General features: G+C 34.7%; 63 protein-coding genes and 1 other RNA gene (2 of these 64 cut by a window edge). 30 read left to right on the top strand and 34 right to left on the bottom strand.

Going from position 1 to position 57671, the window contains the following annotated elements; genetic code table 11:
• The 7 genes in view from LBU54_RS10060 to LBU54_RS10030 are tightly spaced (at most 32 nt apart) and all read left to right on the top strand, a layout consistent with a single transcriptional unit that may run on beyond the window.
• On the top strand, nt 1-901 hold the 3' end of the coding sequence (locus tag LBU54_RS10060; RefSeq protein WP_224528928.1) for an efflux RND transporter permease subunit. 2801 nt of this gene lie to the left of the window's left edge; only the last 901 of its 3702 coding nucleotides appear in the window; its start codon lies off the left edge, out of view; its stop codon occupies nt 899-901.
• Entirely contained in the window at nt 898-2133 is a 1236-nt protein-coding gene (locus LBU54_RS10055) for a TolC family protein (protein ID WP_224528925.1), read from the top strand. The genes LBU54_RS10060 and LBU54_RS10055 overlap by 4 nt, the downstream gene beginning before the upstream one ends.
• Before the next feature lie 4 nt (nt 2134-2137).
• Nucleotides 2138-4639, top strand: a complete 2502-nt coding sequence (locus LBU54_RS10050) for a heavy metal translocating P-type ATPase (protein WP_224528923.1) — start codon at nt 2138-2140, stop codon at nt 4637-4639.
• Nucleotides 4640-4643: 4 nt separating this feature from the next.
• Nucleotides 4644-5435 (top strand): cation transporter, encoded by a 792-nt coding sequence (locus LBU54_RS10045; RefSeq protein ID WP_178990419.1) that lies wholly within the window; start codon nt 4644-4646, stop codon nt 5433-5435.
• Between the two features lie 26 nt (nt 5436-5461).
• Nucleotides 5462-5944, top strand: a complete 483-nt coding sequence (locus tag LBU54_RS10040) for a DUF305 domain-containing protein (RefSeq protein ID WP_178984908.1) — start codon at nt 5462-5464, stop codon at nt 5942-5944.
• Nucleotides 5934-7712 carry an efflux RND transporter periplasmic adaptor subunit gene (locus LBU54_RS10035; RefSeq protein WP_224528920.1) on the top strand — a complete coding sequence of 593 codons (1779 nt, stop codon included), beginning with the start codon at nt 5934-5936 and terminating at the stop codon, nt 7710-7712. Before LBU54_RS10040 ends, LBU54_RS10035 begins: the two co-directional genes overlap by 11 nt.
• A 32-nt stretch (nt 7713-7744) precedes the next feature.
• On the top strand, nt 7745-8185 hold the full coding sequence (locus tag LBU54_RS10030; RefSeq protein ID WP_224528918.1) for a heavy-metal-associated domain-containing protein: 441 nt from the start codon (nt 7745-7747) through the stop codon (nt 8183-8185).
• Nucleotides 8186-8573: 388 nt separating this feature from the next.
• Here LBU54_RS10030 and LBU54_RS10025 read toward each other — a convergent pair whose 3' ends face one another.
• Nucleotides 8574-11288, bottom strand: coding sequence for a phosphoenolpyruvate carboxylase (locus LBU54_RS10025; protein ID WP_224528915.1), 2715 nt, complete (start codon nt 11286-11288; stop codon nt 8574-8576).
• A 185-nt stretch (nt 11289-11473) separates the two neighbouring features.
• Entirely contained in the window at nt 11474-12004 is a 531-nt protein-coding gene (locus LBU54_RS10020; RefSeq protein WP_224528912.1) for a hypothetical protein, read from the bottom strand.
• 101 nt (nt 12005-12105) lie between these two features.
• Here LBU54_RS10020 and LBU54_RS10015 point away from each other — a divergent pair, with 101 nt between their 5' ends.
• Entirely contained in the window at nt 12106-12564 is a 459-nt protein-coding gene (locus tag LBU54_RS10015) for an RNA methyltransferase (protein ID WP_224528909.1), read from the top strand.
• Here the strand turns inward: LBU54_RS10015 and LBU54_RS10010 are convergent, their stop codons facing one another.
• The gene (locus LBU54_RS10010; protein ID WP_224528906.1) at nt 12565-14232 is read right to left on the bottom strand and encodes a formate--tetrahydrofolate ligase; all 1668 of its coding nucleotides are present in this window, start codon (nt 14230-14232) and stop codon (nt 12565-12567) included.
• A 140-nt stretch (nt 14233-14372) separates the two neighbouring features.
• On the opposite strand from LBU54_RS10010, the gene era reads away from it, so the two are divergent.
• Nucleotides 14373-15251: a GTPase Era gene (gene era, locus LBU54_RS10005; protein WP_224528903.1), complete on the top strand. Its 879-nt coding sequence runs from the start codon at nt 14373-14375 to the stop codon at nt 15249-15251.
• On the opposite strand, the gene LBU54_RS10000 is transcribed toward era, so the two are convergent.
• Nucleotides 15252-15773: a GTP-binding protein gene (locus tag LBU54_RS10000; RefSeq protein ID WP_224528901.1), complete on the bottom strand. Its 522-nt coding sequence runs from the start codon at nt 15771-15773 to the stop codon at nt 15252-15254.
• 92 nt (nt 15774-15865) lie between these two features.
• Between LBU54_RS10000 and der the strand changes: the two genes are divergently transcribed.
• Entirely contained in the window at nt 15866-17170 is a 1305-nt protein-coding gene (gene der, locus LBU54_RS09995; RefSeq protein ID WP_224528898.1) for a ribosome biogenesis GTPase Der, read from the top strand.
• 20 nt (nt 17171-17190) lie between these two features.
• On the opposite strand, the gene LBU54_RS09990 is transcribed toward der, so the two are convergent.
• The 5 genes from LBU54_RS09990 to LBU54_RS09970 are packed head-to-tail and all read right to left on the bottom strand — an operon-like array spanning nt 17191 to nt 20341.
• On the bottom strand, nt 17191-17994 hold the full coding sequence (locus LBU54_RS09990; RefSeq protein ID WP_224528896.1) for a TPM domain-containing protein: 804 nt from the start codon (nt 17992-17994) through the stop codon (nt 17191-17193).
• Nucleotides 17994-18431, bottom strand: a complete 438-nt coding sequence (locus tag LBU54_RS09985; RefSeq protein WP_224528893.1) for a TPM domain-containing protein — start codon at nt 18429-18431, stop codon at nt 17994-17996. The genes LBU54_RS09990 and LBU54_RS09985 overlap by 1 nt, the downstream gene beginning before the upstream one ends.
• Before the next feature lie 9 nt (nt 18432-18440).
• Nucleotides 18441-19028, bottom strand: a complete 588-nt coding sequence (locus tag LBU54_RS09980; protein ID WP_224528891.1) for a LemA family protein — start codon at nt 19026-19028, stop codon at nt 18441-18443.
• Between the two features lie 10 nt (nt 19029-19038).
• Entirely contained in the window at nt 19039-19368 is a 330-nt protein-coding gene (locus LBU54_RS09975; RefSeq protein ID WP_224528888.1) for a MerR family transcriptional regulator, read from the bottom strand.
• 1 nt (nt 19369) lies between these two features.
• Complete coding sequence (locus tag LBU54_RS09970) at nt 19370-20341, bottom strand: M23 family metallopeptidase (protein WP_224528886.1); 972 nt, start codon at nt 20339-20341, stop codon at nt 19370-19372.
• Nucleotides 20342-20472: 131 nt separating this feature from the next.
• Here LBU54_RS09970 and alaS point away from each other — a divergent pair, with 131 nt between their 5' ends.
• A complete protein-coding gene (gene alaS, locus LBU54_RS09965; protein ID WP_224528884.1) occupies nt 20473-23085 on the top strand; it encodes an alanine--tRNA ligase in 2613 nt (870 codons plus the stop codon).
• A 26-nt stretch (nt 23086-23111) separates the two neighbouring features.
• A complete protein-coding gene (locus tag LBU54_RS09960) occupies nt 23112-24065 on the top strand; it encodes a GSCFA domain-containing protein (RefSeq protein WP_224528883.1) in 954 nt (317 codons plus the stop codon).
• Nucleotides 24066-24311: 246 nt separating this feature from the next.
• Here LBU54_RS09960 and coaD read toward each other — a convergent pair whose 3' ends face one another.
• A complete protein-coding gene (gene coaD / locus LBU54_RS09955; protein ID WP_224528881.1) occupies nt 24312-24779 on the bottom strand; it encodes a pantetheine-phosphate adenylyltransferase in 468 nt (155 codons plus the stop codon).
• Nucleotides 24780-24834: 55 nt separating this feature from the next.
• A complete protein-coding gene (locus LBU54_RS09950; protein WP_224528879.1) occupies nt 24835-25812 on the bottom strand; it encodes a D-alanine--D-alanine ligase in 978 nt (325 codons plus the stop codon).
• A 126-nt stretch (nt 25813-25938) separates the two neighbouring features.
• On the opposite strand from LBU54_RS09950, the gene LBU54_RS09945 reads away from it, so the two are divergent.
• The 5 genes from LBU54_RS09945 (at nt 25939) to LBU54_RS09925 (ending at nt 29877) form a co-directional block, all read left to right on the top strand.
• Nucleotides 25939-26487 carry a PASTA domain-containing protein gene (locus LBU54_RS09945; protein ID WP_224528877.1) on the top strand — a complete coding sequence of 183 codons (549 nt, stop codon included), beginning with the start codon at nt 25939-25941 and terminating at the stop codon, nt 26485-26487.
• Between the two features lie 9 nt (nt 26488-26496).
• Nucleotides 26497-27531, top strand: coding sequence for an RluA family pseudouridine synthase (locus tag LBU54_RS09940; RefSeq protein WP_224528874.1), 1035 nt, complete (start codon nt 26497-26499; stop codon nt 27529-27531).
• A gap of 81 nt (nt 27532-27612) precedes the next feature.
• Nucleotides 27613-28371, top strand: a complete 759-nt coding sequence (gene yaaA, locus LBU54_RS09935; RefSeq protein WP_224528872.1) for a peroxide stress protein YaaA — start codon at nt 27613-27615, stop codon at nt 28369-28371.
• The gene (locus LBU54_RS09930) at nt 28371-29024 is read left to right on the top strand and encodes a uracil-DNA glycosylase family protein (protein ID WP_224528869.1); all 654 of its coding nucleotides are present in this window, start codon (nt 28371-28373) and stop codon (nt 29022-29024) included. Before yaaA ends, LBU54_RS09930 begins: the two co-directional genes overlap by 1 nt.
• Nucleotides 29025-29073: 49 nt before the next feature.
• The gene (locus tag LBU54_RS09925) at nt 29074-29877 is read left to right on the top strand and encodes a tryptophan-rich sensory protein (protein WP_224528866.1); all 804 of its coding nucleotides are present in this window, start codon (nt 29074-29076) and stop codon (nt 29875-29877) included.
• Between the two features lies 1 nt (nt 29878).
• Here LBU54_RS09925 and LBU54_RS09920 read toward each other — a convergent pair whose 3' ends face one another.
• The 10 genes from LBU54_RS09920 to LBU54_RS09875 form a co-directional block, all read right to left on the bottom strand.
• Nucleotides 29879-30769 carry a YitT family protein gene (locus LBU54_RS09920; RefSeq protein WP_224528864.1) on the bottom strand — a complete coding sequence of 297 codons (891 nt, stop codon included), beginning with the start codon at nt 30767-30769 and terminating at the stop codon, nt 29879-29881.
• Nucleotides 30770-30783: 14 nt separating this feature from the next.
• On the bottom strand, nt 30784-31662 hold the full coding sequence (locus tag LBU54_RS09915; RefSeq protein WP_224528861.1) for an alpha/beta hydrolase: 879 nt from the start codon (nt 31660-31662) through the stop codon (nt 30784-30786).
• A gap of 102 nt (nt 31663-31764) precedes the next feature.
• Entirely contained in the window at nt 31765-31977 is a 213-nt protein-coding gene (locus tag LBU54_RS09910; protein ID WP_224528859.1) for a hypothetical protein, read from the bottom strand.
• Nucleotides 31964-32737, bottom strand: a complete 774-nt coding sequence (gene trpA / locus LBU54_RS09905; RefSeq protein ID WP_224528857.1) for a tryptophan synthase subunit alpha — start codon at nt 32735-32737, stop codon at nt 31964-31966. The genes LBU54_RS09910 and trpA overlap by 14 nt, the downstream gene beginning before the upstream one ends.
• A 1-nt stretch (nt 32738) precedes the next feature.
• Nucleotides 32739-33920: a tryptophan synthase subunit beta gene (gene trpB, locus LBU54_RS09900; protein WP_224528855.1), complete on the bottom strand. Its 1182-nt coding sequence runs from the start codon at nt 33918-33920 to the stop codon at nt 32739-32741.
• Entirely contained in the window at nt 33904-34518 is a 615-nt protein-coding gene (locus tag LBU54_RS09895; RefSeq protein ID WP_224528853.1) for a phosphoribosylanthranilate isomerase, read from the bottom strand. Before LBU54_RS09895 ends, trpB begins: the two co-directional genes overlap by 17 nt.
• Nucleotides 34515-35300, bottom strand: a complete 786-nt coding sequence (gene trpC / locus LBU54_RS09890) for an indole-3-glycerol phosphate synthase TrpC (RefSeq protein ID WP_224528851.1) — start codon at nt 35298-35300, stop codon at nt 34515-34517. Before trpC ends, LBU54_RS09895 begins: the two co-directional genes overlap by 4 nt.
• The gene (gene trpD, locus LBU54_RS09885; RefSeq protein WP_224528849.1) at nt 35297-36289 is read right to left on the bottom strand and encodes an anthranilate phosphoribosyltransferase; all 993 of its coding nucleotides are present in this window, start codon (nt 36287-36289) and stop codon (nt 35297-35299) included. The genes trpC and trpD overlap by 4 nt, the downstream gene beginning before the upstream one ends.
• A gap of 2 nt (nt 36290-36291) precedes the next feature.
• Entirely contained in the window at nt 36292-36858 is a 567-nt protein-coding gene (locus tag LBU54_RS09880) for an anthranilate synthase component II (RefSeq protein ID WP_224528847.1), read from the bottom strand.
• Nucleotide 36859: 1 nt separating this feature from the next.
• On the bottom strand, nt 36860-38260 hold the full coding sequence (locus tag LBU54_RS09875; protein WP_224528843.1) for an anthranilate synthase component I family protein: 1401 nt from the start codon (nt 38258-38260) through the stop codon (nt 36860-36862).
• Between the two features lie 290 nt (nt 38261-38550).
• On the opposite strand from LBU54_RS09875, the gene LBU54_RS09870 reads away from it, so the two are divergent.
• From LBU54_RS09870 to LBU54_RS09850, 5 genes are all read left to right on the top strand, one after another.
• Nucleotides 38551-39090, top strand: coding sequence for a TlpA family protein disulfide reductase (locus LBU54_RS09870; protein WP_224528841.1), 540 nt, complete (start codon nt 38551-38553; stop codon nt 39088-39090).
• Nucleotides 39091-39135: 45 nt separating this feature from the next.
• Nucleotides 39136-39747 (top strand): thioredoxin family protein, encoded by a 612-nt coding sequence (locus LBU54_RS09865; protein WP_224528837.1) that lies wholly within the window; start codon nt 39136-39138, stop codon nt 39745-39747.
• Nucleotides 39748-39852: 105 nt separating this feature from the next.
• Nucleotides 39853-40176, top strand: coding sequence for a rhodanese-like domain-containing protein (locus LBU54_RS09860; protein ID WP_224528836.1), 324 nt, complete (start codon nt 39853-39855; stop codon nt 40174-40176).
• Nucleotides 40177-40178: 2 nt separating this feature from the next.
• Nucleotides 40179-40583, top strand: a complete 405-nt coding sequence (locus LBU54_RS09855) for a rhodanese-like domain-containing protein (protein WP_224528834.1) — start codon at nt 40179-40181, stop codon at nt 40581-40583.
• Nucleotides 40584-40706: 123 nt separating this feature from the next.
• Entirely contained in the window at nt 40707-42689 is a 1983-nt protein-coding gene (locus LBU54_RS09850) for a protein-disulfide reductase DsbD family protein (protein WP_224528832.1), read from the top strand.
• On the opposite strand, the gene LBU54_RS09845 is transcribed toward LBU54_RS09850, so the two are convergent.
• The 7 genes from LBU54_RS09845 to LBU54_RS09815 form a co-directional block, all read right to left on the bottom strand.
• Nucleotides 42686-43414, bottom strand: coding sequence for a nitroreductase family protein (locus LBU54_RS09845; protein ID WP_224528830.1), 729 nt, complete (start codon nt 43412-43414; stop codon nt 42686-42688). The two genes, LBU54_RS09850 and LBU54_RS09845, sit on opposite strands and share 4 nt — an antisense overlap.
• Nucleotides 43415-43425: 11 nt before the next feature.
• Complete coding sequence (locus LBU54_RS09840) at nt 43426-43668, bottom strand: DUF7672 family protein (RefSeq protein WP_224528829.1); 243 nt, start codon at nt 43666-43668, stop codon at nt 43426-43428.
• 5 nt (nt 43669-43673) lie between these two features.
• The gene (locus LBU54_RS09835) at nt 43674-44630 is read right to left on the bottom strand and encodes an aldo/keto reductase (protein WP_224528828.1); all 957 of its coding nucleotides are present in this window, start codon (nt 44628-44630) and stop codon (nt 43674-43676) included.
• Nucleotides 44603-44860 (bottom strand): glutaredoxin family protein, encoded by a 258-nt coding sequence (locus LBU54_RS09830; RefSeq protein ID WP_224528827.1) that lies wholly within the window; start codon nt 44858-44860, stop codon nt 44603-44605. Before LBU54_RS09830 ends, LBU54_RS09835 begins: the two co-directional genes overlap by 28 nt.
• 60 nt (nt 44861-44920) lie before the next feature.
• A complete protein-coding gene (msrA, locus tag LBU54_RS09825) occupies nt 44921-45466 on the bottom strand; it encodes a peptide-methionine (S)-S-oxide reductase MsrA (RefSeq protein ID WP_224528826.1) in 546 nt (181 codons plus the stop codon).
• Nucleotides 45466-45918 (bottom strand): peptide-methionine (R)-S-oxide reductase MsrB, encoded by a 453-nt coding sequence (gene msrB, locus LBU54_RS09820; RefSeq protein WP_224528825.1) that lies wholly within the window; start codon nt 45916-45918, stop codon nt 45466-45468. The genes msrA and msrB overlap by 1 nt, the downstream gene beginning before the upstream one ends.
• Nucleotides 45919-46077: 159 nt before the next feature.
• Nucleotides 46078-46230 carry a hypothetical protein gene (locus LBU54_RS09815; protein ID WP_224528824.1) on the bottom strand — a complete coding sequence of 51 codons (153 nt, stop codon included), beginning with the start codon at nt 46228-46230 and terminating at the stop codon, nt 46078-46080.
• 185 nt (nt 46231-46415) lie between these two features.
• Here LBU54_RS09815 and LBU54_RS09810 point away from each other — a divergent pair, with 185 nt between their 5' ends.
• The gene (locus tag LBU54_RS09810; RefSeq protein ID WP_224528823.1) at nt 46416-47303 is read left to right on the top strand and encodes an EF-hand domain-containing protein; all 888 of its coding nucleotides are present in this window, start codon (nt 46416-46418) and stop codon (nt 47301-47303) included.
• A gap of 391 nt (nt 47304-47694) precedes the next feature.
• Here the strand turns inward: LBU54_RS09810 and LBU54_RS09805 are convergent, their stop codons facing one another.
• Together LBU54_RS09805 and ssrA are read right to left on the bottom strand one after the other, a co-directional pair.
• Nucleotides 47695-48933 (bottom strand): alpha/beta hydrolase-fold protein, encoded by a 1239-nt coding sequence (locus LBU54_RS09805; protein WP_224528822.1) that lies wholly within the window; start codon nt 48931-48933, stop codon nt 47695-47697.
• A gap of 96 nt (nt 48934-49029) precedes the next feature.
• Nucleotides 49030-49425, bottom strand: a transfer-messenger RNA (tmRNA) gene (ssrA, locus tag LBU54_RS09800).
• Between the two features lie 131 nt (nt 49426-49556).
• On the opposite strand from ssrA, the gene LBU54_RS09795 reads away from it, so the two are divergent.
• The 4 genes from LBU54_RS09795 to LBU54_RS09780 all read left to right on the top strand — a co-directional run bounded on the left by LBU54_RS09795 (nt 49557) and on the right by LBU54_RS09780 (nt 52469).
• The gene (locus LBU54_RS09795; protein WP_224528821.1) at nt 49557-50759 is read left to right on the top strand and encodes an NAD(P)-dependent oxidoreductase; all 1203 of its coding nucleotides are present in this window, start codon (nt 49557-49559) and stop codon (nt 50757-50759) included.
• A 91-nt stretch (nt 50760-50850) separates the two neighbouring features.
• On the top strand, nt 50851-51594 hold the full coding sequence (locus LBU54_RS09790) for a slipin family protein (RefSeq protein WP_224528820.1): 744 nt from the start codon (nt 50851-50853) through the stop codon (nt 51592-51594).
• Nucleotides 51595-51723: 129 nt separating this feature from the next.
• A complete protein-coding gene (locus tag LBU54_RS09785) occupies nt 51724-52077 on the top strand; it encodes a hypothetical protein (protein WP_224528818.1) in 354 nt (117 codons plus the stop codon).
• A 2-nt stretch (nt 52078-52079) separates the two neighbouring features.
• Nucleotides 52080-52469, top strand: a complete 390-nt coding sequence (locus LBU54_RS09780; protein WP_224528816.1) for a DUF1801 domain-containing protein — start codon at nt 52080-52082, stop codon at nt 52467-52469.
• Here the strand turns inward: LBU54_RS09780 and kdsA are convergent.
• Genes kdsA through LBU54_RS09765 form a run of 3 tightly spaced genes read right to left on the bottom strand, consistent with a single transcriptional unit; the run spans nt 52456 to nt 54255 of the window.
• Nucleotides 52456-53265 carry a 3-deoxy-8-phosphooctulonate synthase gene (gene kdsA, locus LBU54_RS09775; protein WP_224528814.1) on the bottom strand — a complete coding sequence of 270 codons (810 nt, stop codon included), beginning with the start codon at nt 53263-53265 and terminating at the stop codon, nt 52456-52458. The genes LBU54_RS09780 and kdsA overlap by 14 nt on opposite strands.
• Before the next feature lie 27 nt (nt 53266-53292).
• The gene (locus tag LBU54_RS09770) at nt 53293-53835 is read right to left on the bottom strand and encodes a hypothetical protein (protein WP_224528812.1); all 543 of its coding nucleotides are present in this window, start codon (nt 53833-53835) and stop codon (nt 53293-53295) included.
• A gap of 60 nt (nt 53836-53895) precedes the next feature.
• On the bottom strand, nt 53896-54255 hold the full coding sequence (locus tag LBU54_RS09765; RefSeq protein ID WP_224528811.1) for a hypothetical protein: 360 nt from the start codon (nt 54253-54255) through the stop codon (nt 53896-53898).
• 194 nt (nt 54256-54449) lie between these two features.
• Here LBU54_RS09765 and typA point away from each other — a divergent pair, with 194 nt between their 5' ends.
• On the top strand, nt 54450-56249 hold the full coding sequence (typA, locus tag LBU54_RS09760) for a translational GTPase TypA (protein WP_224528809.1): 1800 nt from the start codon (nt 54450-54452) through the stop codon (nt 56247-56249).
• Here typA and LBU54_RS15420 read toward each other — a convergent pair.
• Nucleotides 56246-56440, bottom strand: coding sequence for a hypothetical protein (locus LBU54_RS15420; RefSeq protein WP_317196323.1), 195 nt, complete (start codon nt 56438-56440; stop codon nt 56246-56248). The two genes, typA and LBU54_RS15420, sit on opposite strands and share 4 nt — an antisense overlap.
• A gap of 86 nt (nt 56441-56526) precedes the next feature.
• Between LBU54_RS15420 and LBU54_RS09750 the strand changes: the two genes are divergently transcribed.
• Entirely contained in the window at nt 56527-56724 is a 198-nt protein-coding gene (locus tag LBU54_RS09750; protein ID WP_224528805.1) for a hypothetical protein, read from the top strand.
• 1 nt (nt 56725) lies between these two features.
• Nucleotides 56726-57671 carry the 5' portion of a class I SAM-dependent methyltransferase gene (locus tag LBU54_RS09745; RefSeq protein WP_224528803.1) on the top strand. Its footprint extends 440 nt past the window's final position, so the window shows 946 of its 1386 coding nt (coding positions 1-946); the start codon lies at nt 56726-56728; the stop codon falls past the right edge of the window.

Below are 57671 nucleotides of genomic sequence, written 5' to 3'. Positions count from 1 at the left end.
ACGATACCCAAGAGAATTAAGAGCAAACCCAACCGATTTACAACAGATTTATGTGCCAGTAGAAAAAGGAAGTCCTGTGCCATTAAGCGAATTGGCAACTATAAGATACGAACAAGGTCCGCAAGTAATTAAAAGTGAAGACACCTTTTTGGTAGGTTATGTCTTGTTTGATAAATTAGATGGCTTTGCAGAAGTAAGCGTTGTTGAAAATGCACAAGCATTGATTCAAGAAAAGATAGATTCTGGTGAGTTAATTGTACCAAAAGGAATCAACTATGCATTTACAGGAACGTATGAAAATCAATTAAGAGCAGAAAAAACCTTGTCGGTTGTTGTACCGTTAGCATTGGCAATCATTTTCTTAATTCTGTATTTCCAGTTCCGTTCGGTTGGTACGTCCTTAATGGTATTCACAGGTATCGCAGTAGCGTTTGCAGGTGGTTTTATAATGATTTGGCTCTATGGTCAAGGTTGGTTTTTAAACTTTAATTTCTTTGGTGAAAACCTACGCGATTTATTCCAGATGCACCCAATCAATTTAAGTGTAGCAGTTTGGGTTGGATTTATTGCGCTCTTCGGTATTGCAACAGATGATGGTGTAGTAATGGCAACTTATTTAACCCAAACATTCGATAGAAATACACCAGATAATAAAAAGGAAATTAGAGCATCCGTTGTTGAAGCAGGTGAAAAACGTATCAGACCGTGTTTAATGACAACAGCTACAACCATATTAGCATTATTACCAGTATTAACCTCTACAGGTCGAGGAAGCGATATAATGATACCTATGGCAATACCAAGTTTTGGTGGAATGCTTATAGCCTTAATCACTTTGTTTGTTGTACCAGTATTGTATAGCTGGAAAGCAGAAGTTCAACTTAAAAGAACATCAAAATGAAATATAAATCAATACAAATAAAAATCGTCTTGGCTCTTGGCTCTTGTTTCTTGAGTCTTTTTGCGAACGCTCAACAATTAGAAATACTTATCGATGAAGCCTTAACAAACAATCCAGAAATTCAAAAGTTTGAGTTACAATACAAAAGAGCTTCCGAAAAGGTAAACGAGGTCAACACCATTCCTAATACCGAATTTGGTGTTGGTTATTTTGTGAGTGAGCCAGAAACACGAACAGGTGCACAACGCTTTAAGGTCTCTGCTAAACAAATGTTACCGTGGTTTGGAACCATTACATCGAGAGAAAATTATGTGAGTTCATTAGCAGATGCTAAATACGAGGACATCGTTATCGCAAAGCGAAAACTAATGGCTTCGGTATCACAATCCTATTATAATCTATACGCCAACAAAGCAAAGCAAGAGGTTTTAACTGAAAACATCAAACTATTAGAAACTTATGAGACGTTGGCATTAACTTCTGTTGAGGTTGGTAAAGCATCCGCAGTAGATGTGTTGCGATTGCAAATGCGTCAAAACGAAATGCAACAATTAAAAGATGTATTGCAACAACAGTTTTTGGCAGAACAAACTAACTTCAATAATCTATTGAATAGAGATAATGATGTTACCGTGAATGTGGTAGATAGTTTAATGATACCTTCTGAAGACTTTGATATTACTTCTGAAAATTTAGCATTACATCCTGAATTACTTAAATATGATAAACTCTATCAATCCATAGAGCAATCAGAATTATTGAATCAAAAAGAAAGCAGTCCAATGATTGGTTTTGGATTAGATTATATCAATGTTGCTGAAAGACCAAATATGGATTTCAGCGATAACGGAAAGGATATTGTAATGCCAATGGTTTCGGTATCTATCCCAATTTTCAATAAGAAATATAAATCCCAAACCAAACAAAATGATTTGCAACAGCAGGAAATTACTGCTCAAAAACAGGAACGTTTAAATGCATTGGAAACGCTTTTAGACAAAGCGAATAACGAACGCATTTCTGCAAGAATAAGTTATGCTACCCAAACCAAAAACCTACAGCAAGCCAAAGATGCAGAAGACATTTTAATCAAAAGCTATGAAACAGGAACGATTGATTTTAATGATGTTTTGGATATTCAAGAGTTGCAGCTAAAGTTTCAAATGAACCAAATAGAATCTGTGAAGACCTACTATGCGCAAAGTACAATCATTAATTATTTAATTCAGTAAAACAATGACACACACATATCACATACACGGAATGACCTGCAACGGTTGTCGCAGTCACGTTGAAGAAACGCTCTCTAAAATAGAAAGTGTTTTAAAAGCAACAGTCGATTTAGATAAGGCAGAAGCTATCATCGAAATGGAATCGCATATTCCTATAGAAAAGTTTCAAGAAGCCTTAAAAAAGGATGGTGATAGATACAGTATTCATAAACAAGGTGAACAGCATCAACATTCAAATGATAAAAAGAAAGAGCAACCCAAAGGAAAAGGTACAGGCACATTTTATTGTCCTATGCATTGCGAAGGCGATAAAACTTATGATGAACCAGGCGATTGTCCTGTTTGCGGAATGGATTTGGTGGAAGAACAAAATCTATCAGCAACTTCAAAGGAACAATGGACGTGTCCTATGCATCCAGAAATTGTCAAAGACGAAGCAGGTTCGTGTCCTATTTGTGGGATGGATTTAGTGCCAATGGAAGCAGATAGTTCAGCAGAAGAAAAAACATATAAGAAGCTATTAAAGAAATTTTGGATAGCATCTGTATTCACATTACCCATTTTCTTAATTGCTATGAGCGAAATGCTTAATAACAATCCATTGTATGATATAATGGAACAGAAAAATTGGAACTGGATTCAATTTGCATTATCCATTCCAGTTGTCTTTTACGCTACGTGGATGTTCTTTGAGCGTGCTTATAGAAGCATAAAAACGTGGAATCTCAATATGTTTACACTCATTGGAATTGGTGCAGGTGTGGCTTGGTTATTTAGTGTATTTGGGATGTTGTTTCCAGATGTATTTCCTGAACAATTTAAAACTGAATTAGGCGCAGTTCACGTCTATTTTGAAGCAGCAACGGTAATTCTAACATTGGTGCTTTTAGGTCAATTGTTAGAAGCTCGTGCGCATAGTAAAACCAATTCGGCAGTAAAAGAGTTATTAAAGTTAGCACCTAATAAAGCCATAAAAATAGTAGATGGTGAAGAAATTGAAGTCAGCATTGACGAGATAGAACTCAACGATATTCTCAAAGTAAAACCAGGCGATAAAATTCCTGTTGATGGTGTGATAATCGAAGGTGAAACAACCATTGACGAATCTATGATTACAGGAGAACCTATTCCTGTAAACAAATCTCAAGAAGATAAAGTAAGTAGCGGAACAATTAATGGGAATAAAACCTTTTTAATGAAAGCTGAAAAAGTAGGAAGTGACACGCTTTTATCACAAATCATTCATATGGTTAATGATGCCAGCAGAAGTCGTGCACCTATTCAAAATTTAGCAGATAAAGTTTCAGGCTATTTTGTGCCAGTTGTAGTTCTTATTTCTATTATCACATTTATTGTATGGTCTATTTGGGGACCAGAACCAGTTTATGTGTATGCGTTTGTCAATGCAATTGCAGTACTAATCATTGCGTGTCCTTGTGCTTTAGGTTTGGCAACGCCAATGTCTGTAATGGTTGGTGTGGGTAAAGGTGCTCAAAATGGTGTATTGATTAAAAATGCTGAAGCTCTTGAAAAAATGGATAAGGTAAATACGCTTATCGTTGACAAGACAGGAACAATTACCGAAGGAAAACCAACAGTTGAAACCGTTGGTGCTTTTAATGATGCTTTAAGCGAAAAAGAAGTGTTACAGTACATCGTGTCATTAAATACCAATAGCGAACATCCTTTGGCAGAAGCGACAGTTAAATATGGCACAGAACACAACGCAGAAATTTTAAAGTCCGAAGATTTTAGTGCAGTCACAGGAAAAGGTGTTGAAGCGACCATAAAAGATAAAAAAGTAGCATTAGGTAATCCTAAAATGATGGAATATGCTAAAGCGGACATTACTTCTAAAATGATAGACGAAGCTAAATCTTACCAAAAACAAGGCAAAACAGTTTCTTATTTGTCAATAGATGAAACCGTTGTTGGGTATGTAGTTATAGGAGATAAGATAAAAGAAACAAGTGCTAAAGCCATTAAAGCACTTCAAGATAAAGGCATTGATGTGATAATGCTTACAGGCGATAATCACGATACAGCACAAGCAGTAGCATCAGAATTGAATCTGGCAGATTTTAAAGCCAGTATGTTACCAGAGGACAAACTCAAAGAAGTTGAGAAATTACAAAAAAACGGAAAAGTAGTTGCTATGGCAGGTGATGGAATTAATGATGCACCAGCATTGGCAAAAAGTGATGTAGGTATTGCAATGGGAACAGGAACAGATGTAGCGATAGAAAGTGCTATGATAACTTTAGTAAAAGGCGATTTACACGGTATTGTAAAAGCAAAAAATTTAAGTAATGCTGTAATGAAGAACATTAAGCAAAACCTATTTTTTGCACTTATCTACAACACTTTAGGTGTACCTATTGCAGCAGGTGTGTTGTTTCCATTCTTCGGAATACTACTCTCGCCAATGATAGCAGCTTTAGCAATGAGTTTTAGCTCTGTTTCGGTAATAGGTAACGCATTACGATTAAGAACAAAAAACATTTAATTATATGCAGAAAACAGTTTTCAAAATATCAAAAATGGATTGTCCTTCTGAAGAAAATCTAATTAAGATGAAGCTATCTGATATAGATGGTATCAAACAACTTGATTTTAATTTAGAAGAAAGAATCTTAACACTATATCATAATTCAAATGTAAATGAAATTGGTAATGCCTTAAATGAATTAAAATTAAATGAAAGTTTAATCAGTTCAGAAGATACAGCCACAATTATTACTGAATCTACAAGGAGTCAATCCAAACTGTTGTGGACAGTTCTAATCATCAATTTTGCATTTTTTATTATTGAAATGAGTACAGGTATTATTTCAAAATCTATGGGATTAGTTGCTGATAGTTTAGATATGTTGGCAGATTCATTTGTTTATGGATTGAGTTTAATAGCGGTTGGTGGTACAGTTTTAAAAAAGAAACGTATTGCAAAATATGCAGGCTATTTTCAGATAACACTTGCAATTATCGGAATCGTTGAGGTAATACGTCGGTTTTTAGGCTATGAATCGCTACCTGTATTTTCAACAATGATTATCGTTTCAGTATTTGCTTTGATTGCAAATGGCATTTGCTTGTACCTCTTACAAAAATCTAAAAGTCAAGAAGCACATATGCGTGCCAGTATGATTTTTACCTCTAATGATATTATAATAAATCTTGGCGTAATTACAGCAGGCGTTTTAGTCAATTGGCTGCATTCTGGTATTCCAGATTTAATTATAGGAATCATTGTATTTGGATTGGTGATACAAGGTGCATTCAGGATATTAAAATTAAGTAAGTAAAAAGTTTAACTATAAAATCAAAAAATATGGAAAATTCAAAAGAACACTCAAACAAAGGAAATTACAAAACCTTCTTTATAATGTTGGCTTGCTCATTTGTAGCAATGTACATCACAATGTATTTAAACACCTATTCCATAGACCACGTATGGTTTAGTTTAACACGATTCTATATGACGTGTTTAGGAATTTCAACAATGGCAGTAATAATGTGGTTTTTTATGCGAAAAATGTATAATGATAAAAAGAAGAATATCGCCATACTCGCAGGTAGTTTTATTCTGTTTGTAGGTGCATTAGGGTTGGTAAGAACACAAGCACCAATTATTGGTGATGTCCTTTGGATGAAAGCAATGATACCACACCATTCTATCGCTATTTTAACAAGTGAAAGAGCAGATATTCAAGACCCAGAAGTTAAGAAATTAGCAGAAGACATTATAAAAGCACAACGTAAAGAAATAGAAGAAATGAAAGCAATGATAAAACGATTAGAGAATGAAAAATAATAAAATAGTCATATATATTGGCATACTCGTAGTAGGTGTGTTATTGGGTTGGTTGCTTTTTGGTGGTTCATCAAAAAAAGATACAGAACATAATCACGATGCGGTTGCAGAAACTAATCAACTATGGACGTGTTCTATGCATCCACAAATTATGCAACCAGAATCAGGCGATTGTCCTATTTGTGGTATGGATTTAATTCCTGCTGATGGTGGAAGTGATGGTTTATTAGCAGACCAATTCAAATTGACCGAAAATGCTATGGCTTTAGCTAATATTAAAACATCTATTGTTGGTAAAGGCAATGTTGAAGGCAATACTATCAAATTATCTGGTAAAATTGCTGAAAACGAAGAAGCAAATGCAGTACAGGTAAGTTATTTCGCTGGAAGAATTGAACGTTTGAATGTGAGTTTTACAGGCGAAGAAGTTCGTAAAGGTCAATTATTGGCAACCATTTATTCGCCAGAACTCTATGCAGCACAACAAGAATTAATTACAGCAGCATCTTTAAAAGAATCACAACCTGCTTTATACAAAGCAGTCCGTAATAAATTGAAATTATGGAAGCTCTCTGAAAATCAAATCAATCAGATTGAAGAAACAGGAAAAGTAAAAGAAAACTTTCCTGTTTATGCAACCGTTTCGGGTACTGTTACAGAAAAATTGGTAGAGCAAGGCGATTACATTAAACAAGGACAACCCTTACTTAAAATTGCTAATCTAAACACGGTTTGGGGTAACTTTGATGTGTATGAAAATCAGATTGACCGCTTTAAAAAAGGACAGGAAGTGATGATAACAACCAATGCTTATCCTAATAAAGAGTTTAAAGGTAAAGTAGATTTCATTGACCCAGTTTTAAACACGAAAACAAGAACTGTAACCTTACGTGTTGTTTTAAGCAATAAGGACGATGTATTTAAACCAGGAATGTTTGTAACCGCAAATATTGAAGGCAGTACAGCTAATAATGACGACCTATTGACAATTCCTTCATCTTCTGTGTTATGGACAGGTGAACGTTCTGTGGTGTACCTTAAAACAAATCCAGACCAACCTATTTTTGAAATGCGTGAAATTAAATTAGGCAATCAAATTGGTAATGAATATGAAGTTGTAGAAGGTTTATTTGTTGGAAATGAAATAGTGACTAATGGTACATTTACGGTTGATGCAGCAGCACAATTACAAGGGAAAAAGTCTATGATGAATAAAGATGGTGGTAAAGTAATGACTGGACACGAAGGTCATTTAGGTATGGATAACAATGCATCTAACAAAGAAAGTGACCACACTAATATGAATGAGCGTTTGGAAGTATCAGCGAAATTTCAAGAGCAGTTAAAAGCTGTTTTCAATGCGTATATCAATTTAAAAGATGCTTTAGTAAAAGAAGATTCAAAAAGTACTTCAACAAGCACAAAAACTTTATTAAATGAATTGAACAAAGTAGATATGAAATTGTTGTCAGATAATAAGGCGCATAACCATTGGATGTCATTAGAAGGCGAAATAAAATCTTCTGCAACCTCAATTTCTGAAACATCCGATATAAAATCACAAAGAGACCATTTTAAACATTTATCATCACATCTAATCAATGCTGTACAACTATTTGGTGTCAATGAAAAGGTCTATGTGGAATTTTGTCCAATGGCAGATAACAACAATGGTGCATATTGGTTGAGTAAAGAAGAAAAAGTAATCAATCCATACTTTGGCGAAGCAATGCTAACCTGTGGTGAAGTAAAACAAGTAATAGAATAATAAATCAAGTAATAACAATTAAATTTTAAACAATGAAGAAAGTAATTTTAAGTGTAGCTGTAATAGCAGCATTAGGTTTAACAAGTTGTAAAAACGAAACCAAAAAAGAAACAGAAACCACAACTACTGAAATGTCAAAAGATATGGCAATGACAGACCTGTCTTTTGGTGTAAGAGGAAATTGCGGAATGTGTAAAAACACTATCGAAAAAGCAGCTAACGGTGTTGAAGGTGTTGCAAGTGCTAATTGGGATGTCGATAAAAAGAAGATTGATGTGTCTTTTGATGATACAAAAACCGATGCAATGGCAATCCATAAAGCAATCGCAGCTTCAGGATATGATACCGAAAAAGTAGCAGGTGATGAAGAAGCATATGATGGTTTACCAGGGTGTTGTAAATACGACCACGAAATGATGATGAATCAATCTGGTGAAGAAAAAAGTGATAACCATTCAAATCACGACCATTAAGCTAATAATTAAAGAGTCTTTTTCGGAAGGCTCTTTTTCATTTTATGTAATGAAATAAGAATCGCTAATTATTTCATGAAAAGTGAGGTAGATTCATGTAAGGATTGAAATATATTAGAAAGAAATTTATATGAATATGTTGATATTCAATGTCCGGAATATGTAGCGTTAACAGATGAGTGCTTACAAATAAAAGTACGTTATTTTCTGTATACGAAATTTAATGATGACCTTTATTAAAGTTTATTCAACTGATTAATTTTATTGATTTCTTGTATTAAAAGGTTCGATATTTTTTCTGCACGCTCTACAAAAAAAGCTCCTAGATTTTTCTAGGAGTTTTTATTTTAAATTCAATCTACTTCTGAATTTTAAACACACGAAAATTTTAACCTGTTCCTTTTAGACCACCGGAAATGGCATTGACTAGAAGCAACAATTGCAATAGATAGACCTCGCTCTCTTTTGGATTAGTCTCCCTTATTTTTCGCCATTTTTCGAGGTGTGCTATTTGTATATTATGCAAGCTATTTAGTGCTTCTGTTCGTAGATTAATATTGTCAAGTTTGGTAATTCTTCGTTTTGTTCTGCTGCCTTCAAGTATTTCTTCAATACTAGCCAAAGAGGAATCGTAATCTTCAGATATTAAATTAAGAAGTTCTTTTCTGGCTTCCACGGCATCAAATAATGCACCAAAACGGTTCATTACTGCCTTATCTGAATCCATTAGATTAGATTCTATCTGAATCAAAGCATATTTTAGGAAGTACCAATCATTAGACAACTGTCGCATACGCTTATAATCCTCTGGATGTTGTTCTTTGTATTTGCCTAATGCTGTGCCTAATCCAAACCAACCACTAATATTAAAACGTGATTGGTTCCAGCTGAAAACCCATGGAATTGACCTTAAATCTTCTAAGGACCGTTTTCCAGTGCGCCGAGCAGGTCTAGAACCTATTTTACTCTGTTCCAAAACGTCTATTGGAGTTGCTTTTGAGTAAAATGCTATAAAATTTGGATGGTCAAGTAACTTTCTATAGGTCTGTCTTGCTAAAACAACCAAATTATCCATCATATTATAGAGTTGTTCATCCCTTTCTGATTCACGTTTTATCATTGCCTGTCTCGCGGTTCCAGCTACAAACATTTCTAAATTGTAAGTTGCTGTGATAAGGTTTGCAAATTGATTTGCTATTGTCTCACCCTGAATTGTCATTTTAATATGACCACTCATCGCACCAGGTGGCATACTATCTAAAAATCGGTGTATTTTACCGCCACCACGACTTATTGTACCACCTCTGCCATGGAAAAAGCGAAGTTTCACCCCAAATTTGTCAGCTACTTTAGTTAAATTTTCTTCCGCTTTATAGATATTCCAACGACTAGTTAAAATTCCGCCGTCTTTATTGCTGTCACTATAACCCAACATGACTTCTTGTATAAATTCTTCAGACCCTTCGCGTTGTTTCTCAATAACTGGATGGTTTAGAAAAGCTGTAAGTATTTCAGGTCCAGCAATAAGATCATCAATGGTTTCTAATAATGGAACAACTGGTAATTTCACATCTTTAAGTCCTACTTCTCGCAAGAGAATAAAAACAAGTAAGAGGTCGCTCAAAGTTCTTGTCATACTAACTATTATTGAGCCAATACCTTCATTCCCGTATTTATCTATATACAACTTAACTTCACGTAAGTAACCAAGAACATTATCTGCTTCTGTACCACATGACGTTCCTGCCACGAGAAAGGGTCTGTTACTTTTTAATTCTTCATTTAAAAAAGCAAGACGTTTGTTCTCATTCCAATTTTGATAATCAAAGTTTTCACGACCTGAAGCTTTTAAAATCTGACTTATGGCTACCTCATGATATGCGCTATTGTTTCTAATATCTAACTTGGCGAGATGAAATCCAAAACACTGAACCAGTCGTTCAAGTGGAAAAAGGTATTCTTGAGCCAATCGCTTAGCATTTATATCCAAAAGTACTTGTCTTAATAGTTTGAGTTCTAAGGACAAATCGTTTGCTGATTTGAAATACCCTTGTTCACCTAATGAAAAATTATCAGACATGGTGTTGTCTAAACGTAGTAAAAGAAGATTTACATATTGTCTTAACGGTTCAGAGGAATTACGTTCAATAGCATTTTGACTTTTAATGCCAAAACGAGTAGCAATCTCAGATATATGGTTTAAAAAGGATTTTGGTATTTCGTTTCGGTAACTAGAAATGCTGAGTTCTGAACCCAATTCTTTTAAGTGAGATTGAATCATATTTAATGCAGCTTGGCGATGCATTAATAATGTACTAGCTGTAAATTCTGGAGTAACAAAAGGATGTCCATCACGATCACCACCAACCCAGCTTCCAAAAGTGATCAGCGGAAAATCCTCTGGGTTTTCTAATGAGTCGGCAGAAAAACCAACAGATTCCCAAGCATTTTGTAGTCGTTCATCTACTAAAGACAATGCTTTGGGATAAACATTCTGAAAATAATGCATTAAGTTGCTACGTTCATCTTCAAGCCGTGGTTTTTGTAGATAAATTTCACCTGTACGCCACCAACGTTCCATGATTCCCAGGATATCTTTTTTTAAGATATTTTGCTCTGCAGGCGTCCAGATAGGATTTTCTCTTTTTACTAATAATAAATAGAGTTCACGATGAATCTCTAATACAGTTAAACGTTTTGCCTCAGTTGGATGAGCAGTGAGTACAGGAGTAACTACTACGGACTTAAGTTTTTTAAGTATTTCCTTTTCACTAATGCCCTTTGTTTTCCATTGACTTAGGGTTTCTCCCCATGAACCTCTAATGGATTCTAACCCAAAAAGCGTTTCGGTTTTGCGCCGAAATTGCGCAGCCGCGTTTTCTTCAGCAAGATTAAGTAACTCAAAACAAATACCAACAGCTTGGGTAAATCGTTCATTAGATACATTATCCATTTTGGCTCCTGGATCATGTCCAAACGGAAGACTTTTGGCTAAATCTTTTTCGCCAACGGACACCAACATCTCCTTAAATAAGGCTATTAGATAATTGAAATCCGTTTTTATTTTTTCTTGCCCTTTTTTTTGAAGCGCGTCTTTAGTCATTTTGTTGCTTGATTTGCTTATTAAATTCAGTAGTGTTTATTAACGAATATAAGGCTTTTAGTCAATTTTGAAATGAATTTAATATTAAGATTTTTACGTTGGAATACAATCGTGAATTTGGATTTTCAAAAGTGATAAGCTTTCTATTTAGCAAAAAAAAAGCTCCTAGTTTAAGAGGAGCTTTTTTAAACCTGCTTCTTTTTAATAGATTCTGGTTTCTCTTTTTTTTTCGTCTCTGGTGGTATAATATATCTATTACGATCATCAAAGAATTGCTGTCTCATGGCTTCCATTCGTTTTATCATATCGTCCATGCTTGGAAAGTTCGGATCCAGACTATTTGAAAAAAAGTCGTCACTAAAAAAATCATCATCGAAAAATTGTTTCATGATGGAGTCATGTTTTGCAAAACCTGATATCGATGGTTGGAGCATTGAAAATCGTTTGTGCATCATCGCTTGCATTTTATCAAAAATGCTGTCGTTTTCTAAACCTTTAATTGGGCCAGACGACGACCAGGAGTAAATGGAATCGTATCTAATTATATTTCCATCTTCATCTACTTCCTTATTAACCTTCCAGCTTTCTTTGGGTCGTTTTATGCTATCAGTAACTGCTTCTTTATTAGTCGCCCGATTATTAGCCGACTTCTTATCTTGGGTATTGCAACTTGTCACAAAAATTGTTGCAATTAAAAAGAATACTACTTTTTTCATTGGATACAATTTTAAGTTATACAAACTGCACATTCTATATCAAAAAAAATGCCATTCTAACTAAGAGTTTCATTTTGTCAGATAGTAGTATTTTTGTTTTTATGAATGATAATTTTTCAAATGAATTTTTTGGAATTGGTATTCAAAACGGAAAGACACCCGAAAATTTAGGAGTACTTTGGCGTTCTGCACAAAATCTTGGAGCAAGCTTTATTTTCACAATTGGGAATAGGTATTCCAAGCAAGCAAGTGATACACATAATGCGGTAAAATCCATGCCTTATTATCATTATGAAACCTTCGATGACTTTTTTAGCAATCTTCCCAAAGGAGCTCGAATAGTGGGTGTAGAATTGACGGATAATGCAGAAGACTTAGAAACTTTTAATCACCCAAGGCGTTGTGTCTATTTATTAGGTGCCGAAGACCATGGGCTGTCCAAACAAGCTAAAGAAAAAAGCCACTTTCTTGTAAAATTTAACTCTGAGTTAAGTCTAAATGTCTCCGTTGCTGGCAGTATTGTGATGTATGATAGGCAATTGAACAAGCCAAGATCCTAATTAAAACAGACCGCTTATTTCGCCATTATTACTAATGTCAATACCCTCTGATGCAGGTATTGCTGGTAAACCAGGCATACGCATTATATTACCGGTAATTGGAATTAAAAAACCAGCACCAGCGGCAATTTCAATTTCTCTAACTGTAATTATAAAGTCTTTCGGTCTGCCTAAAAGTTTTGGGTTGTCCGATAATGATTTTTGAGTTTTTGCGACACAAATAGGCAGTTTATCCAATCCGAGCGTTTTTATCTCCCTTAATTGTCGCTTTGCAACAGAATTGTAATCAACGTGTTCTGCACCATAAATTTCTTTTGCAATGTTTTCAATTTTGGATTCAATAGACATATTCCATTTGTAAAGTGGCTTAAACTTTGTGTTACATTTCTCTGCAACTTCAATAACATGTTTTGCCAGTTTTAATGCACCAGCGCCACCTTTTGCCCAAACATCCGCAACTGCAATGCGAATGTTTTTAATTTTGGCCAAGTCTTTTATTAATTGTATTTCTTCTTTAGTGTCAGACTTAAATTTGTTGATTGCTATTATGGGTGTAACATTGAATTTTTTTATGTTTTCCAAATGCTTTTCTAGATTTGGAAGACCTTGTCTTAACGCTTCTAAATTGGGTTTTTCCAGATTGTTTAAATCTGCACCACCATGATATTTTAAGGCTCTTATGGTAGTTGTTAGAACAACGGCTTTTGGTGATATGTTTGCACTTTGGCATTTAATATCAAAGAATTTTTCTGCACCCAGATCAAATCCAAATCCAGCCTCGGTTACTGTATATTCAGAATGCGTCATTCCCATTAGTGTACCAATGACCGAGTTTGTTCCTTGTGCAATATTGGCAAAAGGACCACCGTGAATTATTGCAGGATTACCTTCCATAGTTTGAACTAAATTAGGTTTTATAGCATGTTTTAAGAGTGCTGCCATAGCACCTGCAACTTTAAGATCTTTGGCAAAAATGGGTTTTTTGGTGTAGGTGTAACCAATAAAGATTTCTCCAAGGCGTTTTTTTAAATCAACTAAATCCTTCGATATACAAAGTATTGCCATAATTTCGGAAGCAGCAGTAATATCAAATCCTGTTTCTCTCGGTATTCCAAATGAGGTGCCACCTAATCCAACAATAATGCGTCTTAATGCTCTGTCATTCATGTCTAGGACACGCTTCCAAGTTATTGTCCGTGGGTCTAAACCTAGAGATTGGGTTTTGCTTTGTACGTTATTGTCAATTACAGCAGATAACAAATTATGAGCTTTTTCAATAGCCGAAAAATCGCCAGTGAAATGTAAGTTTATATCCTCTAATGGAAGCACTTGAGAATAGCCACCTCCAGTTGCACCACCTTTTATGCCAAATACTGGGCCCAAAGATGGTTCTCGTAAAACCACTGTGGTTTTTTTATGTAGTCTATTTAATGCCTCCGTTAATCCAATTGACATTGTTGTCTTGCCTTCCCCCGCTGGCGTTGGAGAAATTGCAGACACCAAAATTAGATTACTTTTTTTAGCCTTATTTCTGTTGATATAGCTTAAGGGTATTTTGGCTTTGTCTCTGCCATACATTTCAATTTTTTCTGGATCAATTCCAAATTTTTCTGCAATTTCGGTTATAGGTTTCAGTGTAACTTTTTTGGCTATCTGTAAATCAGTCATAATTATTTTATAATTGGAATTCGTCAAATGTAGATATATAATGCATCGAAAAGGATGATTTTTGTCATACCGAAACACTTCCTTTCTTTTCTGGACAAATAATGACTTTAAAGATTGTAACTTTGCACAAATTATTTTAGATGCACAAAGCAGGTTTCGTAAATATTATAGGTAATCCCAATGTGGGCAAATCAACTTTGATGAATGCCTTTATGGGTGAGAAATTATCTATTATAACATCTAAGGCCCAAACAACGCGTCATCGTATTTTAGGAATTGTAAATGGTGATGATTTTCAAGTTGTATTAAGTGATACACCTGGTATAATTAAACCTGCCTATGAGCTTCAAGAGTCTATGATGTATTTTGTGAAGTCGGCATTTGAAGATGCAGATGTGCTGATTTACATGATTGAAATTGGTGAAAAGTCCCTAAAAGACGAGGCATTTTTTGAAAGGATAACAAAATCCAAAATTCCTGTTTTATTACTTCTCAATAAAATTGATACTGCTAATCAAGAGCTACTTGAAGAGCAGGCAGAATTTTGGCAAAATAAAGTGCCCAATGCAGAATTCTACCCCATTTCGGCGTTAAATGGTTTTAACATAAAAAATGTATTTGAGCGAATAGTAGAACTCTTACCAGAATCACCTCCCTTTTATCCCAAAGACCAATTAACCGATAAACCTGAACGCTTCTTTGTCAATGAGGCAATTCGGGAAAAAATATTACTGTATTATAAAAAAGAAATCCCTTATGCTGTAGAAGTAGATACCGAAGAGTTTTTTGAAGAAGAAAATATTATTAGGATACGTTCTGTAATCATGGTGGAGCGCGAAACACAAAAAGGTATAATTATTGGTCACAAAGGATCGGCGTTAAAGCGTGTGGGAGTTGAGGCAAGAAAGGACCTTGAAAAGTTTTTTGGCAAACAGGTTCATTTAGAGCTTTATGTCAAAGTAAATAAGAACTGGCGAAGTAATCAAAACCAATTGAAACGTTTTGGTTACAATCAATAATTAGTTTACTGAGTGAAGGTTCTGACTTCTCAATGTGTCTCGCATGAAATGATGAAGCTCGTGCATTTGATCCAAACCGGCTCTCTTACCCATTCTGCCGCTTAAGTAAAGAGCAAACCAAATTACTATCATAAACAAGGTAACAAAGAGTTGTACGGCATAGCTGTTATCTAGAGACCAATTGACATAGGCCCAAATAGCGAAGCCAATAAAAAATCCTGCCACTACAAAATGGAAAAACATGAACATAGTCCAAACCGTAGGATTTGGGCCGAATAAACCATATATGGTACTTAGGCTTTTCTGGTCATAATCTTCATTAATTTCCAGATGAAGTTGAGGTGACCAAAAATGTTGTTTTGCTTTAGGAAATCTAATAAATACATGATCATCTACGCGAGTTACAACAAAATCAGATTGGGATTTTCCCTTGGTTTCAAACAAATCCAAAAGAGAGTTGTTATTTTCTTCAACATTAAATTTAAACCGTGGTCTTAATACAATTTCATTAGATAATTCCATACTAGCCGCCAATAGTTAGCATTTCTAATTTACATATTTTCTTTTAAATAATATCTAAGATTTAATACTACCTTTGCGCCATAAATAGTAAAATGGGAAATATAGTTGCTATAGTTGGAAGGCCTAATGTCGGTAAATCGACCTTATTTAATCGTTTGATACAGCGAAGAGAAGCCATTGTAGATGCTGTGAGTGGTGTTACGAGAGATCGTCATTACGGCAAAACAGATTGGAATGGCAGAGAGTTTTCGATTATTGATACAGGTGGCTATGTTGTTGGAAGTGATGATATCTTTGAAGCCGAAATAGATAAGCAGGTTGAGTTGGCTATTGATGAAGCTGATGCTATCATATTTATGGTAGACGTAGAATCTGGCGTCACTGGTATGGATGAAGATGTGGCCAATTTATTGCGCAAGGTAGATAAACCTGTTTTCCTTGTTGTGAACAAGGTTGACAATAATAAAAGGGCAGAGGATGCAGTTGAATTTTACGCGTTAGGACTAGGCGATTATTACACAATAGCTAGTATAAATGGTAGTGGTACCGGCGATTTATTAGATGCTATTGTTGAGGCACTTCCTGAAAAAGAGGAAGAGGAAGTAGAGGTACTACCAAGATTTGCAGTTGTTGGTAGGCCTAATGCTGGGAAATCGTCTTTTATAAACGCCTTAATAGGGGAGGAGCGCTATATTGTTACAGATATTGCTGGAACCACAAGAGACTCAATAGATACTAAGTATAATCGATTTGGTTTTGAGTTTAGCCTAGTTGATACAGCGGGAATACGAAAAAAATCTAAAGTAAAAGAAGATTTAGAGTTTTATTCTGTAATGCGCAGTATTAGGGCCATTGAACATTCGGATGTTTGTCTTTTAGTTTTAGACGCTACTCGAGGATTTGATGGTCAAGTACAAAATATATTTTGGCTCGCCGAGCGTAATCGTAAGGGAATAGTTATCCTAGTTAACAAATGGGATTTGGTTGAAAAGGATAATAAAACTGCTAAAGACTTTGAAAAATATATCAAAAAGCAAATAGAGCCATTCACAGATGTACCAATTGTTTTTATATCTGTATTGAATAAACAACGAATCTATAAGGCTATTGAAACTGCAGTCGAGGTATATAAAAATAGAAGCAAGCGCATAAAAACGAGTGTGTTAAATGATACACTTTTACCTGTTATCGAAAAATATCCACCACCAGCATATAAAGGAAAATACGTAAAGATTAAATATATAATGCAGTTGCCAACGCCACAACCTCAGTTTGCGTTTTTCTGTAATTTGCCACAGTATGTTAAAGAACCATATAAGCGTTTTTTGGAAAATAAATTGAGAGAATATTTCAATTTTACAGGAGTTCCTGTAAGTGTTTACATGCGAAAAAAATAGTACAGGTTCTTTTGTAGATTCTACCAACCTCCAGAGGCGCCACCACCTCCAAAGCTTCCGCCACCAAAACCACCACCAAAGCCACCAGAACTGCCGCCAAAGCCACCAAAACCTCCTGATGAAGAACGACTAGAATAACTTCCACGCCCCATATTGCTCAGTATAATGGCTTCTAGTAAACTTCTACTATCAGACCGGGTTCCACGATTTCCACCTCCTCGATTTCTAGATATGGCTATTATTAGAATTATGAAAAGTAAAATCATAATGATGAGTAAGCCTACTGGAAAGTCAGATGAATTGCTTTGTCTGGTTCCCTTATACTCACCATTAAGAACTTCAAAAATTGCCTTTGTGCCTCTGCTTAGGCCACCATAATAGTCGTTCTGCCGAAAATAAGGTATGATATCTCTATCGATAATCCGTTTGCTCATTGCATCGGTTAAAAGGTGTTCAACACCTCTACCGGTGTTAATGCCAATTTTTCGATCGTCCTTTGCTAATAGTAGTAGTACGCCATTATCTTCTTTTTCTTGGCCAATTCCCCATGCTTCACCCCATTGTGCACCAAGAAAATTAATGTATTCACCCTCGGTTGAGCTAATAATTGCAACTACAATTTGTGTAGAAGTTGTATCAGAATATCGAACTAAATTCTGCTCTAAATTATTCTTCTCAGCTGGACTTAATAAATTGATGTAATCATAAACGCTAGTTTGGAAATCTGGTTTTGGTGGAATTTTGAACTGTGCATTGACCTTTAGTACTGATATAAGTAATATTACAAATGTAATTTTAACAACAATGTTTTTATATCCACTCATCAGCCTTTAGAAATAGTATTGTCCAATTCGTTTTTATCACCGTGGTCCCATGGAAAATAAGCAGATAATACGTCTCCGGCTTCCTTAATACCACTTATTAAGCCTTTTTTAAAATAGCCATTTTTAAAGTGCTTTTGAATTTTGTCTCGTGTAGAATTCCAAAAGTCAGTGCCTACTTTGTCATTGATACCTTTATCGCCACAAATAACAAATGTTTTGTTATCTACCGCTACATATATTAAAACACCGTTGCGCTCAAGGGTATTATCCATCTTTAAATAATGAAATACTTCGAGTGCATGATTATAAATATCTCCATTGTAATTCTGTTCTATATGAACCCTGATTTCGCCAGAGGTAGTACGCTCAGCAATTCGTATAGCATCAACGATTTCCGATTCTTCATCAGAGGTTAGGAAATCTTCCAGATGTGACATAATAAGTAATTAATTAAAGTCAAACTCAACATCTACAGGTTTTTCAGCTCCATCTTCAGCTTCGAAATAGGCCTTTTTATCAAATCCTGCAATATTGGCAATGAGGCTGCGAGGAAATGCTCTTATGTAGCTATTATATGGTTTAACAGCTTCATTAAAACGAGACCTTGCAACATCGATTCTATTCTCGGTGCCTTCTAATTGACTTTGAAGTTCGAGGAAATTTTGATTTGCTTTTAAGTCAGGATACCTTTCAACAGTGACCAAAAGACTCTTTAAAGCACCAGACAAACCACCTTGCGCCTTGTTGAATTCAGCCAGTTTTTCAGGTGTAATATTCGTTGGATCAATATTAATAGATGTAGCCTTTGCTCTTGCTTCAATGACATCGGTTAAGGTACTTTTTTCAAAATCGGCAGCACCTTGTACCGTTTTTACCAGATTTCCAATTAAATCGTTTCTCCTTTGGTAACTGCTCTCAACATCTGCCCATGCCTGGCCAACGTTCTCGTCCATTTCTACTGCGTTATTATTTACACCGATTCCCCAAAATATTACCACTGCTAGTAGTATTAGTGGTATTATCCATTTTTTCATATTGATAAATTTATAGTTGTGATTTAATTTTATTTAGTTGTGCTTTTATGCCTTCTAATTTCTCAATGATTTCATAATTATTTAAAGCTTGCTTTCGGCCTTCCTTTAGGTGAATTTTAGCTCCCTCTAAAGTAAAGCCACGCTCTTTAACCAAGTGATAAATGAACTTTAAATTTTTGATATCTTCTGGCGTAAACTTTCGATTTCCCTTGGCATTTTTCTTTGGTTTCAGAATATCAAACTCCTTTTCCCAGAACCGAATTAAAGATGCATTTACCTTAAATGCCTTAGCGACTTCGCCAATACCATAATAACGTTTTTCAGGTAGTTCTATATGCATTTTAATCTAGTGATTGGTTTTCTAAAGAAGCTTTCTCCAGTAATTTGTCAAATTCTTCTGCAGATAAGTTCCCATAATAGAAATTAATTGGATTTATACGATTGCCATCTTTGAAGACTTCGTAGTGTAGGTGAGGTGCTTCCGACCTACCAGTGCTGCCAACAAATCCAATAAGATCTCCACGTTTTACTCTTTGGTTTACACGTACATTGTATTTATACAAATGTGCATAAAGTGACATGTAACCGTAACCGTGATCAATGCGAATATGTTTTCCATACCCTGTAGCGCTGTTATCTGCCCGTTTTACTATACCATTTCCCGTTGCATAAACGGGTGTGCCTCGTGGCGCCGTGAAATCCATACCAAAATGGAATTTTCTAACTTTTGTAAAGGGATCTGTTCTAAATCCATAGCCAGAAGCAACTCTGGTAAGACTAACATTATTTACAGGTTGTATAGCAGGTATAGATTCTAAAAACTTTTCTTTGTCTTCTGCGAGTTTGGCAATCTCATCAAGCGATTTGGATTGTACAACAATTGCCTTTTCGAGTATGTCTAAGCGTTTATTGGTTTCTGCGATGAGTTGGGAATTGTCATAGCCTTGGTATTTCTTGTATCTATTAATACCTCCAAAACCAGCGCGCCTCTGTTCTTCGGGTATTGGATTAGCTTCAAAATAAAGTCTGTATATGGCATTGTCGCGCTCTTCGACATTCTCTAGAGCAGCAATGGCGTCATCCATTCGTTTATTTAGCAATTGGTATTGGAGCTCCATATTCTGTAACTCTCTAGTAAGTTCCCGTTCCTTAGGTGATTCAACGTACTGACTAATAATAAAGAATGATAAAAATCCGAATAAACCCGCAGCAGTTAAAAACAGCATAACATACTTAAAGGTCGTTCGTTTCTTACGTTTTATTTTACGGTAAGAAAGGGTTTCCGAATCATAATAATATTTTACCTTACCCATTTTGCAAATTATACTATTTTTGCTGCTAGTACTACATGTTGTAATACAATTTTATTAGCGTAACGTTCAAAGATAAAAATTGTTTTGCAATTGTGAGAATTTAAATAAAATCAAGCTCTAATTAGTTGCGTATGAAGTCTCAAGATATTCGTGCTAAATTTTTAAACTTCTTTGAAAGCAAGAACCATCTCATTGTACCATCGGCTCCAATGGTTTTAAAAGATGATCCAACCTTGATGTTCGTGAATTCTGGAATGGCACCTTTTAAAGAGTATTTTTTAGGTAACGCAAATCCCAAGAAAAATAGAATTGCTGATACCCAAAAATGTCTTAGAGTTTCTGGCAAGCATAATGATCTGGAAGAGGTTGGTTATGATACTTATCATCACACACTTTTTGAGATGCTTGGAAATTGGAGTTTTGGAGATTATTTCAAAAAAGAGGCGATTGCATGGGCTTGGGAATTATTAACGGAAGTTTATGGTATTGATAAGAATATACTGTATGTCACAGTTTTTGAAGGTAGTGATGAAGATGGATTAGGTATGGATACCGAAGCATATGACATATGGGAGCAATATATTGATAAAGACAGGATACTTAAGGGCAACAAAAAAGATAATTTCTGGGAAATGGGTGATCAAGGACCTTGTGGCCCATGTAGCGAAATCCACGTAGATATACGTTCTGATGAGGAAAAGGCTAAAATTGATGGTAAAGAATTGGTTAATAAAGACCATCCTCAAGTTGTAGAGATATGGAACTTGGTTTTTATACAATACAATCGTAAAGCGAACGGAACTTTAGATACGCTTCCTAACAAGCACATTGACACAGGTATGGGATTTGAACGCCTTTGTATGGTGCTACAAGGGGTACAATCTAACTATGATACTGATGTTTTCACACCCATTATTAAAGAAATTGAAACCATAACAAATAGTAAGTACGGTAAGGATTCAAAGTCTGATGTGGCAATTCGTGTAATTGCAGATCATGTTAGAGCTGTTGCATTTTCAATTGCAGATGGTCAATTGCCAAGCAATACTGGCGCTGGTTATGTGATTCGCAGAATTTTAAGACGTGCTATTCGATATGGGTTTACGTTCTTAAATCAAAAGGAACCATTTATTTACAAATTGGCTGAAACGCTTAATAAACAAATGGGAGAAGCTTTTCCTGAAATAAATTCTCAAGAAAGACTTATTGAAAATGTGATAAAAGAGGAAGAACATTCTTTCTTAAGAACCTTAGACCAAGGTTTATTGCTACTAGATAAAGTCATTGAAAATACAAGCACAAAAACTATTGATGGCAGTCGCGCTTTTGAGCTCTATGACACTTATGGTTTTCCACTGGATCTAACACAATTAATAGCACGAGAAAAGGGCTATGAGGTGGACGAAATTGGCTTTGATCAGGAAATGAAAAAGCAGAAAGAGCGCTCAAGAAGTGCCTCTGCAACTGAAACTTCAGATTGGATTGTTTTGAGTGAGGACAACACAGAAGAGTTTATAGGATATGATACACTAGTTGCAGATGTTAAATTAACTAGGTACAGAAAGGTCTTTTCAAAAAAGGAAGGTGACCAATATCAGCTCGTTTTTAATAGAACACCATTTTATCCTGAAGGTGGTGGCCAGGTGGGAGATATAGGCTCTATTGAGGCTAAGAATGGTGATGTTGTTCACATTACTGATACAAAAAAGGAAAACAATGTCATAATTCATTATTCAAATCAATTACCCACACATATAGATGGTACATTTACAGCCGTTGTAAATGAGGATCACAGGAGGCTCTCAGCTAGCAACCATACAGCAACGCATTTATTACATCAAGCATTACGAACCATACTTGGCACACATGTAGAGCAAAAAGGATCCTTAGTAAAACCAAATTATTTAAGATTTGATTTTTCACATTTTTCTAAAGTCAATGGAGGTCAGTTACAAGAGATTGAAGACTTTGTGAATGCGAGAATAAGAGAAAATTTGCCTTTAGAAGAACAGCGCAACATACCTATGCAAAAAGCTTTAGAAGAAGGAGCCATTGCACTGTTTGGCGAAAAATATGGTGATAATGTAAGAGCTATAAGGTTTGGTCAATCTATGGAGCTTTGTGGTGGTACACATGTAAAACAGACAGGTGATATTTGGTATTTCAAGATAAAATCCGAAAGTGCTATCGCAGCTGGAATTAGAAGGATTGAAGCCATTACAAATGTTGCGGTAGGTAAATATTTTGAAAACGTTGAAAAACAATTTGAGACTGTAAAGCAGATTCTGAAAACACCTGTTGAACCAGCCAAAGCCGTGCAATCTTTGCAGGATGAAAATGCATCATTAAAAAAACAAATAGAGATACTGTTAAAGGACAAAACAAAAAATCTTAAGGGAGAAATTTCGAACGAATTTGATATAATAAATGATATCCAGTTTTTAGCAAAAAAGGTAGATTTAGATGCCAAGGGAATAAAAGATCTTTGTTTTGAATTGGGTGCAGAACATAATAATTTGTTTTTAATTTTTGGCGCAGAAAATAATGATAAGGCTATTTTAACATGCTATATTTCTAAGGAATTAGTAGCGGATAAAAATCTTAACGCTGGCAACATAGTTAGAGAACTTGGTAAGTATATTAAAGGTGGCGGTGGAGGACAATCGTTTTTTGCCACCGCAGGTGGCAAAAATCCGGCAGGCATTGAAGATGCTTTAAAGGCTTCTAAGCAATACATTACGTAAAACAATCAGTTTTACAAGTGTAGCGTATGAAATTACAAACCATAATACCACTAGAATCTCAGAAGCATAATCTTATAGATTATAATTCCAATATTTTAATGATAGGTTCTTGTTTCTCTGAAAATATTGGTGAAAAGTTTGAATACCTTAAATTCAAAACCTACGTCAATCCATTTGGTATATTATTTAATCCTGTATCAATTGAAAATTTAATTACGAGGGCCATTAATTTGGAATACTACCAGATGGACGAATTTATAAATCGTTCTGAACTCTGGTTTTGTCTCGATGCACACTCTAGCTTAAATCAAGCCTCAGAGGAAGACTTGTTAATTACCTTAAATCAAGCATTAAATTCTACAAATGCGTATTTAAAAGAAGCGACTCATGTCATTATTACTCTAGGTACGTCTTGGGTCTATAGGTTTCTAGAAAGTGATAAAATAGTTGCTAATTGCCACAAATTACCGCAAAAACAATTTCTCAAGGAAATTATGGAAGTAGACGCCATTACGCAAAGTTTACAGGCAATAATCGCCCAACTTAAGTCAATTAATCAAAGTTTAAATGTGGTGTTTACCGTTTCACCAGTTAGACATCTAAAAGATGGATTTGTAGAAAATATGCGAAGTAAGTCCCATTTAATTAATGCAATCCACAATTGTATTGATCCAAGACAAAGAGTATATTATTTTCCTTCTTTTGAGTTAATGATGGACGAATTAAGGGATTACAGATTCTATAATGAGGATATGGTTCATCCTAATCAATTGGCCATCAATTACATTTGGGAGAAGTTTCAACTCGTTTGGATTTCAGATGAAAGTAAAACAATTCTTAATGCAATTCAAAAGATCCAGAATAAGCTAGGGCACAAGGCTTTCAATCCAAAATCAGCGGAGCACAAAAAATTCCTAAACCAGTTACAAGAGGATATCAATACAATACGTAAGAAATATCCTCATATTTCTTTTGATTGAATTTCGAAGTATTTCAATAGGCTCACTTTAACATTCGAAAAGTGGATTTTATCGAAAAAACGACCTACGAAAACGATTTAGTTTTACTTTTACGTGCTATTAATCAAGTTTCAAAGCATCATTTATTTTTATGCCAAAAGCGAAAAGTAGATGATGCTTTTTTTGGTTAGCATCTAATAGCTCTTAATTAGTTGCTCTTTGATCAACTCAAAATTCTTTTTGCTAGACCACTACGATTTATATATATTAGATTTGGTCTTTTGAAACCTTAACACTTTCAGGAACTAATAAAGAATAGTCACCATTATTTCTAATAACATCGCGTACTATTGAAGATGCGATATACGAAGTTTTAGAGGCCGTCAATAGAAAAACGGTTTCAATATTTGAGAGTTTTCGATTTGTATGAGCAATTGCTTTTTCAAATTCAAAATCTGCGGGATTTCGTAAACCTCTTAATATGAATTTGGCATTAACTTCTTTACAATAATCAACGGTTAGACCAGTGTAGGTAGTGACTTTGACTTTTGGTTCGCTATTAAAGGCCTCTTGGATAAACTTTTTGCGTTCTTCCAGGGAAAACATATATTTTTTATCGGCATTTATCCCAATGGCTACTATGACTTCATCAAACAACTTCACACCTCGTTTAATTATGTCGTAATGGCCTAAAGTAATTGGATCAAATGATCCTGGAAAAATTGCTCGCTTCATACTTTATTATTTTTGCTATAAGTAATGTCGAAGTTGTTCGATTAAACAAAGATACTTAATTCTGTAATCCTTCCTCTATTGCATTGCTAAATAACGATTTAAGAGTTATTCCAGCTTCATTAGCTTGTTGAGGTAAAATGCTTTCTTTGGTTAATCCTGGCACTGTATTCATTTCTAGGAAATAGGGTTCACCGTCTTGAAAGATAAACTCACTTCTAGTAAAACCTTTCATTTTTAAAATGGCATAGATTTTTTTGGCAACAGCACTTACTTTTTCCTTTTGTTCTTTTGTAATACGAGCTGGTGTTATTTCTTGTGATTTGCCTTCATATTTTGCTTGGTAATCAAAGAAATCATTCTCAGAAACAATTTCTGTGATTGGTAAGACTAAGGTTTCATTGTTGTAAGATATTACGCCCACTGATACTTCTGTGCCATCTAAAAAAGATTCAATAATGATCTCGTTATCTTCTTCGAAAGCTTTTTCAACTGCATCTTTCAAATTTTCTTTTTTGTAGACTTTAGTGATTCCAAAACTACTTCCAGCTTTATTTGCTTTTACAAAACAAGGCAGGCCAACTTTTGATATGATCTCATCTTCGTTGATAAAGTCTCCATAGTTTAGGAAATAGTTCTGGGCTGTTTTAATACCGTAAGGCTTTAATGTAGAGATAAGATCTCTTTTATTGAACGTCAATGCAGCTTGGTACATAGTGCAACCAGTGTGTGGAATATCCAATAATTCAAAATAAGCCTGCATGTAGCCATCTTCACCAGGCGAACCATGAATCGCATTAAAAACACAATCAAACTTTAATTTATGACCGTTTATATTAGCCGAAAAATCATTTTTATTAATTAAAAATTCCTGGCCATTATCATCAACATAGCACCATTTATTCTTGAAAATATGAACTCTAAACGGCTCATATTTTTCCGTGTCTAAAGATTCGTAAACCACATTTCCGCTTTTAAGTGAAATCTGATATTCGCTTGAGTATCCACCCATAATTATGGCTATCTTTTTTTTCATTGGATGTGCTGTAGATTATAGTTGTAAATGTATCATTTATTTTAATAAACCAAATTATATACCAATACGTATATCTATTTTATGACGTTATATATTTTATTAGATTTGTCAATAATCAATTAGTCTATGAGTTTAGTTAAATTTCTAACCAGTAAAGTCTTTTTTAAACAGCTAGCTCTAGCTATTGTTGCAATAGTAGTACTAAGTTTTTTAGTCTTAAAGTGGATAGATATTACAACAAAAAAAGGAGAATTTGTTGTTGTACCAGACTTAAAAGGCAAATCTGTTGAAACTGTTGAAATTGAGCTTAGGGATAATGATCTAGTAATGCAAATTCAGGATTCTGCAAACTATAATCCTAATTACCCAAAATACTCTGTAATAGAACAAAACCCAGTAGCAGGGTCAAAGGTTAAAGAAGACAGGAAAATATATCTAATTCTTAATCCATCAGGTTATAGAAAGGTTGAAGTACCAAATATCTTAAAACGAACCCTGCGACAAGCCAAGCCTACCTTAGAAGCACTCGAGTTTAATATTGGTGAAATCACCTATAAGGATGCTATAGGAGAAGGTGTTATCTCAATGACCCATAATGGACAACCACTAAAACCTGGAACACTACTTCCGCTGACGTCAGTTATTGATTTAGTTGTAGGAAATGGCAAACTTTAAGTTTAATCTATGCCAACTATAAATGACCTAAATACCGAAGATGATGAACTCTATGAGCATTACGCTTTTAAAGTAGAGAAGGGGCAACAGTCCATGAGAGTAGATAAGTATCTCATGAATTTTATGGAAAACGTTACGCGGAGTAAAATTCAATCTGCTGTAAAAGACGGTTTTGTGTTTGTAAATGAAAGTCAAGTAAAAGCGAGCTACAAGGTTAAACCTAATGATTATATTACTGTAAAATTTGAGCATCCAACCCACGAGCAACTTCTCGTGGCAGAAAATATTCCCATAGATATTGTTTATGAAGATGATGATGTTCTTGTCGTTAATAAACCTGCTGGTATGGTTGTGCATCCAGGCCACGGAAATTATTCTGGCACTTTAATAAATGGACTTATCTATCATTTTGAAAATCTTCCAACCAATTCGAGCAACAGACCTGGATTGGTTCACAGAATTGATAAAGACACCACAGGACTTTTAGTTGTTGCAAAGACTGAGAACGCTATGAATCATCTATCCGATCAGTTTGCTAATAAAACTAGTGAACGTGAATATATAGCCTTGGTTTGGGGAAATGTTGAAGATGATCAAGGGACCATTGAAGGCAATATTGGCAGACATCCGAAAAACAGACTACAAAATACAGTCTTTGAAGGAGATGAGGCATATAAGGGTAAACCTGCGGTAACACATTATAAGGTCATTGAACGATTTGGCTATGTAACCTTGGTAAGTTGTAAACTTGAAACAGGACGGACACATCAGATAAGGGTACACATGAAGCACATTGACCATACCTTATTTAACGATGAACGCTATGGCGGAGATAGAATACTAAAGGGTACAACATTTACAAAATACAAGCAGTTTATAGAGAATTGTTTTAAGATCTTACCACGACAAGCTTTGCATGCCAAAACCTTGGGCTTTGAACATCCCACTACTGGCAAATTTATGCGTTTTACGAGTGAGATTCCTGATGACTTGCGTTTGTGTGTTGAGAAATGGAGAGCTTATGCAAAGCATCAAGATAATTAATAGTACTATTGTTAATATTTGTTGAATGACTCTTCTTCTTTTTTAAGGACTTAGTAAATTTGATAAATAAAATTAAAATCCATGAAACTTGTAATATCTCCAGCTAAATCTTTAGATTTTGAAAGTAAATTACCTACGGTGAAATCGAGCGAATTTTGCTTTGCGACAGAGGCTGAACGATTAAATAAAATATTAAAGAAAAAGTCAGCTAAAAGTTTATCTAAATTGATGAATATCTCTGCTGATTTAAGCCAATTAAATTATGAGCGTAATCAGGAGTGGAGTTTGCCTTTTACTCAGAACAATGCGAGACCTGCAATGTATGCTTTTAATGGTGATGTATATAGAGGTCTTGACGCCTATACTATTGACAAATCAAAATTAGATAAGGCTCAAGATACTATTAGGATAATTTCAGGTTTATATGGTATTTTAAAGCCTCTGGACTTAATACAGCCTTACCGACTGGAAATGGGTACTAAAATGCCAGTTGGGAGAAATAAAAATCTTTATGACTTCTGGCGAAAAAAGGTAACGAACGCACTTAATGAAGAACTGGAAGAAAATGAGTTATTCCTCAACTTGGCTAGTAACGAATATTTTAAAGCTATAGATACTAAAGCACTTAAAGTACCAGTTGTTACTATAAGTTTTAAAGAATTTAAAAATGGACAGTATAAGACCATTGGTTTCTTTGCTAAATATGCAAGAGGTTTAATGTCGCGTTATATCATTGATACTAATGCTGAGACCTTAGATGATATTAAAGCGTTCAACTATGACAACTATGCATTAAGTGATGAGCTTTCAACTGATAAAGAATTGGTCTTTACCAGATAATGTTTTTACATAAGCATCCGTATCCACCACTTATAAACGCAGATACCGAAAAACTTATTATTGGCACCTTGCCACCGCCACGATTTTCAACAGGAAAATTGCTTGAAAAGGATGTTGATTTCTGTTACGGTAGTCACTATAATTCTCTTTGGTTGTACATAGATGCCATTCACAATTTAAATTTACGCTACGATAACTCTCAAGAAGCAATTGATCAGCGGATGGCTTTTTTAATTAATAATAAAATTGGGGTTTGTGATATTGTTGCCAGCGGTGAACGAAAAAAAATTGATGCTTCGGACTTGGGACTTACAAACGTTAAGCTTAGAGATATAATAGGATATTTGAAGCGCTATTCTACTATTGATACTTTGTTGTTTACTGGTGGAAATAGTAAAAATGGCCCAGAATACTTCTTTAGGAAACATCTAAGGGAGTATAACTTAAAACTAGAGTTAGTATCAAATAAAATTCCTAGAATTCATTATTTTAAACTCAATGAACGAACAATTAAAACCGTGTCCTTAACATCTGCTTCTGGTTCTGCAAATAGAGCTATTGGTAGCATGTCCCTTTACAAACAACTTAAATCTAAAAATCCTGGTTTTTCAACTTTTGATTTTAGGGTAATGCAATACAGGGAATACCTTTAATTTATGAAACTTCATTTGGTTTTTGTAAATTGTATACAAATCAACCAATATGAAAAAAGCACTACAAGTTGGTAATGGATTGGCTCTGGGATTAACAATTTTCGTCAATTATTTATCAAATACAGGTTTTATAAATAATACAACTATTGGAGCTGTTTCGGATAATTATAAATCCGTATTTACTCCAGCAGGATACACTTTTGCAATTTGGGGTTTAATTTATATACTGCTTTTTGCTTTCGCGGTTTACCAAGGAAGAAGTCTTTGGGTTAAAGCAACCGATGATAGTTTTGTAGACAAAATAGGCATTTGGTTTATCCTATCGTGCGTATTTAATTCATTGTGGGTTTTTGCATGGATTTATGAGTACACCGCTTGGTCTTGTGTCTTAATATTCTTATTACTCTATTCAATTTTCCGTATTATTATTAATCTGGGTATGGAGCACAACCATGAGCGGTTTCCTATTATGGCCTTTGTTTGGTGGCCGTTTGCCATTTATGCAGGTTGGGTAACAGTTGCTAGCATAGCAAATGTATCCAGTTATCTTGTGAAAGTAAAATGGGATGGTTTTGGCCTCTCAGCCAATACGTGGACTATAATAATGATATGCATTGCTGTTATACTAAACCTTTATGTAATGTGGAAACGAAGTATGCGCGAATTTGCATTAGTTGGTGCATGGGCACTGGTTGGTATTGGTGTTGCTAATAAGGGAATTAATGAGTTAATTACCATCATAACATTTATTGGTGCTGCCATCTTAATTACAACTAATGGCATTCATGGATTTAAAAATTTATCGGCAAACCCATTTGCTAAATATAGGGAGTGGAAAGCAACGAGGAATTAATCTATTTTTTGGGTAACTTTTTGTTTTTCTTTTTATTAATATAATGTCTTAGTACTCCTCCCTTTACGTTGTTTACGTCAAATTCTATAATAAATGCTTTGTCATCAATATCATCGATAATTCGGTGCATCTTTTTCATGTCAATTCTATTAATGATAGAGTGAATAATGTCAAAGTCTACCTGTTTTCCAGAGTTACCAATACCTCGAGTACCTTTGTAAATTGTAATTCCAACACCCAACTCCTTCATGATGGCCTCTTCTATTAATTCGTACTTTTTAGATACAATGGTAACTCCGATAAAATCTTCAAAGCCTTCAATGGTTAAGTCTGTAACTTTTGCAGTAACGATATAAGTCAGAATGGAATACAGGGCAACCTCTGTAGAAATTACCCAAGCGGTAATACTGAATAAAACGATGTTGAAAACTAGTATAATCTGGCCAATACTAATGCCGAATTTATCGTTAAGATAAACACCAAGAATCTCAGAACCGTCCAACACGGAGCCATTTCTAATGGCAATTCCGATACCTGCTCCTAAAAACAATCCACCAAAAATTGAAATAAGAAGCTTATCGTCAGTTATTGTATCAAAATTCTCAAAGTGAATAAATAGGGCTAAGGCCACAATACTTACAATGGATTTTATAACGATTCTTTTAGACACAGTATAAAATCCTAGAATAAGAAAAGGAATACTAAATAGAATTAGTAGATAGGAAATCCGTATATCTACAAAGGTTCTTACGAGAAGTGCAATCCCTGTTACACCACCGTCTAAAAAACCGTTTGGCAATAGAAATGCTTTTAGTCCAATACTCGCAAGTATGACACCAAGAGCTATTTGCCCGTATTCTGTTACTAGATTGTATGTTTTTGAATGTCTCAATACCTTAAAAATAGTCAATTGCGCATAGTGTCACTTATAAATTCAAGGCCAATTGGGAGGGAATTTATCCAGAAATTCCAAGTATGCGCACCATCTCTGACGCGATATTCGTGCGGTATACCACGATTTTTTAGTTCTATATGAAGTGTGGCATTACCAACTGCTAAAAAATCATCGTCACCACAATCAAAATAAATGTTTACGGACTTCAGGTGTTCTATGTTTTTGGATTTTACCATATTGAAAATATTGTAATCTTTTATGGTTTCATTAAGCCGTTCTTCGCCTTTTGCTCCAATGACTGAAGGAGAAATTAATCCAAAATAGCTGTCAAAACTTTTCTGCCCTTCACTAATAAGTTCTTCCACGGTACTGATACCTGCACTAAATGCGGCGCAAGCGCCAAATAAATCGTGGTATTTCAATGCCAGCCTTAAACTCCCTGCGCCACCCATTGATAGGCCGCTAATTCCCCTGAACTTTTTTTCTTTTTTTATTCGATACTTACTTTCAACAAAAGGCATCAATTCTTTAATAAACATATCTTCAAAAGGGTAGGAGCCATCATCTTTATTCATATACAATCTGTCATCGCCATCTGGCATTACAATAACCATTTGGTCAATTTTATTGCCCTTTATCAGCTCGTCTGTAATGTCTTTAACATGACCAAGTCTGTTCCAATCTGTTTCATCACCTGTAAAGCCATTAAGCAAATATACTATTGGATATGATGTGTTTGAGTTTTCAAAACCATCTGGTAGATAAACAGAATATTTTACAGATGTTTTTAAAAGCTCACTGTCCATACTTAAGCTTTCAATTACCTTACTTTGACCTAGAATAAGACCAACTTTAAATGAGAATAACAAAAGAAGTAAATGTTTAGTCATCTTTACCCAGAGCTTATTTTATCAAACTACTTTAGTCTCAAATATATCAAAATAAAAAGGGAATGTGTACGGTATATGAGTTGAATATGAAGTTCTTATTATTTACTTTTTAAACTGTATTGCAATAAGCCTAAAAAGCAATAGGAACGGAAAGCCATGTAACAATAAATCAAAATAATCCATAGGTTGCATACCCTTTGCGCCGCCAACAACCCATCTTATTTTTCCAAGGAGGTGTGGCTCTGGAAAAAAAGGGGCAAGCCCTAACGTAAGACAAAGAAGGATTATAAGGCGCCAATCATTAAATAGTTTCATGAATAATTGAATTTGTAAATTGGTCTATAGTGTTAATGCCATTATGAGTAACGTGTTTTATAAAAGCGCTACCGATTATTGCACCTTTTGCGTGGGTTGTTGCATGTTTGAAGGTTTTAAAGTTTGAAATGCCAAAACCAACAATTTGTGGGTTTTTTAAATCCATTTTTGCGATACGTTTAAAATAGGCATCTTGTTCAGGGCCAAAGCCAGATTTTGCACCAGTTGTACTTGCCGAGCTCACCATATAAATAAAACCATTTGAAACAGAATCGATATACCGTATGCGGTCATCTGATGTTTGAGGCGTAATGAGGAAAATATTTATTAAGCCATAGGATTCAAAAATACTTTTGTATTCGGAATGATATACATCTACTGGCAAGTCTGGTATAATTAGTCCGTCAATACCAATATCTTGACAGGTTTTACAGAAGGCTTCAACGCCAAATTGAAGGATAGGGTTAAAGTAGCCCATAATTATCAGCGGTATCTTTACCGTGTCTCTAATGTCTTTTAGTTGTTTAAATAAAAGTTCACTAGTCATTCCGTTTTTTAGAGCCTGCGTAGAACTAGCTTGGATGGTAGGTCCATCCGCCAATGGATCGCTAAAAGGTAGACCAATTTCTATCATATCTACGCCACTATTTTCCAAATTTTGGATTGTGGTCACTGTGTCATCAATGTTAGGATAACCTGCTGTGAAATATATAGAAAGTAACTTTTTGTTTTCTTGTAATTTCTTCTGTATTCTATTCATCCTATAACTTAAAGTAATCAATATAGTTCTGTAAATCTTTATCGCCTCTACCTGAAAGATTCACTACGATAATGTCTTCCGGATTAAAAGTTTTGTACTCAAAAACAGCGAATGCATGTGATGTTTCAATAGCTGGAATAATACCCTCTAGTTGCGATAATTCTAAACCAGCAGTCATAGCTTCATCATCTGTTATGGCAATAAATTCTGCCCGTCCTGTTTTGTATAAATTGGCGTGCATCGGTCCAACACCTGGATAGTCTAGGCCAGCAGATATCGAATAAGGTTCTGTTATCTGACCATCCTTTGTTTGCATTAAAAGTGTTTTGCTACCGTGAATGATACCCTCTTTTCCTAAAACAGATGTTGCAGCACTTTCACCAGTATCAATGCCTTTTCCTGCCGCTTCAACTGCAATTATTTTTACATCCATGTTGTCTAAATAGTGGTAGTAAGTTCCTGCGGCATTACTACCACCACCTACACATGCAATGAGATAATCCGGATTTTCAGTACCTTCTTTTTCCTTGAGTTGCCATTTAATTTCCTCAGAAACTACGGCTTGAAATCTAGCTACCATGTCAGGATAAGGGTGTGGGCCAACTACACTTCCAACAATATAGTGGGTATCCACAGGATTGTTAATCCAGTCGCGCATGGCTTCATTGGTTGCATCCTTTAATGTTCTGCTTCCCGATAAAGCCGGAACTACTTTTGCCCCCAACATCTTCATACGTGCTACATTAGGTGCTTGTCTCGCAATATCAACTTCTCCCATGTATACCACGCATTCTATACCCATAAGTGCACAAACGGTTGCTGTTGCAACTCCGTGTTGACCTGCGCCAGTTTCTGCGATGATTCGCGATTTTCCAAGTTTTTTGGCAAGTAGAATTTGACCTATAGTATTGTTCACTTTATGTGCACCAGTATGGTTTAAATCTTCACGCTTTAAATAAATCTTGGTATTGTATTTTTCTGATAACCTTTTAGCAAAATACAATGGTGATGGTCTACCCACATAGTCTTTTAATAATTGATTAAACTCTTTTTTGAATGACGGATCTTCAGAAATCTTCATGTAATTCTGTCTCAATTCTTCAATATTTGGATAGAGCATTTCTGGAATATATGCTCCACCAAATTCGCCATAGTAACCTTTCTCATCAATGTTGTAGCTCATACTTAAATTTTTCTAATTCATTAATATTTTTAACGCCAGGACTAATTTCAAACTTGCTGTTTACATCTAAGGCGTAACAATATTTTGACGCTGGGCTTTCTTTAAATTCATTTATTTTTTCAATTTCATCTAATCCGATTCCACCACTTAGAAAAAAAGGTTTGGTAGACGGATATGCTTTTAACAGATCCCAATTAAATGTGTAACCGTTACCACCTGGCAACTTTCCTTTTGTATCAAAAAGATAATAATCACACACACTTTCGTATGGCTTGAGAATATCGAAATCAAATTGGTCTTTAATTGAAAACACTTTGATTATTTCAACTCCTTTAATTTGTGAGCAGTAATCTGGAGATTCATCACCATGCAATTGCACGATATCTAGATTTTGCTCAGCTATTATTTCTTTTAATTTTTTTATTCCCTCATTCACAAAAACACCAACTTTTTTTATAGATGGTGGTAGGCTAGGAAGTTCTCCTTGAAAATATCTTGAAGACTTTTTATAGTATATAAAGCCCATTAAATCTGGTTGCAATTTAGAGACTGCATCCATATTATTGAGATATTTCATGCCACAAACCTTCAGTTTCATTTTGTTAATTGATTAATGAATTTCAAAGCATGTAAGCCTGGATCTTCGGTTTTCATAAAATTCTCGCCTATTAAAAATCCTTTATACCCATAGGGTTTTAATTCTGTAATGGCTTCTGTTGAACTGATGCCACTTTCAGAAACTTTTACAAAATCGTCAGGTATTAAACTGCTTAGATTTTTAGATGTTTCAAGACTAACAGTAAAGGTTTTTAAGTCTCTGTTATTAACACCTAGCATATCAATCGACGGTATAATTGATTTATGTAGCTCTTTTTCATTATGAACTTCTAACAAAACATCTAATTTGAGTTGTTTAGCAAACTCAGATAATGCTTTTATTTCGTTTTGCGTTAAAATTGCCGCAATCAATAGAATAACATCTGCACCATAAGCTTTGGCCTCAAGGATTTGATATTCATCAATAATAAATTCTTTTCTTAATAAAGGTAAATTACAGCTAGATCTGGTAATAATTAAATCATCCAAGGAACCTCCAAAATACTTTGAATCAGTTAGTACTGACATACCAGAGACACCTGCTTTTTCATATCCTGTTGCAACATCTTGTACGTTAAGGTTATAGTTAATTTCGGCTTTTGACGGCGATCTGCGCTTATGCTCAGCAATAATTCCTGTTTCACTTGTACGTAAAGCATTAGCCAAAGAATTTGTTTTTCTCCCAAACAAAACCGAGTTCTCTAATTGATTCACTGGAATTAACTTCTTACGCAAGTCCACCTCCTTACGTTTGTCAAATACTATTTTATCTAAGATGTTCATTTGCTCAATTCAATTAGTTTTGCTAAACTATTTTTGGCATTGCCGTTAAATAAGGACTCTTTCGCTAATTCGATGCCATCTGTATGCGAAATTTTATTTGCTGTTGCAATGGCTAATCCAGCGTTTGCTAGGACAACCTCATTTTGAGCATTCGTACCTTCGCCACTAATTATTTTCTCAAAAAGCTTTGCAGCATCTTCAATTGAGTTTCCACCAAAAATTTCGTATTGGTTAACTTGTTGTAATCCAATTTCACTGGGACTGAATAGTAGTTCAGAATCATTGGTAATTACTTTGGTTTTACCTGTGAGGGAAATTTCGTCATAGCCGTCTAATGCATGGACTATAGCGTAATTCTTATTTGTTTCTTGATAGAGGTAACCATATAATCTTAAGAGTTCAAGATTAAAAACACCTACCATTTGATTAAGGGGAAATGCTGGATTAACCATCGGTCCAAGCATATTAAAAAAGGTCTTAACACCAAGTTCGCGTCTTATTGGAGCTACATTTTTCATTGCTGGATGAAACAAAGGTGCATGTAGGACACAGATATTTGCCTTATCAATACTGTGCTTTAAAAAGTCTATGTTGTTTGTAAATTTTATGCCTAGTTTCTCCATGACATTTGATGAGCCACATGTTGACGACACACCGTAATTGCCATGCTTTGTTACTTTTACGCCAGCTCCGGCTGTAATAAAAGACGATAATGTTGAAATATTAAATGTATCCTTACCATCACCTCCTGTACCGCACAAGTCTATTGTTGCTTCGCCATCTAATTCAACAGGAATGCACAATTCCAAAAGAGCATCTCTAAATCCCCTTAGCTCTTCGATTGTGATGCTTCGCATCATATAAATAGTTAAAAAGGATGCAATTTGACTTTGGTTATAAACACCTCTAGAAATGTTCACCAAGACATTTTTTGCCTCTTCACTACTTATACTTTCTTGATTAATAAGTCTATTTAAAATTTCTTTCATGGTTAGCTTTTAATCCAATTTTCAAGTATTTTTTTTCCATTAGGAGTAAGAACTGATTCTGGATGATATTGCACTCCTTTTACATCATATTCTTTGTGTCTTATAGACATTATTTGTCCATTTTCGTCATAGGAAGTCGCTTCTAGGCTATCTGGTAAAATTGGACTGACAACCCAAGAATGATATCTACCTACTTTAAAGGTTTTATCCATATTTTTAAACAAAGGGTCGTCATCTACGGAGAGTATTACATCTGTAGCAACACCATGATATACCTGTTTTAAATTGTCTATTGATCCTCCGAATACTTCGGCTATGGCTTGTTGGCCTAAACATACACCCAGAATACTTTTTGTTGGTGCGTATTTTGCAATGATGTCCTTTAAAAGTCCAGCTTCATCAGGAATACCAGGTCCAGGAGACAGTACAATTTTGTCGAAGTCTTCAACCTCTTCTAATGCCAATTTATCATTTCTTTTTACGGTTACATCACAATGTAAATCCTCCAAATAATGGACGAGATTATAGGTGAAGCTGTCGTAATTATCTATAACCAGTATTTTGTTCATGTTATATAGCTTTTGCTTGTTCGATTGCCTTAGTCAGTGCACCGAGCTTATTATAAACTTCTTGTAATTCGTTTTCTGGATTTGATTTAGCCACCAATCCTGCACCAGCTTGCCAAAATAATTGATGGTTTTGACTTAGAAATGTCCTAATCATAATGGCATGATTATAATTGCCTTCAAAGTCCATAAACCCAATGGCACCACCATAATATCCTCTGCTCGTTTTTTCGTATTTTTCAATTAATTGCATGGCCATGTGCTTAGGTGCACCACTTAATGTTCCAGCCGGAAAAGTATCTGCAACTACTTGAATGGTATCTGTGTCTTTATTCATCTGGCCAGTTACCTTGCTCACTAAGTGTATGACGTGGGAGAAGAATTGAACTTCTCTGTAGGTTTCTACCTTAACATTGTGACCATGTCTGCTAAGGTCATTTCTGGCAAGATCTACAAGCATTACATGTTCGCTGTTTTCCTTGTCATCGTTAATGAGTTTCTCCGCCAATTCAGCATCTTTTAAATCATTGCCCGTTCGTTTAAATGTTCCTGCTATTGGATGTATTTCCGCTTTGTTATCCTTTACAATAAGTTGTGCCTCAGGAGAACTACCAAATATTTTGAAATTTCCGTAATCAAAATAGAACAAATAAGGAGAAGGATTTATGCTCCTTAAAGCACGGTAAACATTAAATTCATCTCCACAGAATTTTTGCGAAAATTGTTTGGATAATACCAATTGAAATACGTCACCACGAGCACAATGTTTTTTTGCAAGTTCTACGTGTTCCTTATATTCCTCGTCTGTTAAATTAGATTCGATGTTTCCTTTGGTGTCAAAATTATAAGAGGCATACTGCCTGGTTTGTATTAGCTGTAGAAGTGTTTCGATGTTGTTTTCGGTATCAAAACAGTGTGCAAAAATGTAGGCTTCGTTCTTGAAATGGTTTATGGCGATAATATTTTGATAAACTGCATAATAAATTTCAGGTATTTCAATTGAGTTTGGTTTTTGTTTAATCTTTATATCTTCGAAATATCTTACTGCGTCATAAGCTGTGTAGCCAAAAATACCATTATTAATAAACTTGAAGTTTTCTTTAGAGTCAACCTTAAAGCGTTGTGTAAATTTTTGGATTTCCTCAACAACACTAACGGTTTTTGTATGGTTTACTTTTGAACTTCCGTCTGGATAATTCTGGTAAATTGAACCATTTCTAACTTCAATTGAGGCAATGGGATTGCAACATATATATGAAAAACTATTGTCGTTTGCGTGGTAATCACTACTTTCTAATAAAATACTGTTAGGGAACTTATCTCTAATCTTAAGATAGATGCTCACAGGCGTTATTGTATCTGCAAGGATTTTTTTATAATGTGTGTAAAGACTAAATGTTTTCATATTAAAACTGAACTTGATTCAGTATCTTTTATCAATTGTGTAATTATATTCTAAAACTAATTCAGAACAATGAAAAAGGCTTGTCGTGAATGACAAGCCTTTTTCTATACTGAATACATACAAGGTGTTAGTTCACGAACAAAGCTTTGTTAATGACCACCACCAAATATGTGTTTTTGTAAAATTCATTTCATGTCAAAGATAGAAATGTAAATTTTTATTTTCAAGCTTTTGAATTAATTTTTTGTTAATTATTCAGATGCCTGATATTTGATTAATAACTTTAAATCATGAAACATATTTTTCTCTTATTTCTTCTGCTGTGCTTTAGCTGTAATGACAATGTGAAAGAGCAAAAAAAAGTTATTTCTGAGGTTGCAGACCTAGAGGCAAAAAAGCAAAACAGTGCTTTAGATCTTGAAATTTATGATTATGATGGATTGGAACCTCTAATAAATAAAGTGGACAATAAGGTACATGTTGTAAATTTCTGGGCAACATGGTGTGCACCTTGCGTTAAGGAATTACCTTTTTTTGAAGCTGTGAAAGAGAAATATGAAGATGATGGGCTAGAGGTGTTATTGGTTAGCTTGGATTTTCCGAAGAATTACGAGAGTAAATTAATACCCTATATAGCTAAGCACAATTTAAAATCAAAAGTGGTTGCTCTTGATGATACAGATCAAAACAGATGGATACCAGCAATAAACAAAGATTGGTCCGGTGCTATTCCAGCAACAATTATATATAATAAAGACAAGCGCCTGTTTTTTGAAAAATCATTTTCACAGGAAGAACTAGAAACAGAAATTCAACGATTTATAAAATAGCTATCGTATAGAATTGAAATATTAATAAACCTAAAAACTTAAATAATGAAAAGATTGAAACTTCTTACAGTGTTTGTATTGGTTACCACATTGTTTGCCTTTACTGGTAAATCAGTATCTGACGGTTACAAAATTGGTGATTTGGCAACCGACTTTAGCTTAGAAAATATAGACGGTAAAATGGTGTCCTTATCTGATTATAAAGATGCTAAAGGGTTCATTGTTATTTTCACATGCAACACCTGTCCATATGCTGTGGCATATGAAGACAGGATTGTAGCGCTTGACAGAAAGTATGCGTCAAAAGGGTATCCCGTAATTGCCATTATGCCTAATAATACTGACGTTAAACCAGGAGACAACATGGAAGCCATGAAGGCTAGAGCTAAGGCAAAAGGATTTACGTTTCCTTATTTAATGGATAAAGGACAGAAAATATATCCACAGTATGGGGCTACTAAAACACCACATGTTTATCTATTAGAAAAAACTCGAAAAGGAAATGAAGTAAAATATATAGGTGCAATTGACGATAATTACAAAGACGCTACTGCTGTTACCACTAAGTATGTTGAAGATGCAGTTGATGCCTTATTAGATGGTAAAGAAATTAAAGTAAAAGAAACTCGTGCTATTGGTTGCACAATAAAAGTCTGATTAGAAAAAATTCAAAAAAATAATCCGAAGTTGTAACACTTCGGATTTTTTTTCGTCTATTTCCTAAGGAAATGTTAATTTTGTTCAATAAAAATGCTTTAAAGAGTGAATTTATCACAACATGATTGGACAAAACAACTTGAGGAAGACAATAATTCTGTTGTTTTGGATGTTAGAACACAAAATGAAGTTGATAACGGAATAATTCCAAATGCACTTCATATTGATATTTATAAAGGGCAAGAATTTATTGATAAGCTACATAAGCTAGATAAATCCAAGAGCTATTTTGTGTATTGCAAATCTGGAGGCCGCAGTGGTCAGGCTTGCGCCATAATGAATCAATTAGGTTTTAATAAAGCCTACAATTTAGTAGGTGGAATTAGCGAGTGGCAAGGAAATATGACCATTCAAAAAATTAAAGATTAAGTATGAAAAAAGTAATTAACCTGTTTTTAGTGCTGGCTTTATATAGCGTTTCTACAAGTTGCTTGGAAACTAATAGTTCGAATGTAAAACTGATAACAGCAGATGAGATGCAGTCTATTTTAGAGCAAGAAGATGTTCAGTTGATTGATGTAAGGACTGAAGAAGAATTTGAGGCGTTTCATATTGTTGATGCTCAAAACATTGATATTGATTCTCCAACGTTTGATGATGATATTAGTAACCTCGATAAAGAAAAACCAGTTATTGTCTATTGTAAAGGAGGTGTAAGAAGTGCAAAATGTGCAAAAAAAATGGAAGACGCTGGGTTTAAAAAAATCTACGACTTAGAAGGAGGTCTTTCCAGGTGGAAGCACTCCGATAAACTTGAATTGGAAGTAAAATCATAATAGAAACCGGACTAAACTGTCTGGTTTTTTTCTTCAATACCTTTCTTAAGGTTTTTATAAATTAGTCGACCTATATCACTAAATCAACAGACAAAAACTATTTTTGTTTTAAATGTTCCATTTATGCAGATTAGATCAATCTTATTGTATATACTTATTGTATTTGGCCTGTCTTTTCAGGTTAACTCCCAAATTTTAGAACCAGTAAAATGGGAATCTAAAATTGAGAAGTTAAATGATACACAGTATAAAGTTATTTTGCAGGCTAATATTGAAAAAGGTTGGTATATCTACTCACAACACCAACAGTCAGAAGATAGTTTTGCACCTACCACATTTTTTGATTTTACTAATAAAGAAAATAACTACACTCTAATAGGTAAAACATCAGAACCTTCTGTGCCTCCCGTTTTTGATAATATCTTTGAAGAGGATGTGGTTAAGTTCAAAGAAACAGCTGTTTTTGAACAACTGATTACGACTATTAATCAAGACTTAAGGCAAATAGATGTTTATGTAGAGTATCAAACATGTGATGACTCAAAGTGCATACCAGGAGACTTTACCTTCAATATTTCCCTAGATGGTACTGAAATTGTTAGGGAAGTTGTTGAGTTAGATGAAAGGAGTAAAGAACTTTCAAAAGCACTAGACCTTGACATAAAAGGGTGGAATAAATTTGAAAAAACTGTTATTAAAGAAAAAAGTAATTTTTCTATTTTCTTATTAGGCTTTTTAGGTGGTCTGATTGCATTACTTACCCCTTGCGTATTCCCAATGATCCCGTTAACGGTTTCATTTTTCACAAAAAGTGCTAACGATCCTAAAAAAGGACTATTTAATTCAATTCTTTATGGATTCTTCATTTTTCTTATATATGCCTTGTTAAGTATACCTTTTCATGTATTAGACTCATTAGATCCTGGAATCCTAAATAATATTTCTACTAATGTAACTTTAAACATCATATTCTTCATCATTTTCATTGTATTTGCATTTTCGTTCTTTGGATATTTTGAGCTGACCTTACCTCAATCCTGGAGTGCTGCAATGGATAGCAAAGCAAATAAAATAGGTGGAATCATAGGTGTGTTTTTTATGGCACTTACCTTAGCAATTGTATCCTTTTCCTGTACAGGTCCAATATTGGGGACGCTACTTGGTAGTTCTCTAACTGCAGATGGTGGCGCCATGCAACTAACTATGGGAATGAGCGGTTTTGGGTTGGCCTTGGCCTTGCCATTTTCATTATTTGCTATGTTTCCTAAATGGCTGAATTCTTTACCTAAGTCTGGAGGTTGGTTAAATACAGTTAAAGTAGTTCTTGGTTTTATAGAATTGGCTTTAGCACTAAAATTTTTATCTAATGCAGATTTGGTTGAGCATTGGGGACTTTTAAAACGAGAAGTATTTATAGGATCATGGATTTTAATAGGTGTTGGATTAATTCTTTACCTATTTGGTAAGATTAAGTTTCCGCATGATGGTCCACTTCAGAAATTGGGTAAGGGTAGAGTCGCCACAGGTATTTTAGTCATAGCATTCGTGATATATCTTATCCCTGGACTGACCAATTCAGAATACGCCAATTTAAAATGGTTAAGTGGTTTTCCACCACCAATGTTTTATAGCCTTTACGAGAAATCTTCAGAATGTCCTATGGACCTTAATTGTAACAAAGATTTGGATGCTGGTTTGGCGCAAGCAAAGGCAGAAAACAAACCTGTCTTGCTAGATTTTACGGGTTGGGCTTGCGTTAACTGTAGAAAAATGGAAGAGCAGGTGTGGAGTACCACAGAAGTCTATGATATGTTGAAAGATAATTATGTCATCATTTCACTTTATGTAGATGACAAAAAGGAATTGGTAGAGGATGAACAATTTCAATACTTAAGAAGCAATGGTACCGTGAAGGATATTGAAACAATAGGAGATAAATGGGCGACATTGCAGACCATTAATTTTGAAAATAATTCTCAACCGTATTATGTATTATTAGATCACAACATGCAGTTGTTAAATACTACAAATGCTTACGAATCTGATGCCGATGCATACTATGATTGGTTAAAAACGGGTCTTGAGAATTTTAAGAAATCAGATTAAACTTCAAAATACACTTCTTCAAAAGGAATTCTAAATCTAGGACCATAAATTCCTTTTTCATCCCTAATTCCACAGCCTATTACCATATTTATTTCTGCACCTCGTGGCAAGCCGAGAATCTTTTTTACACGTAAAGTATCGCTACCTTCCATAGGGCAAGTATCATAACCAATGGCAGCCATACTAGTCATAAAATTCTGCGCAGCCAATCCAGCACTTTTATGGGCCACTATTCGCATATCACTAAGACGTGTCTGCCTATAAATGGGTTTAAAGATGCCCACTATTTGGAAAATAAAAAATTTAATATAACCTAGTATGCCTAAAAAGTCCGAATATATGGTCGGAATGAGTTTTTTATAGTAATCAGTTGCCATTTTTTTGCGTTTTAAATCACGCTCGCTCAGTCCTTCTTTGTTATATACTCTGTTCAAAAAATCAATATTTGCTTTAGCTCGTTTTTTCCACAAATCTTTTCTTGCTACAATAACGACTAGTTGCTGAGCTGTTTTAGCTGCGCTCTGGTTGAAGCAAGCTTCGGCCAATTTTTTGAGTTTATGTTTATTTGTAATATGGTAAAATTCCCATAACTGTAAATTACTGCTTGTTGGTGCTAACGATGCATTGACTAGGCATTGTTTTACTTTTTCAGAATCAATGGGTTCATCCTTATATACACGTGTAGAGCGTCTGTAGGCTATGGCTTCGGTTACTGTTTTTTCCATGTATTATAAAGTTAGTTAAATATTAATTTATGGAGCGTTTTACCTATCCAGTAGCCACATCCTAGGACTAGAGGATAGCCAACAAATAACCACACATAATCTAAAATCGATAATTCCTTAAACGCACCTGTTCCAAATTTGTCTAATAGGGCAAATAAATCGTACCATGATTTAAGACCTATTTTTATGATAAGTCCATTGGCTATAATTGCAATGATCAAAATAAATAGACCTATAATATATAATCGTATCATTTAGTTTAGTTCCACTCTAAGTTACTTCTTTCTTGCCAATAATAATCTGAAGAAACACAAAATGATTTCAATTTAGAAATTTCCGATTCAGTTAATCTAATGTCAAGAGCTCGTAAATTCTGTTTTAGATGAACGGAATTTGATGCACCGCTCAAAACAAGAGGTGGCTCGAGATAATCTATTATGAAACGAAGTGCAATGGCATCAGAATTCACCTGATATTTGTTTGACAATGTCTCTAGGTATTCATAAACAGGATTGTACTTTTCAAACCGATTATTCCGGAAAATCCGACCATTTGCCAATGCCTCTTTGATTATAATAGTTTTACCTTCTTTTATTAATTCGTTTAATACACTATAAGATGACTGTTCAAAAATATTAAAGGTTACTTGGTAACTATCAAATAGGTTTTGCCCATTAATTTCTAAATTCCTAGCTTCATGGATAATTTTTGTTTGCTCAGCGCCACTAGAACTAATACCAATTTTTAAATGATATTTTTGCTTTAGTTCATCTAATCGTGTTAATACATCTTCATTTGTTAGTACACCACTTTCTAATGTGGCCGAATGGATCTGATAGATGTTTAGATGAGGTAAAAAAGCTTTTGATACTTCCCATTGTTCATTTAGCTTTTCTAAAGAATGCTCTTTTATTTCGTGTTTTCCACTAAAGCCAATTTCCCAATTGGCTACATAGGTATATCCAAACTTTGTGGAAAGGCGAATATCCTTATAATTTCGTGAGTTTATCCATCCAAGTAAGAATTGCTCACCAAATCCATAAGACGGTGCTACATCAAAATCTTTTACACCCAACTTATAGGCATCATCTAATACTTTTAAAGTATTTGATTTAAAGGCTTCAATAGATTTATCCACATCAATAGACCTTATGTTAATATAGTCAGGTCTGCCAAGTGCGGCTAATCCTAATCCGATTCGTGTTTTTTGAGCCATTTCAATACATCTTCATCCGATGGGTTTCTAAGTTTCTTTTCACCAATGGTAATCGTTGGGAAATTAAGTCTTTTGTTTTGGTAAAGTTCCCTTAATTCATTGGCATAGTCTTCATTGTTTTCTACATCTAAAAATTCGTAATTGAGATTTTGACTGTTTAAGAATTCTTTATAGTATTTGGTTTTATGACAACGTTCAGCTCCAAATAATTTTATTATGGGATGCGACATTATACCTAGCCTTTCTTTTATTGAAACCAAGATAACCAAGCTGGTTACCTTGGTAAAAAATTATGCACTTTTTAGTTTATCGGCATGAAGTTTTCTAAGCTTCATCAATTTTGGTGTAATTACAAAACTACAATACCCTTGTTGCTGATTATTTCTGTAATAATCTTGATGCTCACTTTCAGCCTCAAAAAATGTTACAGCTTCAGTTATTTCAGTTACAATAGGATCTTCATAGTATTTGCCAAGTTCCTGAATAACCGCATGAGCTATTTCCTTCTGAGCTTCGTCATGATAAAAGATTACCGAGCGGTATTGCGTACCACGATCTGCACCTTGTCTGTTGAGTGTAGTCGGATCATGTGTAGTCATAAAAATAATTAGAATATCTTCATAACTAATAATAGCCGCATCAAAGGTAATTTGGATAACTTCTGCATGTCCTGTCAATCCAGAGCAAACTTCTCTGTAAGTTGGTTTACCTGGTACATTACCACCAGAATATCCTGAAATTACTTTTTCAACTCCCTTTACCTCTTGGAAAACTGCTTCTGTACACCAAAAACAGCCACCACCAACAGTTGCGATTTGAACGTTTTTTTTACCCATTACACAGTCTCCTTATCTAAAGTCATTGACTCAGAATTAATACAATAGCGCAAGCCGCTAGGTTCTGGACCATCGGGAAAAACATGCCCTAAGTGGGCGTCACATGTATTGCACATCACTTCAACACGAACCATCCCATAGGATGTATCCCTGTCGTACTTAATTGCATTTTCTTTTATGGGTTGCGTAAAGCTTGGCCAACCAGTACCTGAACTAAATTTTATAGTACTGTCAAACAAAGGTGTACCACAGCAAACACAATTATATTTGCCATCGTCATAGATACTACAAAGTGCACCACTATGAGGTCGCTCGGTACCTTTTTGTCTCGTTATTCTGTATTGTTCTGGGCTTAATTGGGCTCGCCAATCCGCATCTGATTTTTCAACTCTCCTATCTGGTTTAGGATTTCCTTTGACTGAAAAATCGATTACATTTTTCCAAGTTAGCATACTTTGGTTCCTTTCTTTTCTAGTTAGTATATATGCTTAATTTTGTACCTAAAGATAGACGAAGAAATATTAAAAAACTTACAAAATTGTGTTAATGCTATTACCAAAAAAGCCTAGCCTTAAAAAGGCCAGGCTATGTATGTTTGATATTTTTGTTTCTTAGAAGTGTGCTAAAGTATCATAAGTACTTGCTACAACAGTAATAAGCATAATCAGTACGCTAGTTACAAATGTTGCAACAGACTTAGTTAAAGTGTCCTTCTTAAAAATATAATCTCTTCGTTTTTCATTTTCTTCTTTAATAAATTTCATAGTTGCTTTTTTAGTATTTAACTTTCCTTATTATAAAATAAACATATTCAGTAGATTACGAAATATATCGATCGCCTTAACAAAAGAATAAGAGAAGTTATTAATGAATGTTAAGTCCTAAAAATGGGTAATTCCCTCAAAAATTAAAATAAGTGTATATTCGTATTTCAAATAAGTCAATTGTGATGAAAGTTTTAACAAACCTACTTAAAGCTACATTCTTATTATTTGGGTCTATTGTCTTGGCCCAAGATACTACTGAACAACGTACCCAATTATTTAACACCATAGACGCAGATGGCAATGAGGTGATTACTAATCGTGAAATGCGAACGTTTTATAGAGGCAAACTTAATAGTTTTGGTCAACCTGTAGATGCCAAGCGCTTGTTTTATGCTTTTGATGCCAATAGGAACAGTATTATTACCCTCAATGAATACATCAAAGGGCCAAATTTTAAATTGGCAACAGAATACAGAGAGCGCTGGCAGTTTCCCGAACGCTATCAGGAAGAAGTAAGTGAAGAAGAAGCTTTGAATGAAAAAGAGAAAGCTATAGTTAAGTTTGGAAAAATAGATACCAACAAAGATGGTAAGGTATCAATGAATGAAATGATTAGTTTTAATAGTGGTAAAATTGACATGGTTACGGGCGAGTTAATCAATGGAAAGCTCTTGTTTTATGCTTTAGATACTAATGATGATGGTGCTGTTAGCATGGAAGAAATTATGGCTACACCAGATATGAAGCTTGGATTACAAAAACTAAGAGCAATTGGTACGGCAGTGGTAACTGAATCAACTGAGCCAGAATCAACGGATGATGATTACGTAAATCAACGTATTTCTTTATTCTTCGATCTTGATCTTGATAAAAATTATAAAATTACGTTAGAGGAAATGGAGAATTTCTACGAAGGCAAAACGGATAATCAAGGTCGCCCAATTAATAGTAAGTTGCGGTTTTATGGTTTAGACACCAATGAGGATGGCTCTATTGAGCTAGGAGAATTTACTAAGAAAATAAACCTTACTTACGCTACACAACGTTTAAAGAAAGTCGAAAAGCAATAACAGACTTAAACTTAAATTTTATTTTCAGGTTTAGCTTGTAGCAACAGACGCACTACATTTTGGACATCTTTGTGATTTTCTTTATTTACCACGTAGAGTTTGGCGAAGGGCTAAACTCATTATGGCTTGCTCTTCACTAACTTCTTGAGCTGATAGTAAAGAATTACTGATTAGAAAACAGATTAAGATTGAAGCAAATTTATTTTTGAACAAATTGGTTGGCCTATTGTTTGTTGCCATGTTTCGATTGGATTGGTTTTAGTTAGTTTAGTAACTTAATTATTGGTACACTACATTATTCAGCATTATCCAAATATTAAGCATTATGAAATGGATGAGTTTAAAATTAATGTATTTTTTGAAGCATTTGAACATCTGATCCAAGTTTAATTTAATCAGTACTCAATTTTTTAATTTTTTGTTTTAAATAATCACTACTTTCTATTTTATAAGCCATCTGAGCATATTTCAATGCATTTTTTATATCCTTATTTTGCTCGTAAAAATCTGACATTGAGTCATAGGCATTAGCGCTTTTGGGATAGAATTCAATAGCACTTTCAAAATATAGTTTTGCACGTTCCATATTTTGCATATCCATACTCATATAACCAGACATATTCAGCAAATCTTCAGGATAAGGCGGTACAACATAGCCGAGATGCTGCTCAAGTTTATCCGCTCTATATCTAATTATACTGTTCAACTCTTCAGTTGAGGTTTCAAAAGAGTTGATTTTATCTGTGTTTTCCATTTGGAACCATTTAAATAAAGCGATTAATCCATCTCTAACGGATGGAAACTGAATAGTGCCATGCAGATCGTTTGGATAAAATTTCCACTCTAGTGCTAGACCATTGTCTTGATATTTTTCTACAGTATTTTTAAATGACAAATTAGAACGCGGAAAGAGTGTGTCATCAGAATCATCTTCCATGACATTATCTATGGTTATTTCTTTGTTTTGCCAGTGCAACTGGCCATTGAGTGACATAAATAATGATTTCCCTTGGTAATTCTTTGAAGAAAGAACGTCTTTTGCTTCTTTTATGAGCTTTTGTTTATCCCAGTCCAAACTAGGGTCAATGGCAACATAATTGGCAAATAATTCAGGATGATGGATTAGAGTGTAAACCGTGAATAAACCACCATAAGAATGACCAATCAAGGTTCTGAAACTGCTAACAGAATAGTTCTTCTCAATATATGGAATGAGTTCATTAGCCATAAAGTTCACAAAATTCTCAGCTTCACCATTCTGTCGTGTGTAAGGCATACCATAACTTTCAGTGATTTTAGAAGTAGTTAAATCTCGAGTTCTATTATTGAGATTAGAAATACCAATAAGTATCATTTCTGGTGTAAATCCGCCACTGTAATAGCCCTGAAAATTGTGAACGGTTGGCATCAAGAACTCCCCATCTAAAATAAAAGCAACCGGATATTTTACCTCGCTATTAGTATTGTAGTTATCTGGAAATTGAACATAAAATAAGCGTTGCTCTTTTAAGATTTCAGAGTAAATACTATCAGATACTGCTGGATTATTTTGAAATTTTTCATTCTGTGAAAAAATTAAGGTTGAGTAAAATAATAACAAAAGTGTTGGGAAATAAAGTTTTAATGGCATCAGCATTGTCCTAAAAATTAAACTCAATAAAGTTACGATAATTTGTAACAGATGATTTATTAAAAAAACCCTTGAAATAATTTCAAGGGTTCTAATTTGTGGAGTCGGAGAGAATCGAACTCTCGTCCAAACAAGTAACCAAAAGGCTTTCTACACGTTTAGTCTTTTCTTGTTTTTTCGATGTTAAGCTAGCTAAAGACAGCCTACTTTACACTTAGCTTTTAAATCTTGAAAGGGCATTAAAGCACTACCCAATCTTGGTCAATTTTTACGATGCCTCTAAAAAGAACGCCACTAACCAAGGCTTTCCGGAGACATTTAGCCTTCCTGCCTAGCAGGAATAAGCAGAAATCTTACTATAATTCAGATTACGCAGCTAAAGCGTAGTTATTCTCGCCGTTTAAAGTTTGGTCTAGCCTTTTACGTGTATCAATACCATTACACGACGTGCTTACCATTTAATTAATCTCGCTGTCAAAACCAGTCGACCCCAAATGATAATCTTAAAAAGGACCGCGAAGTTACAAAAAAAGTTGTGCAACCTCTTAAATCCATTTATTTTCGTGCAAAAATTATTCCAGATCTATTCCCTGACAATATTGTCAGTTTTAAAGCAACAAAGTATGAAATTTGCCATCATAAAAGAGCGTAAAAATCCACCAGATAGACGTGTGGTATTTTCACCTCAGACCCTATCAGAGGCCAGAAAACGATTTCCAGAGGCACAATTTGTTATTGAATCTTCAGATGTTCGGGTGTTTTCGGATGAGATTTACGAAAAATATGGGTTTGAAGTGATTGATGATGTTTCTGATGCGGATGTTATGATTGGTGTAAAAGAAGTACCCGTAGATGCTTTAATTCCAAATAAGGACTACTTTTTCTTTTCACATACAATAAAAAAGCAACCCTACAATAGGGATTTGTTGAGGGCTATTTTAGACAAAAAAATTAATCTTTATGACCATGAAACTATTGTGGATAAAAATGGTTTTCGATTAATTGGATTTGGACGATATGCTGGATTGGTGGGTGCATATAACGGTATAAGAGCATTAGGAATAAGAGATGGTTTGTTTAATCTACCAAAAGTAGAGACTTTATATGATCTGCAAGAGGTCAAAGATGAATTGCAAACTATTAAACTTCCAAACATTAAAATACTATTGTCGGGAACAGGTAAAGTAGCTAATGGAGCAACCGAAATTTTGGATCATGTTGGTGTTAAGGAGGTAAGTGATGCGCTGTATTTAACTTCTGAATTTACAGAACCAGTTTATTGTAGGGTGGATGTTATGGAATATGCTAAAAGAAAAGATGGTAAAGTAGGAGATCGATTGGAGTTTTATGCAGATCCTACAGGATATGAAAGTAATTTTATGCCCTATGCTAAAATGACGGACTTTTTCATAGCAGGTCATTTTTATGGCAATAATGCACCATATTTATTTACGCGCGAAGATGCCAAACATCCGGATTTTAGAATTAATATGGTGGCAGACATTTCATGCGATATAGATGGTCCTGTTGCTAGTACCATTAAATCTTCAACTATTGAGAATCCATTCTACGGCTATGATCCAATTTCAGAATCTGAAGTACCTTTTGATGCTGAAGGAGCTATTACTGTTATGGCTGTGGATAACCTACCATGCGAACTCCCAAAGGATGCGAGTGAAGGATTTGGAGAGACCTTTTTAGATCATGTACTACCGTCTTTTTTTAATAATGACGAAAATGGAATTCTTCAGCGTGCTCAAATTACTAAGAATGGTAAACTTACGGAGAGGTTCAAGTATCTTCAGGATTTTGTCGATGGGGCTTAGTAAACTTCTTTTTGAGGGTTGACAAATATCATTTTCTAATTGGTATATAATAGCGACCTTATAAGCTAGTATTAACTTTAAAAGTCGTGTTATGAATCCTCCATTATTATTATCAGTATTAGTTATTATTTTCCTGTTTGCGGGAATCAGAATTATTTTTGAATATAAGCGTGCGTTAAAGTTTAGGTTTGGGAAGTATGTGGGTACTCTTAAACCTGGGTTTCGCTGGATTATTCCTTTAGTTGAGACCATACAAGTTGTAGATATCAGAGTCATAACGGTGAATATTGTTTCGCAAGAAGTTATGACCGAAGATAATGTACCCTGCAGTATAGATGGTGTTGTCTTCTTTAAGGTTGTCGATCCAGAGATGGCAGTTTTGGAGGTTGAAGAATACCAGTTTGCAATTTCACAATTGTCACAAGCAGCTTTGAGAGATGTCTGTGGTAAAGTTGAGTTGGATACAATCCTATCCAAACGCGAAGAAATGGGCAAAAATATCAAAGCCATTGTTGAAATTGAAACCAAAGAATGGGGCATCGAGATAATTGATGTTAAGATTAAGGATATTCAGTTACCTGAAAATATGAAGCGTATGATGGCAAATCAGGCTGAAGCAGAGCGCTCGCGTCGTGCAAGGATTATTCTGGCAGAAGCGGAAGATCAAGCGGCAGGAAAACTTCTGGAAGCAGGTAAACAGATTGATAAATCACCTTCTGCAATTAAATTACGGTTATATCAAACCCTATCAAATATTGCTGCAGAAAAGAATTCAACTATTTTGTTCCCATTCCCTGAAGAGGTGTTACCACGAGTACATAAAGATGAAGATTGAAGTTTAGATAAAAAATGAAATGCTAAATATTTGATATAGTGGATTAAAGAACATGTCGCGAGATATATTGACCGGCAAGAGGATTTTTTGATTTGTATTTTCTTATTTTTATGTAATTAATGTAAAAAAATGATTGGAATAGTATTGACCATAGCCCAAATAACAGGTGGTATTTTATTAGGTATTGCAACTTTAGACAAATGGGATGGCGAAAGCAATTTCTTTAATAAAATTGCAGATGCACTTGATCCTTTTCAAACTGTTATTGGTGGATCACTGATTGTTTTTCCTATAATCACATTTTGGAGTAATTTTATTTACAGTATTATAAGTATTGTGGGTGGTATGTTGCTATTAACCCATGTCTTTGGAAAAGTACCAGCTTTAGAAGCTAACTTGAGAAAATTGTCTTATCAATTAATGCCATTTAAAGCAATTATTGGTATTGCCCTTTTAGTCATTGGTATATTAAGGCTTTTCTAATAATGAATCCTGCAGAAGCGTATATTTTAAAACAAGAAGAGCCATACAAATCCATTTTGATGCAACTTCAAACTATAGTAGAAGCTATTCTTCCGAATCCTGAGTTGCATTATAAATGGAGAATCCCATTTTATTATAACGGTGAATTACCGATTTGTTATTTTAATAAGTCTAAAGATTATGTGGATTTGGCCTTTTGGCATGGTGAAAGACTCACAAAGCATAGAGAGCACTTTATTACCGCTAATCGTAAGGCAGTTACATCTTTAAGGTATAGATTACCTGATGATATAAATGATGATGTTATCCTTTATGTAATTAAAAAACAGCTTGCTATAAACACAAACCCATTTAAATTGGTTTTAAAACCAAAACGATCTAAAAGGAATTAATCAGCTGTCTAATCGCAACTAAATTAGTTAGTAAACTCTCGAGATTTTCCAAATGTAACATATTAGCGCCATCGCTTTTGGCATTCGCGGGATCATAATGGGTTTCTATGAATAATCCGTCGACATTATTAACTACACCTGCTCGTGCAATGGTTTCGATCATTTCTGGTCGCCCTCCTGTTACGCCTACAGATTGGTTTGGTTGCTGTAAAGAGTGGGTCACATCTAATACTGTTGGCGCAAATTGGCGCATTGTTGGTATGCCTCTAAAATCGACCACCATATCCTGGTAGCCAAACATAGTGCCTCTATCAGTTATTAGGGCTAACTCATTACCAGAATCTTTCACTTTTTTTACGGCATGTTTCATTGCTTCGGGGCTCATAAATTGACCTTTTTTTAGGTTTACCACCTTACCTGTTTTGGCGGCTGCAACGACTAAATCGGTTTGTCTTACCAAAAAGGCTGGTATTTGAAGAATATCTACATATTCTGCCGCCTTTGCTGCATCAGAAACTTCATGAATATCAGTAACGGTGGGTATGTCAAATGTCTCTGATACCTTCCTTAAAATTCTTAGAGCCTTTTCATCTCCAATTCCCGTAAAACTGTCTATTCTACTGCGGTTTGCTTTCTTAAAACTTCCTTTAAAAACATAAGGAATCTTAAGCTTATTAGTAATTGAAACTACTTTCTCTGCAATACGTAATGCCATATCTTCACCTTCTATGGCACAAGGGCCGCAAAGCAAAAAGAAATTGTTAGAATCTGTATGTTTAATTTTTGGAATTGTCATTGCTGTAGAAATTAAAATTAATTGTATTTAGTCTGTTATAATATATTGAACATTCACAATTTCGAAAGTTGTGGGAGCTAGTGTTCCATTTAATGGATACTCTTGGTCAAAAGTAAATAAACAACTTGAATTAGATTGGATACTTAAACATGGGTTAACAGCATCATTCACGTAGTTTGCAGTTGAAAACTCGAGTTCTGACGAGTTTATAGTGAAATAAGGTAAGCCTGATACCGGGTAATTATTGTGGTTGTTGAGCTGAATTTCAAATTGTAAAATTGTTGTGTTGTTGTCTGTTTCTCCTATATAGGTAAAGCTTATTATTTCATATGTAAAATTTTCCAAAAAGGGTATGTCAACAACTTCAGGTTCAGTAGGTTCAGGAAAGTCGCATGGAACTTCCTGAGTGGTTTCAGTAGAATATGTTTGATTGCCCACCACAAAGAATTGAGGTATCGTAATTGTTTTGGTGCAATCATCATCTGATGGACAGGCCGTAAGAATGAAAGCAAGTAATATAGGAAAGATAAATTTTATTCTTTTGGAAATAAGAAATAATTGATTATGCAAAATTTTATCTTATTTAAGATTCCTGCAAAGATAGTACAATAAAAGCTTTAAAAATAGCATCTAAAATTGCTTTTGGATACTGTTTCTAACCATCCATAAGGCCATAATAAAACTGCCAAGTATTAGAATACCAAAGCTTTTTGTTATTGAGTTAGCAGATCCAAACCAATTTACAATATTCAGTATTTCCAGTAGATATGCTAAAATCAAATAAGAAGAAATACAAACAAAAATAATTCCTAAAGAGAAATTAAGGTTTCTGTTAGGTCTAATCAACTGCCAAACAAATGGAATTCCAAAGAGTAATATAGGGTAGGCTGAAACCCCTTCTGTTCTGTTTGTATAGGTAAACCAATACGCAATGATGGATAAATAATATAGATAGGGTATAAAACGTGTGTATTTACTAATTGCTTTCATCTCTTTTAAATTATTAGGGTTAAGATGTAAAATGCCAGTAATTAGCGGTTGATGTGGTTTTTAGGCTTTTACTATTAATCAAATCAGAAACGTAAGATACACATCCAAATTGCTTGTAATTCAAATAATAACATATAATTAACGAAATACAGGGATTTAGATGTACCTTTGCGCGCTTTAAATTCACAACGGTTATGACCAAAATAAAAAACATAGCTATAATTGCTCACGTAGACCATGGCAAGACTACGTTGGTAGACAAAATAATGTACCATTGCCAATTATTTCGTGAGAACGAAAACACAGGTGATTTAATATTGGATAATAATGATTTGGAACGCGAAAGAGGTATTACCATTACCTCAAAAAATGTTTCGGTTGTTTATAAGGAAACCAAGATTAACATCATTGATACGCCTGGTCACGCTGATTTTGGAGGTGAGGTAGAACGTGTTTTGAACATGGCAGATGGTGTACTACTTTTGGTCGATGCTTTTGAAGGGCCAATGCCACAAACACGTTTTGTCTTGCAAAAAGCAATTAATTTAGGATTAAAACCTTGTGTGGTTATAAATAAGGTTGATAAAGAAAACTGCACACCTGATGAAGTGCATGAAAAGGTATTTGATTTAATGTTTGAGCTTGGTGCAGAAGAATGGCAATTAGATTTTCCGACGGTTTATGGTTCTGCTAAACACAATTGGATGAGTGAGGACTGGAAAGAGCAAACATCCAATATTGAACCTTTGTTGGATATGGTAATTGAACATATTCCTGAAGCAAAAATTGAGCAAGGTTCGACTCAGATGTTAATTACCTCACTAGATTTTTCGAGTTTTACTGGTCGGATTGCAATAGGACGGTTAACACGAGGAAATCTGAAATCGGGTCAACAGATATCTCTTGTTAAGCGAGATGGCTCAACAGTAAAGAGCAAAATTAAAGAATTACACACTTTTGAAGGGCTTGGGCGTAAAAAAGTAGATATGGTTCAAGCTGGTGATATTTGTGCTATAGTAGGTTTAGAAAATTTTGAAATTGGAGATACTGTAGCCGATTTTGAAAATCCGGAAGGTTTAAAAACTATTGCAATTGACGAGCCAACCATGAGCATGTTATTTACCATTAACGATTCCCCGTTTTTTGGTAAAGATGGAAAATTTGTGACCTCTCGACATATAAAGGAACGTCTCACAAAAGAACTTGAGAAGAACTTAGCACTTAGAGTGGAAGAAACTGACAGTGCAGATAAATTTATGGTCTTTGGCCGTGGTGTCTTGCATTTATCGGTTTTAATTGAAACAATGCGCAGAGAAGGCTATGAGCTACAGATTGGACAACCACAAGTAATTATTAAGGAAATTGATGGTGTTAAATGTGAACCTTTTGAAGAGATGACCATAGATTTACCGGAGTCTGTATCCGGAAAAGCTATAGAAATGGTCACAATGCGAAAAGGTGAAATGCTAAGAATGGAAGCCAAGGGCGATCGTATGGTTTGTGAGTTTATAGTGCCATCACGAGGTATTATTGGTTTAAGAAATCAATTGCTAACTGCTACAGCAGGAGAAGCCATTATGGCGCACCGTTTTAAGGAATACAGACCGATTAAAGGCGGTATACCTGAACGACAGAATGGTTCATTGGTGTCCATGGAAAACGGAACTGCTATTCCATACTCGATAGATAAATTGCAGGAGCGTGGTAAGTTTTTTATTAACCCAGGCGAAGATATTTACGAAGGTCAAGTCATTGGTGAAAACTCTCGTGGTGACGATATGGTGGTGAATGTTACAAAGACCAAAAAATTGAGTAATGTAAGATCTGCAGGTGCTGACGATAAGGCGAAGATTGTGCCTGCAATAAAATTTTCACTTGAGGAGGCTTTAGAATACATTCAAAAAGATGAGTACGTTGAAGTTACACCAAATCATTTGAGATTGCGTAAAATCCTATTAAAGGAAGTAGATCGTAAACGTGCCAAAAGTGTTTAATCTGAAAGTATGGAATTGTCCGGTATAACCGCAACGGAGTACGTTGGATATTTAGCCTCATTTATGGTTCTGTTATCTTTTATGATGAAAGAACTAAAAAAATTGAGGTTGGTTAATATGACAGGATGTATTCTTTTTATTTCATATGGATTTTTAATGCCCTCGCTTCGAATTGGTCTACCAATAATCATTGCTAATGGTGCTATTTTAGCCGTTAATATTTACTATTTAGCTAGTAAGAAAAGCTAGATGTTTTATATTTACAAAAACTTGTAACATGCATTTACTTTATTTCGATCCTGGTTTGGGTGCAATGATTGTTCAGGCAATTGTTGCTGCAATTGCCGGAGTGGTATTGTTTTCAAAAAATCTAATGCACAAAATCAAAGTGTTCTTTGGAATTTCAAAACCAGTTGAAGATGATGTTTTCGATGATATCGATGTAAAAGATTCTGATGTAGACAATACAAAGTAAAGTGGACGCTAAGGCACTTCATTCATCTTCATTTAGAGATCCTTCAGGTTATATTTTTCTAGATAATGGAGAGGTAAAACGTGTAATTAATCCAATCTATTTTAGGCAATATAAAGCACTTACAGAATCGGGTTTTTATAAAAAGCTTTTTAAGAACGGATTACTAATTCCACATGACGAATTATCTTCTACGGATAAAGAGATATTAATTAAGCCAGAACAAATTCCATTTATTACTTATCCTTATGAATGGAGTTTTAATATGTACAAGGAGGCAGCGCTTTTAACTTTAAAGATTCAGAAGGTTGCATTAGAAAATGGGTTTAGTTTAAAAGATGCTTCGGCATTCAATATAACTTTTCATAGAGGAAGTGCCGTTTTTATTGACACCTTAAGCTTTGATTTTTATGAAGAAAATATACCGTGGCGTGCATACAAGCAGTTTGTAATGCACTTTCTATCTCCATTAGTTTTATCTTACTATCATGGTGCAGATCAATTGAAGTTAATTCGAAATTTTATTGATGGCATACCAGTTACAATGGCAAGTTCGTTATTGCCGTTTAAAACCAAATTCAGCCCAATTCTTTTCAGCAATATTCATTTGTTAGCTAAGTTGGAACAAAAGCATAATGAGGATTATAAAGGAGAAACCGCAGTAAAATCCTTATCATTAAAAGGCCAGCTGAATATTATTAAAAGCCTTTACAATTTTATTAAAAATCTTAAGCTTAAAACCGCGACAGAATGGGGCAATTATTATGATAAGATAAATTATTCTGAAGATGCTTTTAATCATAAATCTGAAATAATCAATACCTGGATTCAAGCCATTAAACCAAACTTATTAATTGATATAGGAGGTAACGATGGCACGTTTGCTAGGGAAATAGATTTTGATATTTCAGAAAAATTAGTCTGCGATATTGATAACAATGCAGTCGATG

Source organism: Winogradskyella alexanderae (genome assembly GCF_020166335.1).
GTDB lineage: Bacteria > Bacteroidota > Bacteroidia > Flavobacteriales > Flavobacteriaceae > Winogradskyella > Winogradskyella alexanderae.
This window is presented reverse-complemented; position numbering and strand designations above follow the sequence as displayed.

Bases quoted from the DNA above. Each gene is read 5' to 3' on its own strand.
- era (WP_224528903.1), top strand. From the start codon at position 14,373: ATGCACAAAGCAGGTTTCGTAAATATTATAGGTAATCCCAATGTGGGC.
- LBU54_RS10040 (WP_178984908.1), top strand. From the start codon at position 5,462: ATGGAAAATTCAAAAGAACACTCAAACAAAGGAAATTACAAAACCTTC.
- LBU54_RS09840 (WP_224528829.1), bottom strand. From the start codon at position 43,668: ATGATACGATTATATATTATAGGTCTATTTATTTTGATCATTGCAATT.
- LBU54_RS09830 (WP_224528827.1), bottom strand. From the start codon at position 44,860: ATGTCGCATCCCATAATAAAATTATTTGGAGCTGAACGTTGTCATAAA.
- typA (WP_224528809.1), top strand. From the start codon at position 54,450: ATGACCAAAATAAAAAACATAGCTATAATTGCTCACGTAGACCATGGC.
- msrB (WP_224528825.1), bottom strand. From the start codon at position 45,918: ATGCTAACTTGGAAAAATGTAATCGATTTTTCAGTCAAAGGAAATCCT.
- LBU54_RS10035 (WP_224528920.1), top strand. From the start codon at position 5,934: ATGAAAAATAATAAAATAGTCATATATATTGGCATACTCGTAGTAGGT.
- LBU54_RS10010 (WP_224528906.1), bottom strand. From the start codon at position 14,232: ATGACTGATTTACAGATAGCCAAAAAAGTTACACTGAAACCTATAACC.
- LBU54_RS09940 (WP_224528874.1), top strand. From the start codon at position 26,497: ATGCCAACTATAAATGACCTAAATACCGAAGATGATGAACTCTATGAG.
- LBU54_RS09805 (WP_224528822.1), bottom strand. From the start codon at position 48,933: ATGCCATTAAAACTTTATTTCCCAACACTTTTGTTATTATTTTACTCA.
- LBU54_RS09930 (WP_224528869.1), top strand. From the start codon at position 28,371: ATGTTTTTACATAAGCATCCGTATCCACCACTTATAAACGCAGATACC.
- der (WP_224528898.1), top strand. From the start codon at position 15,866: ATGGGAAATATAGTTGCTATAGTTGGAAGGCCTAATGTCGGTAAATCG.
- LBU54_RS10015 (WP_224528909.1), top strand. From the start codon at position 12,106: ATGAATGATAATTTTTCAAATGAATTTTTTGGAATTGGTATTCAAAAC.
- LBU54_RS10055 (WP_224528925.1), top strand. From the start codon at position 898: ATGAAATATAAATCAATACAAATAAAAATCGTCTTGGCTCTTGGCTCT.
- LBU54_RS09875 (WP_224528843.1), bottom strand. From the start codon at position 38,260: ATGAAAACATTTAGTCTTTACACACATTATAAAAAAATCCTTGCAGAT.
- LBU54_RS09870 (WP_224528841.1), top strand. From the start codon at position 38,551: ATGAAACATATTTTTCTCTTATTTCTTCTGCTGTGCTTTAGCTGTAAT.
- LBU54_RS09990 (WP_224528896.1), bottom strand. From the start codon at position 17,994: ATGAGTGGATATAAAAACATTGTTGTTAAAATTACATTTGTAATATTA.
- LBU54_RS09970 (WP_224528886.1), bottom strand. From the start codon at position 20,341: ATGGGTAAGGTAAAATATTATTATGATTCGGAAACCCTTTCTTACCGT.
- LBU54_RS09815 (WP_224528824.1), bottom strand. From the start codon at position 46,230: ATGAAATTTATTAAAGAAGAAAATGAAAAACGAAGAGATTATATTTTT.
- alaS (WP_224528884.1), top strand. From the start codon at position 20,473: ATGAAGTCTCAAGATATTCGTGCTAAATTTTTAAACTTCTTTGAAAGC.
- LBU54_RS09795 (WP_224528821.1), top strand. From the start codon at position 49,557: ATGAAATTTGCCATCATAAAAGAGCGTAAAAATCCACCAGATAGACGT.
- trpB (WP_224528855.1), bottom strand. From the start codon at position 33,920: ATGAGCTACAACATTGATGAGAAAGGTTACTATGGCGAATTTGGTGGA.
- LBU54_RS09850 (WP_224528832.1), top strand. From the start codon at position 40,707: ATGCAGATTAGATCAATCTTATTGTATATACTTATTGTATTTGGCCTG.
- LBU54_RS09865 (WP_224528837.1), top strand. From the start codon at position 39,136: ATGAAAAGATTGAAACTTCTTACAGTGTTTGTATTGGTTACCACATTG.
- kdsA (WP_224528814.1), bottom strand. From the start codon at position 53,265: ATGACAATTCCAAAAATTAAACATACAGATTCTAACAATTTCTTTTTG.
- trpA (WP_224528857.1), bottom strand. From the start codon at position 32,737: ATGAATAGAATACAGAAGAAATTACAAGAAAACAAAAAGTTACTTTCT.
- LBU54_RS09790 (WP_224528820.1), top strand. From the start codon at position 50,851: ATGAATCCTCCATTATTATTATCAGTATTAGTTATTATTTTCCTGTTT.
- LBU54_RS09750 (WP_224528805.1), top strand. From the start codon at position 56,527: ATGCATTTACTTTATTTCGATCCTGGTTTGGGTGCAATGATTGTTCAG.
- LBU54_RS09880 (WP_224528847.1), bottom strand. From the start codon at position 36,858: ATGAACAAAATACTGGTTATAGATAATTACGACAGCTTCACCTATAAT.
- LBU54_RS09765 (WP_224528811.1), bottom strand. From the start codon at position 54,255: ATGAAAGCAATTAGTAAATACACACGTTTTATACCCTATCTATATTAT.
- LBU54_RS09785 (WP_224528818.1), top strand. From the start codon at position 51,724: ATGATTGGAATAGTATTGACCATAGCCCAAATAACAGGTGGTATTTTA.
- LBU54_RS09985 (WP_224528893.1), bottom strand. From the start codon at position 18,431: ATGTCACATCTGGAAGATTTCCTAACCTCTGATGAAGAATCGGAAATC.
- LBU54_RS09780 (WP_224528816.1), top strand. From the start codon at position 52,080: ATGAATCCTGCAGAAGCGTATATTTTAAAACAAGAAGAGCCATACAAA.
- LBU54_RS09845 (WP_224528830.1), bottom strand. From the start codon at position 43,414: ATGGAAAAAACAGTAACCGAAGCCATAGCCTACAGACGCTCTACACGT.
- yaaA (WP_224528872.1), top strand. From the start codon at position 27,613: ATGAAACTTGTAATATCTCCAGCTAAATCTTTAGATTTTGAAAGTAAA.
- LBU54_RS09910 (WP_224528859.1), bottom strand. From the start codon at position 31,977: ATGAAACTATTTAATGATTGGCGCCTTATAATCCTTCTTTGTCTTACG.
- LBU54_RS09810 (WP_224528823.1), top strand. From the start codon at position 46,416: ATGAAAGTTTTAACAAACCTACTTAAAGCTACATTCTTATTATTTGGG.
- LBU54_RS10050 (WP_224528923.1), top strand. From the start codon at position 2,138: ATGACACACACATATCACATACACGGAATGACCTGCAACGGTTGTCGC.
- LBU54_RS09915 (WP_224528861.1), bottom strand. From the start codon at position 31,662: ATGACTAAACATTTACTTCTTTTGTTATTCTCATTTAAAGTTGGTCTT.
- msrA (WP_224528826.1), bottom strand. From the start codon at position 45,466: ATGGGTAAAAAAAACGTTCAAATCGCAACTGTTGGTGGTGGCTGTTTT.
- LBU54_RS10025 (WP_224528915.1), bottom strand. From the start codon at position 11,288: ATGACTAAAGACGCGCTTCAAAAAAAAGGGCAAGAAAAAATAAAAACG.
- LBU54_RS09960 (WP_224528883.1), top strand. From the start codon at position 23,112: ATGAAATTACAAACCATAATACCACTAGAATCTCAGAAGCATAATCTT.
- LBU54_RS09945 (WP_224528877.1), top strand. From the start codon at position 25,939: ATGAGTTTAGTTAAATTTCTAACCAGTAAAGTCTTTTTTAAACAGCTA.
- LBU54_RS09895 (WP_224528853.1), bottom strand. From the start codon at position 34,518: ATGAAACTGAAGGTTTGTGGCATGAAATATCTCAATAATATGGATGCA.
- LBU54_RS09925 (WP_224528866.1), top strand. From the start codon at position 29,074: ATGAAAAAAGCACTACAAGTTGGTAATGGATTGGCTCTGGGATTAACA.
- LBU54_RS10000 (WP_224528901.1), bottom strand. From the start codon at position 15,773: ATGGAATTATCTAATGAAATTGTATTAAGACCACGGTTTAAATTTAAT.
- trpD (WP_224528849.1), bottom strand. From the start codon at position 36,289: ATGAAAGAAATTTTAAATAGACTTATTAATCAAGAAAGTATAAGTAGT.
- LBU54_RS10045 (WP_178990419.1), top strand. From the start codon at position 4,644: ATGCAGAAAACAGTTTTCAAAATATCAAAAATGGATTGTCCTTCTGAA.
- LBU54_RS10020 (WP_224528912.1), bottom strand. From the start codon at position 12,004: ATGAAAAAAGTAGTATTCTTTTTAATTGCAACAATTTTTGTGACAAGT.
- coaD (WP_224528881.1), bottom strand. From the start codon at position 24,779: ATGAAGCGAGCAATTTTTCCAGGATCATTTGATCCAATTACTTTAGGC.
- LBU54_RS10030 (WP_224528918.1), top strand. From the start codon at position 7,745: ATGAAGAAAGTAATTTTAAGTGTAGCTGTAATAGCAGCATTAGGTTTA.
- LBU54_RS09855 (WP_224528834.1), top strand. From the start codon at position 40,179: ATGAAAAAAGTAATTAACCTGTTTTTAGTGCTGGCTTTATATAGCGTT.
- LBU54_RS09975 (WP_224528888.1), bottom strand. From the start codon at position 19,368: ATGCATATAGAACTACCTGAAAAACGTTATTATGGTATTGGCGAAGTC.
- LBU54_RS09980 (WP_224528891.1), bottom strand. From the start codon at position 19,028: ATGAAAAAATGGATAATACCACTAATACTACTAGCAGTGGTAATATTT.
- LBU54_RS09950 (WP_224528879.1), bottom strand. From the start codon at position 25,812: ATGAAAAAAAAGATAGCCATAATTATGGGTGGATACTCAAGCGAATAT.
- trpC (WP_224528851.1), bottom strand. From the start codon at position 35,300: ATGAACATCTTAGATAAAATAGTATTTGACAAACGTAAGGAGGTGGAC.
- LBU54_RS09835 (WP_224528828.1), bottom strand. From the start codon at position 44,630: ATGGCTCAAAAAACACGAATCGGATTAGGATTAGCCGCACTTGGCAGA.
- LBU54_RS15420 (WP_317196323.1), bottom strand. From the start codon at position 56,440: ATGATTATTGGTAGACCAATTCGAAGCGAGGGCATTAAAAATCCATAT.